The 57,671-nt window shown below is 58.1% G+C and carries 49 protein-coding genes and 1 pseudogene (2 of these 50 only partly in view); 26 read left to right on the top strand and 24 right to left on the bottom strand.

The features are described 5' to 3' along the window. From P9250_RS01270 to P9250_RS01240, 7 genes are all read right to left on the bottom strand, one after another. Positions 1–844, bottom strand: the 5' portion of a protein-coding gene (locus P9250_RS01270; RefSeq protein ID WP_310390758.1) for a hybrid-cluster NAD(P)-dependent oxidoreductase. Its footprint begins 260 nt before the window's first position; only the first 844 of its 1,104 coding nucleotides appear in the window; the start codon lies at positions 842–844; its stop codon lies beyond the left edge, outside the window. Beyond that, complete coding sequence (locus tag P9250_RS01265; RefSeq protein WP_310390757.1) at positions 837–2,090, bottom strand: aromatic ring-hydroxylating dioxygenase subunit alpha; 1,254 nt, start codon at positions 2,088–2,090, stop codon at positions 837–839. Before P9250_RS01265 ends, P9250_RS01270 begins: the two co-directional genes overlap by 8 nt. 84 nt (positions 2,091–2,174) lie before the next feature. Beyond that, positions 2,175–3,020, bottom strand: coding sequence for a nitrilase-related carbon-nitrogen hydrolase (locus P9250_RS01260; RefSeq protein ID WP_250469915.1), 846 nt, complete (start codon positions 3,018–3,020; stop codon positions 2,175–2,177). 10 nt (positions 3,021–3,030) lie between these two features. Further along, complete coding sequence (locus P9250_RS01255) at positions 3,031–3,873, bottom strand: glycine betaine ABC transporter substrate-binding protein (protein ID WP_244831948.1); 843 nt, start codon at positions 3,871–3,873, stop codon at positions 3,031–3,033. Between the two features lie 100 nt (positions 3,874–3,973). Beyond that, a complete protein-coding gene (locus tag P9250_RS01250; protein ID WP_310390756.1) occupies positions 3,974–4,696 on the bottom strand; it encodes an ABC transporter permease in 723 nt (240 codons plus the stop codon). Then, positions 4,693–5,922 carry an ABC transporter ATP-binding protein gene (locus P9250_RS01245; RefSeq protein ID WP_310390755.1) on the bottom strand — a complete coding sequence of 410 codons (1,230 nt, stop codon included), beginning with the start codon at positions 5,920–5,922 and terminating at the stop codon, positions 4,693–4,695. Before P9250_RS01245 ends, P9250_RS01250 begins: the two co-directional genes overlap by 4 nt. After that, entirely contained in the window at positions 5,919–6,668 is a 750-nt protein-coding gene (locus P9250_RS01240; protein WP_244831416.1) for an ABC transporter permease, read from the bottom strand. Before P9250_RS01240 ends, P9250_RS01245 begins: the two co-directional genes overlap by 4 nt. Before the next feature lie 263 nt (positions 6,669–6,931). Between P9250_RS01240 and P9250_RS01235 the strand changes: the two genes are divergently transcribed. Next, on the top strand, positions 6,932–7,900 hold the full coding sequence (locus P9250_RS01235; RefSeq protein ID WP_250528563.1) for a LysR family transcriptional regulator: 969 nt from the start codon (positions 6,932–6,934) through the stop codon (positions 7,898–7,900). Between the two features lie 42 nt (positions 7,901–7,942). After that, positions 7,943–8,755 (top strand): N-formylglutamate deformylase, encoded by an 813-nt coding sequence (gene hutG / locus P9250_RS01230; protein ID WP_310390754.1) that lies wholly within the window; start codon positions 7,943–7,945, stop codon positions 8,753–8,755. A gap of 339 nt (positions 8,756–9,094) precedes the next feature. Here the strand turns inward: hutG and P9250_RS01225 are convergent, their stop codons facing one another. The 3 genes from P9250_RS01225 to P9250_RS01215 form a co-directional block, all read right to left on the bottom strand. After that, the gene (locus tag P9250_RS01225; RefSeq protein ID WP_310390753.1) at positions 9,095–10,615 is read right to left on the bottom strand and encodes a DUF1254 domain-containing protein; all 1,521 of its coding nucleotides are present in this window, start codon (positions 10,613–10,615) and stop codon (positions 9,095–9,097) included. Between the two features lie 290 nt (positions 10,616–10,905). Next, complete coding sequence (locus P9250_RS01220) at positions 10,906–12,288, bottom strand: DUF1254 domain-containing protein (protein ID WP_310390752.1); 1,383 nt, start codon at positions 12,286–12,288, stop codon at positions 10,906–10,908. 26 nt (positions 12,289–12,314) lie between these two features. Then, on the bottom strand, positions 12,315–13,184 hold the full coding sequence (locus P9250_RS01215) for a hypothetical protein (protein WP_310390751.1): 870 nt from the start codon (positions 13,182–13,184) through the stop codon (positions 12,315–12,317). 232 nt (positions 13,185–13,416) lie between these two features. Between P9250_RS01215 and P9250_RS01210 the strand changes: the two genes are divergently transcribed. Then, positions 13,417–13,704 (top strand): hypothetical protein, encoded by a 288-nt coding sequence (locus P9250_RS01210; protein ID WP_310390750.1) that lies wholly within the window; start codon positions 13,417–13,419, stop codon positions 13,702–13,704. A 62-nt stretch (positions 13,705–13,766) separates the two neighbouring features. Here the strand turns inward: P9250_RS01210 and P9250_RS01205 are convergent, their stop codons facing one another. Both P9250_RS01205 and P9250_RS01200 read right to left on the bottom strand, forming a co-directional pair. Continuing rightward, the gene (locus P9250_RS01205; RefSeq protein ID WP_250528557.1) at positions 13,767–14,408 is read right to left on the bottom strand and encodes a 4'-phosphopantetheinyl transferase superfamily protein; all 642 of its coding nucleotides are present in this window, start codon (positions 14,406–14,408) and stop codon (positions 13,767–13,769) included. Between the two features lie 437 nt (positions 14,409–14,845). Further along, positions 14,846–16,132 carry a cystathionine gamma-synthase family protein gene (locus tag P9250_RS01200; RefSeq protein WP_310390749.1) on the bottom strand — a complete coding sequence of 429 codons (1,287 nt, stop codon included), beginning with the start codon at positions 16,130–16,132 and terminating at the stop codon, positions 14,846–14,848. A 362-nt stretch (positions 16,133–16,494) separates the two neighbouring features. Between P9250_RS01200 and P9250_RS01195 the strand changes: the two genes are divergently transcribed. The 3 genes from P9250_RS01195 to P9250_RS01185 all read left to right on the top strand — a co-directional run bounded on the left by P9250_RS01195 (position 16,495) and on the right by P9250_RS01185 (position 19,449). Beyond that, positions 16,495–17,280 (top strand): iron-containing redox enzyme family protein, encoded by a 786-nt coding sequence (locus P9250_RS01195; RefSeq protein ID WP_310390748.1) that lies wholly within the window; start codon positions 16,495–16,497, stop codon positions 17,278–17,280. A 149-nt stretch (positions 17,281–17,429) separates the two neighbouring features. After that, positions 17,430–18,311, top strand: a complete 882-nt coding sequence (locus P9250_RS01190; RefSeq protein ID WP_310390747.1) for an aspartyl/asparaginyl beta-hydroxylase domain-containing protein — start codon at positions 17,430–17,432, stop codon at positions 18,309–18,311. Continuing rightward, complete coding sequence (locus tag P9250_RS01185; RefSeq protein ID WP_310390746.1) at positions 18,229–19,449, top strand: hypothetical protein; 1,221 nt, start codon at positions 18,229–18,231, stop codon at positions 19,447–19,449. The genes P9250_RS01190 and P9250_RS01185 overlap by 83 nt, the downstream gene beginning before the upstream one ends. Before the next feature lie 155 nt (positions 19,450–19,604). Here P9250_RS01185 and P9250_RS01180 read toward each other — a convergent pair whose 3' ends face one another. Next, entirely contained in the window at positions 19,605–20,522 is a 918-nt protein-coding gene (locus P9250_RS01180) for a LysR family transcriptional regulator (protein WP_310390745.1), read from the bottom strand. A gap of 1,348 nt (positions 20,523–21,870) precedes the next feature. Between P9250_RS01180 and P9250_RS01175 the strand changes: the two genes are divergently transcribed. Continuing rightward, positions 21,871–22,761 carry a DMT family transporter gene (locus P9250_RS01175; protein WP_310390744.1) on the top strand — a complete coding sequence of 297 codons (891 nt, stop codon included), beginning with the start codon at positions 21,871–21,873 and terminating at the stop codon, positions 22,759–22,761. Between the two features lie 10 nt (positions 22,762–22,771). On the opposite strand, the gene P9250_RS01170 is transcribed toward P9250_RS01175, so the two are convergent. Further along, entirely contained in the window at positions 22,772–23,005 is a 234-nt protein-coding gene (locus tag P9250_RS01170) for a hypothetical protein (protein WP_310390743.1), read from the bottom strand. A gap of 158 nt (positions 23,006–23,163) precedes the next feature. Here P9250_RS01170 and P9250_RS01165 point away from each other — a divergent pair, with 158 nt between their 5' ends. The 10 genes from P9250_RS01165 (at position 23,164) to P9250_RS01120 (ending at position 32,287) form a co-directional block, all read left to right on the top strand. Then, positions 23,164–23,982 carry an ABC transporter permease gene (locus tag P9250_RS01165; RefSeq protein ID WP_244831403.1) on the top strand — a complete coding sequence of 273 codons (819 nt, stop codon included), beginning with the start codon at positions 23,164–23,166 and terminating at the stop codon, positions 23,980–23,982. Between the two features lie 82 nt (positions 23,983–24,064). Beyond that, the gene (locus P9250_RS01160) at positions 24,065–25,069 is read left to right on the top strand and encodes an ABC transporter substrate-binding protein (protein ID WP_244831402.1); all 1,005 of its coding nucleotides are present in this window, start codon (positions 24,065–24,067) and stop codon (positions 25,067–25,069) included. A gap of 62 nt (positions 25,070–25,131) precedes the next feature. Next, on the top strand, positions 25,132–25,605 hold the full coding sequence (locus P9250_RS01155) for a MaoC/PaaZ C-terminal domain-containing protein (RefSeq protein WP_250495284.1): 474 nt from the start codon (positions 25,132–25,134) through the stop codon (positions 25,603–25,605). A gap of 21 nt (positions 25,606–25,626) precedes the next feature. Further along, complete coding sequence (locus tag P9250_RS01150) at positions 25,627–26,469, top strand: ABC transporter ATP-binding protein (protein WP_250469898.1); 843 nt, start codon at positions 25,627–25,629, stop codon at positions 26,467–26,469. A 17-nt stretch (positions 26,470–26,486) separates the two neighbouring features. Continuing rightward, positions 26,487–27,299, top strand: a complete 813-nt coding sequence (locus tag P9250_RS01145) for an enoyl-CoA hydratase/isomerase family protein (RefSeq protein WP_310390742.1) — start codon at positions 26,487–26,489, stop codon at positions 27,297–27,299. Then, positions 27,296–28,057, top strand: coding sequence for a hypothetical protein (locus P9250_RS01140; RefSeq protein WP_310390741.1), 762 nt, complete (start codon positions 27,296–27,298; stop codon positions 28,055–28,057). Before P9250_RS01145 ends, P9250_RS01140 begins: the two co-directional genes overlap by 4 nt. A gap of 22 nt (positions 28,058–28,079) precedes the next feature. Next, positions 28,080–28,931 (top strand): fumarylacetoacetate hydrolase family protein, encoded by an 852-nt coding sequence (locus P9250_RS01135; protein ID WP_310390740.1) that lies wholly within the window; start codon positions 28,080–28,082, stop codon positions 28,929–28,931. Between the two features lie 60 nt (positions 28,932–28,991). Next, positions 28,992–30,605 (top strand): CoA-transferase, encoded by a 1,614-nt coding sequence (locus P9250_RS01130; RefSeq protein ID WP_310390739.1) that lies wholly within the window; start codon positions 28,992–28,994, stop codon positions 30,603–30,605. Positions 30,606–30,607: 2 nt separating this feature from the next. Continuing rightward, positions 30,608–31,414, top strand: coding sequence for a shikimate dehydrogenase (locus P9250_RS01125; protein ID WP_250528546.1), 807 nt, complete (start codon positions 30,608–30,610; stop codon positions 31,412–31,414). 57 nt (positions 31,415–31,471) lie between these two features. Next, positions 31,472–32,287, top strand: coding sequence for an IclR family transcriptional regulator (locus tag P9250_RS01120; protein ID WP_309853070.1), 816 nt, complete (start codon positions 31,472–31,474; stop codon positions 32,285–32,287). 56 nt (positions 32,288–32,343) lie between these two features. Here the strand turns inward: P9250_RS01120 and P9250_RS01115 are convergent, their stop codons facing one another. The 4 genes and pseudogenes from P9250_RS01115 to P9250_RS01100 all read right to left on the bottom strand — a co-directional run bounded on the left by P9250_RS01115 (position 32,344) and on the right by P9250_RS01100 (position 35,647). Then, entirely contained in the window at positions 32,344–32,730 is a 387-nt protein-coding gene (locus P9250_RS01115; protein ID WP_250495277.1) for a hypothetical protein, read from the bottom strand. 698 nt (positions 32,731–33,428) lie between these two features. Further along, positions 33,429–34,460, bottom strand: a complete 1,032-nt coding sequence (locus P9250_RS01110) for an IS110 family transposase (protein ID WP_250470253.1) — start codon at positions 34,458–34,460, stop codon at positions 33,429–33,431. Between the two features lie 117 nt (positions 34,461–34,577). After that, positions 34,578–34,693: pseudogene (locus P9250_RS01105) on the bottom strand (IS3 family transposase); the annotation flags it as partial. A 72-nt stretch (positions 34,694–34,765) separates the two neighbouring features. Further along, complete coding sequence (locus tag P9250_RS01100; protein ID WP_310390738.1) at positions 34,766–35,647, bottom strand: ATP-grasp fold amidoligase family protein; 882 nt, start codon at positions 35,645–35,647, stop codon at positions 34,766–34,768. A gap of 426 nt (positions 35,648–36,073) precedes the next feature. Between P9250_RS01100 and P9250_RS01095 the strand changes: the two genes are divergently transcribed. Further along, the gene (locus P9250_RS01095; RefSeq protein ID WP_310390737.1) at positions 36,074–37,252 is read left to right on the top strand and encodes a glycosyltransferase family 4 protein; all 1,179 of its coding nucleotides are present in this window, start codon (positions 36,074–36,076) and stop codon (positions 37,250–37,252) included. A gap of 68 nt (positions 37,253–37,320) precedes the next feature. Here the strand turns inward: P9250_RS01095 and P9250_RS01090 are convergent, their stop codons facing one another. The 3 genes from P9250_RS01090 to P9250_RS01080 form a co-directional block, all read right to left on the bottom strand. Further along, positions 37,321–38,694, bottom strand: coding sequence for a UDP-glucose/GDP-mannose dehydrogenase family protein (locus P9250_RS01090; protein ID WP_310390736.1), 1,374 nt, complete (start codon positions 38,692–38,694; stop codon positions 37,321–37,323). Positions 38,695–38,759: 65 nt separating this feature from the next. Beyond that, the gene (locus P9250_RS01085; protein WP_310390735.1) at positions 38,760–39,092 is read right to left on the bottom strand and encodes a hypothetical protein; all 333 of its coding nucleotides are present in this window, start codon (positions 39,090–39,092) and stop codon (positions 38,760–38,762) included. Positions 39,093–39,165: 73 nt separating this feature from the next. After that, complete coding sequence (locus P9250_RS01080) at positions 39,166–39,891, bottom strand: Crp/Fnr family transcriptional regulator (protein ID WP_244831387.1); 726 nt, start codon at positions 39,889–39,891, stop codon at positions 39,166–39,168. 1,282 nt (positions 39,892–41,173) lie between these two features. Between P9250_RS01080 and P9250_RS01075 the strand changes: the two genes are divergently transcribed. The 3 genes from P9250_RS01075 (at position 41,174) to P9250_RS01065 (ending at position 43,826) form a co-directional block, all read left to right on the top strand. Then, positions 41,174–41,356 (top strand): hypothetical protein, encoded by a 183-nt coding sequence (locus P9250_RS01075; RefSeq protein WP_310390734.1) that lies wholly within the window; start codon positions 41,174–41,176, stop codon positions 41,354–41,356. Between the two features lie 61 nt (positions 41,357–41,417). Beyond that, positions 41,418–42,533, top strand: coding sequence for a glycosyltransferase family 1 protein (locus tag P9250_RS01070; RefSeq protein WP_310390733.1), 1,116 nt, complete (start codon positions 41,418–41,420; stop codon positions 42,531–42,533). A gap of 75 nt (positions 42,534–42,608) precedes the next feature. Continuing rightward, the gene (locus tag P9250_RS01065) at positions 42,609–43,826 is read left to right on the top strand and encodes a glycosyltransferase family 4 protein (protein ID WP_250468027.1); all 1,218 of its coding nucleotides are present in this window, start codon (positions 42,609–42,611) and stop codon (positions 43,824–43,826) included. A 47-nt stretch (positions 43,827–43,873) separates the two neighbouring features. Here P9250_RS01065 and P9250_RS01060 read toward each other — a convergent pair whose 3' ends face one another. Then, the gene (locus P9250_RS01060; RefSeq protein WP_310390732.1) at positions 43,874–45,133 is read right to left on the bottom strand and encodes an oligosaccharide flippase family protein; all 1,260 of its coding nucleotides are present in this window, start codon (positions 45,131–45,133) and stop codon (positions 43,874–43,876) included. Between the two features lie 522 nt (positions 45,134–45,655). On the opposite strand from P9250_RS01060, the gene P9250_RS01055 reads away from it, so the two are divergent. The 4 genes from P9250_RS01055 to P9250_RS01040 all read left to right on the top strand — a co-directional run bounded on the left by P9250_RS01055 (position 45,656) and on the right by P9250_RS01040 (position 52,802). Continuing rightward, positions 45,656–47,155 carry a tyrosinase family protein gene (locus tag P9250_RS01055; protein ID WP_244831383.1) on the top strand — a complete coding sequence of 500 codons (1,500 nt, stop codon included), beginning with the start codon at positions 45,656–45,658 and terminating at the stop codon, positions 47,153–47,155. 477 nt (positions 47,156–47,632) lie between these two features. After that, entirely contained in the window at positions 47,633–49,942 is a 2,310-nt protein-coding gene (locus P9250_RS01050; protein WP_310390731.1) for a polysaccharide biosynthesis tyrosine autokinase, read from the top strand. A gap of 116 nt (positions 49,943–50,058) precedes the next feature. Next, complete coding sequence (locus P9250_RS01045) at positions 50,059–51,504, top strand: hypothetical protein (protein WP_310390730.1); 1,446 nt, start codon at positions 50,059–50,061, stop codon at positions 51,502–51,504. 29 nt (positions 51,505–51,533) lie between these two features. Continuing rightward, a complete protein-coding gene (locus P9250_RS01040; protein WP_244831380.1) occupies positions 51,534–52,802 on the top strand; it encodes an O-antigen ligase in 1,269 nt (422 codons plus the stop codon). Positions 52,803–52,839: 37 nt separating this feature from the next. On the opposite strand, the gene P9250_RS01035 is transcribed toward P9250_RS01040, so the two are convergent. After that, entirely contained in the window at positions 52,840–54,168 is a 1,329-nt protein-coding gene (locus tag P9250_RS01035; RefSeq protein WP_250495270.1) for a hypothetical protein, read from the bottom strand. A gap of 697 nt (positions 54,169–54,865) precedes the next feature. Here P9250_RS01035 and P9250_RS01030 point away from each other — a divergent pair. Beyond that, entirely contained in the window at positions 54,866–55,996 is a 1,131-nt protein-coding gene (locus P9250_RS01030) for an FUSC family protein (RefSeq protein ID WP_310390729.1), read from the top strand. Here the strand turns inward: P9250_RS01030 and P9250_RS01025 are convergent. Continuing rightward, a protein-coding gene (locus tag P9250_RS01025) for a sigma 54-interacting transcriptional regulator (RefSeq protein WP_310391410.1) crosses the window boundary here: on the bottom strand, positions 55,993–57,671 show its 3' portion. Its footprint extends 148 nt past the window's final position; only the last 1,679 of its 1,827 coding nucleotides appear in the window; the start codon falls outside the window, past its right edge; the stop codon is at positions 55,993–55,995. The genes P9250_RS01030 and P9250_RS01025 overlap by 4 nt on opposite strands.

Raw genomic sequence — 57,671 nt, 5'->3', positions numbered from 1 at the left:
CGCGCTGTTCGTCGGACGAAGGTGCGCCGCTCGTCGCGGCTTCGCTTTCCATCGGCTCGATCACGGGACCGAAATGCTCGATATGAAACGCCGCGCGGCGGGCGCCTTCGGCCGCATGAATCTGCCGCACGCTCTGCATGAAACCGGCCGGACCGCAGCAATAGACCGTGCGGCGTCCGAAGTCCGGCGCCATTGCCCAAAGCGCGCCGCGTGACATGCGCCCGCGCAGACCGAACCAGCCGGGTGCGGGCGCGCTCAGCCACACGTGTACTGTCAGATTGGGCATGCGCGCCTGAAGCGTCGCGAGTTCATCGGCAAAAAGAATGTCGTCCACGCCGCGCGCGCAATGAAGCCAGGCGATGTCGGCGTGCGGCGAGCGGCGCGCCAGCGTGCGCAGCATGGACATCAGCGGCGATGCGCCCGAGCCCGCCGACACTAGCGCGAGAGGCGTATCGGCCGATGCATCGAGTGTGAAGCGTCCGAGCGGATAGCGCGTGTCGATGCGCATGCCCGGCGCGAAGCGCTCATGCAGCCAGCGGGTGACGACGCCGCCGGACTGCGCCTTGATCGTCAGTTCGAGCGCGTCCGCTTCGAGCGGCGTCGAGGCGATAGAAAACGTGCGGTCGAAGCGCCGCCCCTCGATATCGAGCGTCAGCAGCATGGCCTGGCCCGGCGCGTAGCGGCGCGCGCCGTCGGGGTGCGGATCGCGCAGGCGAAAGGTCTTGACGCCCGGCGCTTCGTCACGCACGCCGATGCACTCGAGCGTGCGCGATGCGGGCGTGTCGCAGGCGAAGGCGAGGGTGCCGTCGAACGCCGTATCGGAAGATGTCGGCACATCAGCCATTCGACACCTTCAGCGCGATTGAGCGCTGCCCGTGTGCGCCGTCCAGATGTGACGCGAGCTTCCTTGCATACCAGTTCGTGAAGTTGCGCAGCATGAACTCGGACGGCGCATACGGTCCCGGCGCATAGCCGAGCGAGCCCACGCCCAGCTGATTGTTCGCCGCGAGCCGCGCGTCCTGCGCGTTGGTCGCGTTCCATACGGACGTGAGCGTATCGACGTCGTAATCGACGCCTTCGACGGCATCCTCGTGTACGAGCCACGTCGTGCGCAACACCGTGCGCGTGGCCGACAGCGGCAGAATGCGGAAGTGGATGATGTGGTCGGCGAGAAAATGATTCCAGTTGTTCGGCACGCGAAACATGCGCACCGAGCCGAGATCCGGATCGGTGAGGTCGCCGAGCAGCTTGCCGCACGCGGGCGATCCATCCGGCGTGAAGGACACCGCGCCGCGATGAAACGGCAGCCGGATGCAGCGGAATTCGTCGCCGCCATCGGCGGGCAAATGCGGCAAGCCGTGACGGTCCCACTTCGCAGCCTGGGCTTCCATCAACAGACGGAAGTCGCGCGAGCCAGCGGGATCGTCGGGCAACGCGAATTCGACGAGCGTCGCAAGCAACTCCGGATGATTGGCCGCGCAGTGATAGCACTCGCGATTGTTCTCGATGACGAGCTTCCAGTTGGCTTCCTCGATCATCGTCACGCTGGCCGCGACCTTGGTGCGCCACGGCTGATGCGGCGCGAGGTAGGGCGTGACCGCGTCGCGAAAGCGCGTGATGTCGGGCGGCGTCGCGGCAAGGCAGATATAGACCATGCCGCACACGATCTCGACATGCACGGCGCGCAAGCCGTAGCCCTCGCGCTCGAAGCCCGCCGGCATCTGCCGCGCATGCAGGAGCGCGCCGTCGAGGTCGTACACCCACTGGTGATACGGACAAGTAAGCCGATGCGCATGCCCTTTCTCTTCGAGACAGATGCGCGAGCCGCGATGCCGGCAGGTATTGAAGAACGCGCGGATTTCGCCGTCCATGTCGCGCAGCACGAGCACCGATGTCGCGCCGATTTCCAGCGTCAGATAATCGCCCGGTTCGCGCAGTTCGCAGCTGTTGCAGGCGAACAGCCACTCGTCGTTGAAGACGGCGTCGAGGTCGAGCCGATGAAAGGCTTCATCGGTATAGAAAGGCTGCGGCAGCGAGAAGTTGTCCTGGCGCTCGGCCAGGGCGGCGCGCACGCGCGTCGGGTCGATCATCGTCACACTCCCATGCGAACGATCAGTTGAATCGATTGTCGGTCGCGGATATGACCGGTGCGGGCAGACACACGACCAACGCGATCACGAAACCGACACGATGCCGCTTTCGAGTGCGTGGATGCCGCGGGCATCGCGCAGGGTCGGCAAGTCGAAGCGCGCGGCGCGCACGGCTTCGTAGTCGAGCGTCGCCACGACCAGTTCCTCACGTGCCGATTCGCTTTGCGCGAGCGTTTCGCCGCGCGGCCCGACGACGCGCGAGCCGCCCCAAAAGCGCAGGCCGTTTTCACGGCCGACGCGATTGGCGAACACGACAGGCAGACCGTAGACGAGTGCATGGGCGCGCAGCACCGTGTCCCAACCGCGCGGATTGTCGAAGGCGTCGCCCACGGCTTCGACTGCCGAACTCACCGGCGCCGCGCATAGCGTCGCGCCGTCGCAGGCAAGCCGATGCATCACCGCCGGGCTCCACAAATCCGCGCACACGGGCGTGGCGATCTGCCAGCGCGGATCGGCGGGCAGCGTGAACTGGTCGAGCCGCGCGCCGTGTCCGTAGTGCTTGCCGTCGTCGAGCCGGCCGTAAGTGGCGAGCGCGATCTTGCGATGCACGTGCACCACGCGTCCCGCGTACAGTGTCGCGACGCTGTTGTAGAACTGCGCGCCCGCTGCTTCCTCGACGAAGCCAACCACGGCGGCAAGCGGCGAGCACGCTTCAGCCAGCTCGAGGAGCGCGGCGGCGTTACGCGGCAAGGCGAGCCTCAAGGCATCGGCGCCCGCACTGTGACCGGCAAGCGACAACTCGGGAAACACGAGCAACTGAACGCCGCGCCCGCGTGCTTCGTCGATAAACCGGCGATGCGCCGCCAGATTCGCGGCCAGATCGCCCGCGACGGTTTCGGTTTGCGCGGCGGCGACGATAAAAGGCTTCATCGGACGCGCGTCAGATCAGTCCGGCGGACTTGAGGAAAGTAGCCGACACCTCGTCGAGCGACTTCTTCTGGACGTCGACCTCGGCGTTGAGTCGCGCCATCGTTGCGTCGTCGAGTTTGGCCGACAACGCGTTCAGGATGCCCGCGAGATTCGGATTCGCGTCGAGCGCCGCCTTGCGTGCGACCGGCGTAAGCGCGTAGGCGGGGAAGAAACTCTTGTCGTCACGCAGCACTATGAAGTTGAAAGCGGGCACGCGGCCATCGGTCGTGAAAACGAGCGCGGTGTCCACCTGACGGTCCTTCAGCGCTTGATAGGTGAGACCCGAATCCATCCGCTTGATCTGCGACGGACCGAAGCTGAAGCCGTATTCTTTTTGCAGCGGACGCAGGCCGTCCGGGCGCGCATAGAACTCGGAGTTACACGCGAAGGTCAGTTCCTTGCCGCTGTTGAGCACCTTGGCGAGGTCGCTCATGGTCGTGACGCCGAGCTTCTGCGCGACATCGCGGTTCATGGCGATGCCGTAGGTATCGTTCGCCTTCGACGGGTCGAGCCACACGAGACCTTTCTGGGCATCCAGTTCCTTGACGCGCGCATAAGTTTGCTGCGGGTCGAGCTTGTCGGTCACCTTGTTGTAGGTGATGAGCGAAGTGCCGGTGTATTCCCAGTACACGTCCACCTGACCGTTTTCCTGCGCCTGACGCAGCACCGTGCTGCCCATGCCGTCTTTCTTGACGACCGTGAAACCCTTCGCCTTGAGCAGTTGCGTGGTCATTTCCGCCAGCAGCACTTGTTCGGTGAAGTTCTTGCCGCCGACCGTGACGGTTGGCGCAGCCTGCGCGGCCTGCAGGGCCATCGTTCCGAGGGCAAGCGTGAACAGGGATGCGCCGAAAAGACGCGACCACAGTTTGCGTGACAGCAAAGGCTTGAGCATGAGCTTCGTTATCCAGGAAAGTTCAGCGTTGAGGACTGACGCCGCGCGGCACGAGCCAGTGCTGCATCTGCGCGACGAACAGGTCGGTTGCCACCGCGAGCAGGGCGGTCGGGATGGCGCCCGCAAGCAGCATCGTGAAATCGTTGAGGTCGATGCCCGTGAAAATCAGCTCGCCGAGACCGCCGCCTCCGACGAGGAACGCGAGCGGTGCGGTGCCGACTGTGATGGCGAGCGCGGTGCGCACGCCCGCGAGAATCACGAACATGGCGTTGGGCAATTCCACCTTGAAGAGAATCTGCCGCGGCGTCATGCCGATGCCGTTCGCGGCCTCGATCAGCGCGGGCGGCACGGCGCGTATGCCTTCGTATGTATTCATCGCGATGGGCAGCAGCGTGGCGAGCCATAGCGCGAGAATCGCGGGCTTCGCGCCGATGCCGAGCACGCTCATGGCGAGCGCGAGAATGGCGAGCTTGGGCACGGCCTGGCCCGCGTTGAGCGTGAACATCACGAACTGCGCGGCCCGGCCGTTGTCGGGGCGACTCAGCCAGATGCCCGCGGGCACCGCGACCACGATAGCCGCGACGCCCGCGATCAGCACCATCAGCATCTGCTGGCCGGACTGATAGACGATGTCCGCGCGATACTGCCCGATCGATGCGAGCCAGTCGTCTGCATGCGCCGATGCGCTGGCCAACGCCATCATCGCGCCTAACGCAATACGCGAACCGCCGCGTCGATGGTTCATCGCGCGCCTCCGAATGCGAGTTCGGGATGCGCCCCGTCATCGCGCGATGCATCGCCTGCTTTCGCCGCGTCGCCAGCGGACGAGGCCAGGCCGCCTTCGGGCAATGCCGCGCCGGACACGCACGCCGCGCGCGCCATCAGCGCGATGCGTTCATACGTCACGTAGCCGATGAAGCGTCCGTCCGCGTCGACGCCCGGCAGCCACGACGCGCCGTGCGCGAGCAGCATCGACATGACCGCGCGCAGGTCGTCGCCCGCGCGCACCACGCCCGGCAACGCGCGCAGACTCGGCGCTTCGAGCGTGGCGCCGCTGGCGTCGAGTTCGGCCGCGCCGACGTGGCCGGCCGGTCTGCCGTGGGCGTCGAGCACGACCAGTGCGTCGGCCACGTGATCGCGCAAGAGCGCGCGGGCATCGGCGCTCGGGTAGCCGAGCCGCGCGACGCGCGCCGGTTCCAGCGCCGCATCGACGGCGCGCATCAGGCGCAGACGCTTGAGCGCCCGGTCAGTGCCCACGAAATCGGCGATGAACGCGCTCGCGGGACGCGCCAGCAGTTCATCCGGGCTCGCCAGTTGTTCGAGCTTGCCGTTGCGGAAGATCGCGACCTTGTCGCCCATTTTCATGGCTTCGTCGATGTCGTGGCTGACGAACATCACGGTCTTCTTCAGGGTCGTCTGAATATGGCGGAATTCGTCCTGAATCGACGCGCGATTGATCGGATCGATGGCGCCGAACGGTTCGTCCATCAGCATTACCGGCGGATCGGCGGCGAGCGCGCGCGCCACGCCCACGCGCTGCTGTTGCCCGCCCGACAGGTCGCGCGGATAACATCGCATGTAGATGGCCGGATCGAGCGTGACCATCTCCAACAGGTTTTCGGTGCGCTCGCGGATGCGCGTTTTGTCCCAGCCGAGCATCTTCGGCACGATACCGATGTTCTCGGCGACCGTCATGTTCGGGAACAGGCCGACTTGCTGAATCGCATAGCCGATGCGCCGCCGCAACTCGACGATATCGAAGCCCGCCGTATCCGCGCCGCCGATCAGAATCTGCCCTGACGTGGGCTGCACGAGCCGGTTGATCATCTTGAGCGTCGTCGTCTTGCCGCAACCGGACGGCCCGAGCAGCACGCAGAGTTCGCCTTCGCCGATCGTCATCGACACGTCGTCGACGACTGGCTTTTCGCCGCGCTTTTCGAATCGCTTCGTCAGATGTCGAAGATCGATCATCGTCCCTCCGCTGTGGATGAAATCGGCGTCGCGGCCGTCGCGGCCGTCACCAGCGGCCCGCGCGTCGCGTTGCGGCGCCAGAAGAAGCGCGCCTGGCGCGGCCGCATGCCTTCCGGCGTCAGGCGCCATTGCAGCGCGCCCAGGCCGAGGTCGGCGAGGATCGCGAGCAGCGCGACGATCACCGCGCCCGCGATCAACTGGCGCGGATCGGATTGCGAAATGCCCCGGCTGATCAGCCGCCCGAGCCCACCCGCGCCGATATACGTGGCAATTGCCGCAATGCCAATATTCATGACCACCGCCATGCGTACGCCCGCCATGATGATCGGCACGGCAATCGGCATCTCCACGCGGTAGAGCCGCTGCCACGCGGTCATCCCCATGCCGTTGGCGGCTTCGCGCAGCGCGGGATCGAGGTTGCGGATCGCGGCGTAGGTGTTGCGCACGATCGGCAATTGCGCATACAGAAAGAGCGCGATGGCGGCAGGCAGAAAGCCGATGCCCTGTCCGATCAGCGAGAGTACCGGAATCAGCAAGCCGAAGAGCGCGATGGATGGGATCGTCATGAGCATCGCGGCGGCGTACAACACCACGCGCGCGAGCCGCTCGTTGAGCGTGATGACGATGCCGAGCGCGACGCCCGTCACGATGGCGCAGCCGACGCCGGCAAGCACCAGCAACACGTGATCGACCAGCATGGAAGCGATCGACGCCGCGTTGCTCCAGATAAAAACCAGTGTCTCCACTGCAGCCTCCCGCGCCTCGATGCCCGTGACGAATGAATGTACCGGTCCAAAATCGCCGGAACCGGCACAAACTCGACGTCTACTGTCATCAATGCGACACGGGCCCCGATCTCGACAAACGACGCACGATCATTTTGCATAAGGCAAACTTATGGTCCATGCGGGCGTTTGCGCGAGACGCGCGGCTTCCAGCCAGTGCGTGCAACATGAGCGCCGCACGGCGGGACTTGGCCGGGCGCGTGCCTGCAAACCACGGAAACGCGATGAGACGCACCCCACCACCTATCGACCTACGCGCATTGCAGGCCTTCGTCGCCGTTTGCGAGACCGGTTCGATGACGGCAGCCGCGAAACATCTGGGCGTGAGCCAGAGCGCGGTGAGCCAGTCGATTGCGTCGCTCGAGCGCGAGCAGGGCGCTGGCTTGTTCGATCGCGACAGCCGCCCGCCGCGTCCGAATCTGGCGGGACGCGCGCTGCTCGAACTCGCCGGGCCGCTGCTCGACCATGCGCAAATGGTGAGCACGCGCATCGGCGATGCGTCGCTGGCGGGAGCGCTGCCCTTGCGGCTTGGCTGCGTCGATTCCTTCGCGGCGACGGTCGGCCCCGAACTCATTCGCGCGATGTCCGGCTCCGCGCGGCAGATTGCCTTGTGGTCGGGACTCACGCCGGGCCTGTCCGACCAAATGCACGCGCGCGAGGTCGATATCGCGGTCTGTACGCAGACGGTGCTGAACGACAGCCGTATCGTCGAAATGCCGTTGTTTTCGGAAGCGTTCGTGGCCGTCGTGTCGCGACGCTGGCTCGATGAGCGCCAAGGAGCGTCGTCATGGCGGCAGCTTGCAACGGAACTGCCGTTGATCCGTTATACGGCGCGCTCGGTGATCGGCCAGCAGGTGGAGCGCTTCGCGCGGCATCTGGGTATCGAAAGTCCGCGCCGCTACGAGTTCGATGCGACCGATCCGCTCCTGAGCCTCGTCGCCGCGAAACTCGGCTTCGCCATCTCGACACCGCTGTGTCTCTGGCAAGCGCGGCATTATCTGGATGAAATCGCCGTGCTGCCTCTGCCCGCGAGCCGGCTTGGGCGACGCGAGTTCTTTCTGCTGCATCGACAAGGCGAATGGAGCGATTTCGTCGATGAGATCGCCGTGCTCACACGCCGCGTGCTCGACCATCTGATTCGTCCCGCGCTCAAGCGTGCCTTGCCGACATTGCAGGACGACGCGTTGCTTTAAATGTACTGCTCTCAACCTCGATTACCCTTCGCTACTCACGCCATGAACGAAATCTTCACCCTGACTCGCGACGATGCGCCGCTCCTGCTGTCGATTCCGCACCTCGGCACGATCATCCCCGACGACCTGCGCGGCCAATACACGGACATTGCGCTGACGGTCGCCGATACCGACTGGCATCTCGACCGCCTCTACGCGTTCGCGCGTGAACTCGGCGCGACCGTGCTCGGCGCGCGCCTGTCGCGTTATGTGATCGACCTGAACCGGCCGTCTTCGGACGAAAGCCTCTATCCGGGGCAGACCACGACGGGCTTGTGCCCGGATCTGACGTTTCGCGGCGAGCCGGTTTATCGCGAAGGCTGCGTGCCCGACGCCGCCGAAAAGCAGCGCCGCGTCGCGGCTTATTGGAAGCCGTATCACGACACCATCGCCGGCGAACTCGCGCGCCTGCGCGAGAAGCATGCAAACGTGCTGTTGTGGGAAGCGCATTCGATCGCAAGCGTATTGCCGCGTCTGTTCGAGGGCAAGCTGCCGGATCTGAACATCGGTACGCAGGACGGGCGGACGGCAGCGCCGCCGGTGTTGCAGGCGGTCGCCGACGGGGCTGAGGAGAGCGGCTATACGTGGATTGCAAATGGCCGCTTCAAGGGCGGTTTCATCACGCGGCACTTCGGCGCGCCGGAGAAGGGCGTTCATGCCGTGCAGCTGGAGATGTGTCAGAGCACGTATATGGACGAGACGCCTCCGTTCGACTATGCGCGAGCGCGTGCCGATGCCGTACAGGCGGTGGTCGAGCGGATGGTTCGGGGGGCCGTGAAAGCGGTGGCTGGGATATCGTCAACGACTGGTGGATGACGAACTCGCTGGAGCATCGAGCGGGCATGCGTGGACACAAAAAGCCCAGCAGCATTCAAGGCCGCCGGGCTTAATTCAAGTCATTGGATTGCCATCGCGGTCGCCTTTACAGATTGTTCGGTTTTCGCCGCGGCTTCGGGGTTGAGCGTCAGCGTTTTGCACCTCCAGCCGCGTCGCCTTCACTATGTCGCTCGCGGGGTCGTCCGGCGCGAATCAGGTGCGACGGCACGCGCAAATAAGGCGCGACGTGCGAAAAGAACCTGTACTACCCATCGCATGGAAAATTCAGACCGGCTTCGCCGTCGCGCGTCACGGCGAAGCGAATGAGATTCTTTTGTTCTAGGGTGCTTGCCGAAGTTCTGGTGTGTGCCACTGATCATTTAGAAGCTCAGGCTTGGGCCAGTAATACCGCATTGTCACCATGAAAGGGCCGGCCGGCGAGGGTAGCCAGTTTGCCTCCTTGGCCTTGCCGGGTGATGTGCTTTGGACGTAGATCGTCGTACCACCATCGCGATCGGTTTTCAACGAAGGCAGCATCGGAGAATTGATCAAGTAGCGATTGATGGAGTTCTTCACCAGCAACTGGCTTGGCAAGGCATACATGGTCATCGACCAGAACGCATTGACGGGTGGCAGTTGGCCTTTCTCGAAGTGCAACGTGTACCGATGCTTGCTGCCGTCAAGTTGCTGGCCGCTCGAATCCTTTTCGAGGATCGGATAGAGCGCCTCCTCCCGCGAGTTCGCGCCGATACCAACCTGCGTACCTGTAGCCCGTTCGACATAGTCGTTCTTCAGGTACGCGCGTGTTCCGAATAACGTGTCAGTCTTCCCACCAAGGGACGCGCGCTTTAAGTCGATCTCTTTCTGACCGTCTTCCATTCCGGAGAGCAACGCCGCTTTCTGTTCCTCGGAAAGCGCGCCGACGTCGAACGGTCGTCCCGGAACGATTCCAATCGTCGTGAACCGGCTTCGCAAGTCGCTCTCCGTTGGGTTGACTGGCGTGAACTGCAAGGCGAACGCGAGTTGGTTGAAGAACTCGAGCGACGTGTGCTGCATGTCAGGTCGTAATGGCTTGATCCATTGAATCGAGGGTGCCGAGGGCGGGGCCGCGCTACCAGCAAACGAAGAAAGAGTTTGCACCCGATAGCCTTCCTGGATTGTCTTGACGTTATCGAGATCGCCTGGGTTGAAGAGCTGGGTGCGGCCAACGACATTAACGAGCTCGGTTTCTGAGCGGATAACCTGCGTGATACCGGGCGGCGGCGCTTCCTTCCAGTTGGGTCCGGCAATCAAGAAATTGCCCCCACCATTACCAGTGGTGCGAGTGCCGATATAGGCAAAGTTGAAGGTATAAAGGTCCATCAGTTGGAACACGAAATAGCGTTTCGGCTCCATTGGCGGGATCGTGATGACAACCGGCTCGGCGCGAAGGTCGAGGCCGGCGAACGAGTAAGGTGTGTCCGAGTTCGGTGTGACGAAGGCAGTGTCGTCCGGCGTGAAAACCCGAGAGATATTCAGGATAGTGTTGAAAGGACCTTTGTACTGCGGGTTGCTTGAATCGATCGAGAACGCGTACATCGTCGTGTAGGTCGCGACCATGGGTGTTCCATAGATATACGCTTCCTTGGCAACGGCTCGAATTTCATTCGTACTGGCAGTAATCGCAAGCTTCGTTGGCGGCTGGGACGAATTGATCGAGTGAGTCGTGTGGCAGGCGGTTAGTGTCACTGCAATCAGTGCGGCCGCGATGGCTCGTTTGTTGTTTGCAGTCGCGCTGCGCCGTTGCAGCGCGCAGTACGACTCCATCGGCAAACCGGTCACGGCAGTCACAAGAGAGACGAGCTTACGTGCTCTTTTCATCGCGAAGCCCTTTTTCTTTGAAGTACGGTTCAATTCACAGCAGACGGCAACGTCGCTTACCTGAATGTCCTACTGAAATGTCGCGCTCATCGAGAGTTGCATGAGATTCCCTTCGGATGACGGCTTACTTGAAATTCGTCGACCCGCCGAAGCGACGCTGACACTGGCGTGACTGACTGTGCCCGATCGTGTGACCATCGGGCCAATGCCGAGAGCGTGCCACGTGCACCGCCGTGGGCTTCTTCACAGCACGCTCCCATAGTGTTGATCAACCGTCCAATCAGTCGAATTCAACGCTTCTGCGGAACCGGAAATTTCCACGTTCCATTAAAGACCGACGGGTCTGGTCCGTAGATTCGCGCGATGACATCATAGGGGCCGTTTGGGGCTGGCAGCCAGTTCGATTCCTTGTCTGCTCCAGGCGAAGCGTGCTGTAGATAGATATCGAGCGAGCCATCGGCACCGTATTTGATGCCTTTGGTGCGGTCGCCGATTGAGTATCGCTTGATGGGATTCGCGACGAGGTGCCGGCCTGGCAAGTCGTACATTGTCATTGACCAGAAGAAGCGTGCAGGCGGCAGATCTTTCTTGTCGAAATGAACGACGTAAGGTTGCGAGCCCATCAATTGTTGGTGATCGGCACCCAGTCGAGTGCCGACATACACCGCCTCTTCCTTGGTGTTGCCGTAAATTCCCATCGCGGCAGCCACGGCGCGCGTCAGATAGTTTCCCTTAAGGTCGTCCCGCGTGCCGAAGAGGTCATAGGAACTGGTCGTGTGCTTCATGGCATCGTCGAGCGCGGCTTTTCCATCCGCGACGCCCGCCACGATGCTCTGCTTCATGTCCGGCGACAAGGCAGATGCGTCGAAACGCCGGCCCGGCGCAATGCCAATCTTGGCGAAGCGCCGCATGAGTTCCGCTTCGGACGGTGCGGGCGGTTGCGTGAACTGCAGCAAGAAATTCAGATAGGCGATGAAGTCGATAGACGTTGCCTTCGCCTCGTTCCAAACCGGAAAGTTCAGCTTAGGCGCTGCAGCGGGAGCATGATCGTGTTCAAAGGCAGAGAGCGGCGTGAGCCGGTATCCTTTCTGCACGGCCTGCATGCTCTTAACGTCCTCAGGACCGTTCAGGGCGGTACGGCCGAGCGTTAAGATAAAGTCCGTCTCCGAACGAAACACCTTGTCAACACCCTTTGGCGTTTCGCCATGCCAGTTCGGCCCTGCAAAAAGATAATGACCCGCGCCATTGCCCGTGGTTCGCGAGCCGACATATGCAAAGTTGTACGTGAAAAGGTCGATCCACTGGAACACGTAGTAGCGCTCGTCAGGGACACGCGGCACGGTCAGCACCCAAGGTTCCCGTCGCAAATCGAGCCACGCCCAGGAATAAGGCGTGTCGTTGTTGGGCGTGACAATGTCCTTGTTCTCGGGACTATAGGGCTGCGAGTAATTGCGAAATTTGCCGAAGCCGCCTACATAGCTCTTCGACTTGGGATCGACCGCTTGCTCATACATTGTTTTGTAGTTGAACAGCATCGGGTAGGCGTAGATGAACGCATCCTTGGCGATGCCGCGCGCCTCCTCCGGACTGACCGTATCTTGCGAGTAAGCGCCGGGCGCGAGAAACAACAGGCTCAGCGCAATCGTCCCGAAACGAGTGATGACTCGATGCATGGCGTCTCGTCCTTTGACGTTGCCGTCTATCTTCCGAAAGTCATATTGAGTCCCGCGAAAATTTGCCAGCGCGGAACACCTGCGCCCGAGTGAGCAACGGAATATTGAGGTTCGACGAACGCGTTGTAGATAGTCGATCCGCCTTTCCACGCCTTTCCGGCACCCAGGCCAACAGGGATGTAGTAGCTGCCGTGCTGAAGATCGAAGGTCCAGATTCCCGTCGACCGGATATACCAACCATCGGGAAGATTGAAAATGCCGAACGGCTCCGCCGTCAATGACTGAACCGTCGGCCGGCTGCTCTGTCCGGCGAATGAATGCTGCCACTGAACCAACGCACCGATGAGCCGGGCTTTATTCGCGTTCACCACGACCGCCGCGAGCCCGGCCTGCCACTTGCCGCTTCCGAGGCTCGGGTCGGTCGCTGTCGGCAAAGTGATGAGCGGGCCAATGCCGATCTGCGTCTGTCCCTGACTGAGCAGAAAAATGTCGAAGAGATTGATGTCGCCTAGTCCGGTGTTGTAGCCGCCGGTTGGATCTGGCCTCGTGCTGAGTGGTGCCGTCAATCGAAAAATTTCAGGCACCGGCACGATGCTGTTGGGACCGACGGGAACGGTCGGTCTCAGCAGGAAGTCGTTGGTATGTGCGTGCGCGCCATGTACGCTCGGCACGTAATAGTCTTGAATGTTGAACGATGCCGCGAGATTGAGCGGGTTGTTACTCTTGTTTGCGTCATCCGCGGAACTTTGGGCGCGCGACGCGTTACCGAAAAGCAGAAGCGAGGCCGCGACAATCGTGCTGATTGTGGATCGACATCCGGCCGGCAACGATCTCGTATATCGCTCACACATCAGCCGTCCTCGCAAACAGCAGACACGTATCAGGGTCGCGCGCACACGCTGGAAGCGTTCCCCGGCACTGGGAAACGACCAGCGCCGCGACCGATTTTGGTGGCCCTACAAATGATAGATAACATTGTTGGAAGGGCAACGTCAAGATGATTGCCACCCTACGACAAACGTCGTGCAAGCGATATTCCGGACACGCGGCTTTTAAGCCGAAGCATTCGATCCTGCGCGTCCGCTCGCGACGCCTGCTGGCCTCAGAACGGATAACCCGGCGATCGCGGTGGCGCTGAAGACGAATGGTTTCGCGTTCGATTCGACGCGCGGCGAAATGCTTTATGCGCTCGATGACAACACGAAAATCCCGCTCTACGGCGGTTGCGATCCCGAAGGTTATCTCACGGTGGCGTGTCCGTCGCACGACCTCGATAAGCACGGCCTGCTGCTCGATCGCGATGCACATGGCAATCGAATCGGACGATCCGGCATCTCCGCGTTATCGCGATGGCACGAAGCGTTACGCGCGCAAGGAGCGGACGCGTTTTGCATTCACGGAACAGGATATCGATAAGTCGCCCGGGGTGGTCGAGACGGTTTTGGAAGGGCGTCGAAGCGGGCGCTTTTGAGATTGTGCTATGACACGATCGATGCTGAAGACCACGCGACGGCGGCGACGTAGCCTGCCGGCGCATCGAGCGCCGCGGCGCGAATATCGCCCGCCGCGCTCGATACGGCGAAGCGGCCCTCCAGACAAGGCAGCACCGAAAAGCTGGTGAGACCGAACTGTGCGCTAACCAGGCCTTCGCCGCGTGCCTTCAACACCGATTCCTTGCCGCTCCAGCAAGCGAAAAAGCTTGCGCTGCAAGCAAGTTCGGGCAGTGCATCGAGAGCGCGCCGGTCGGCATCGGCAAAAACGGCGGACTGCAGTTCGAGCCAGTCGAGCGAAGACCGCGTCTCTTCGATATCCACGCCCACGCGCCGCGATGCCGATAAGGCGATCAGTCCATAAGCACCCGAATGCGAGACGTTGAAATCCGGCGCGTGAGGCATTGCGAGAAAGGGTCGGCCATTCGCGTCGGTTTCGAGGACGAGGCCTGCGGGATCGGCATCCAGCGTGAGAGACAACACGTGTCGCAAGGCGGCGCGTACGGTGGCGAAGCGCGCGGCATCGGCCGGATGCCGATAGCGACTCGCGCGTGCGAGTTCTTGGGCGTTCAAGACGCCGGCGGCCGCTTCCGTCAACGACGCGGTTACGTCGATTTCAACTAGCCACATGTAGACGTCGTCAGGGACATCGCGATGAAGCGGAGGCTTCGATAAGCATGGTTTCGGCATGGACGATAGTTCGATGCGTGTTGCGATTTTGATGTTGACGATCCACAAACGGTCGCTCTTTCCGCGTCAGGTCGCTTCCAACAAACGGTATTGCGCAACGCTTCAAAGAGTCGACGACCGAAGCAAACGCGGCAGATCCGCAGCATCGGGGATGTGCCGTCGCATTTTGCTTGAATGTTTGCAGCTGCGCATGGGAGGGCGCGTTGACTATCGCCAGCTTTCATAGCTGGCGACAGAAAGAAGCAATGGTTCTAATGACGATTGACCCCCACTCTAAGGGACATTATAAAAATAATGTCCAATCGACTAGACTCAGAAGACAGGTTTCTCGTGAATTACGTCGTATTTCGTGAGCCAGCAAACCTGGCATTGTCCGCCTACACCGTCTGCCCTAAAGCATTCGACAGATCGGCGATCAAATCGTCAGGATGCTCCAGCCCCACCGACACTCGAATGAGTCCTTCTGACACGCCCGCGGCGGCGCGTACTTCAACGGGAACACCAGAGTGTGTCGTCGATGCCGGGTGACAAATAAGCGACTCCGTGCCACCGAGACTCACGGCCGATTTAAACAAGCCGAGTCCGTTGATGAGCTTGAATGCTTGTTCGCGCCCGCCGTCGAAAACGAATGCGAATGTCGATCCCGGCCCGCTGCATTGACGTCGATACACCGTCTGATAAACCGGGTCGTCGATGAGTTCGGAATGCAGCACCTCGATCGGTGTGAAAGGGTTGTTTGCGAGCCATCGCGCGACGGCCGTGCCGCTCTGCGCTGCGCGCTCCATCCGCAAAACGAGGGTCTCCATCGAACGCGTGATCATCCAGCAGGAGTGCGGGTCGAGTTGTGATCCTAGCGTGCCGCGAATCGCGCGAACTCGCGTGATCAGAGGTTTGCTGCCGGTGACGCCTCCCGCAACGAGATCGCTATGCCCCCCGATGTACTTGGTCAGCGAATACACGCTCAGGTCGATGCCTTGATTTACCGGTTGCTGAAACAACGGCCCGAGCAAAGTGTTGTCGCATACGGAAAGAGGGCGATAGCCATGCCGCGATTCAAACGCATCGATTTCCTGACGCAGACCGTCGAGATCGAACAACGCGTTGGTCGGATTGGCCGGCGTTTCGACGTAACACATGCCGACACGGCCTTTCTTCGCTGCCGCTTCCAGTGCGGTGGAAATCGCTTCACGGGAAAGGCCATCGGCAATCACGTGCGAACGAATACCCCAGTCAGGAAGGAATTTGGAGATCAAAGTTTTGGTGCCGCCATAGAGCGGCGCGGACTGTACGACGCAATCGCCGGGTCGGAGGAACGCGAACAGGATCGCGGCAATCGCCGCCATGCCGCTAGACGTGACGGCGGCGGCTTCTGAGCCGTCCAGCAGCGCGAGACGATCCTCGACAATCTCGAGATTGGGGTGATTGAAACGACTGTAGACGAGACCGGCGCTCTCTCCATCGGGCGAAGGCTTGCGCCCGGCGACCATATCGAAAAACGCCGCACCGTCTTCGGCCGTGCGGAACGCGAAAGTCGATGTGAGAAACACGGGTGGCTTGACTGAACCCTCCGAAAGAAACGGGTCGTAACCATACGACATCATTTGCGTTTCGGGATGCAGATCCTGATTGGCGATCTTGCGCTTGTGATAGTTGTGATAGGCCATTCGTCACTCCATGCAGGTCAGGAAGAATCGGTTCCGGCTCACATCGATCGCGCAGGGTCGCATGCACAGTGCTCCGCTCTCGGCGCGTCGATGCTCGGCCATGCTACTCCCGTCTGGATCGTGTTTAAGCTCGCAGGTCTCCATTGCCATTCGAATGCGCCGGGTTTCGCGCGCCGTGAATCCGAGTCACGCAGCAACGTTCGAGCACTCCCATCATCAAGGCGTCTTCACGGTCATCAGAAACCGTCATCAACCTTATCAATAACTTTTGTTGGCGCTATGAGAGGTTGGCGGTGGAAACTGCGCGTGTCGCCTAAGTCATTGAAAGTAAACGAATTTATTTGATTTAAAAGGAAACTGAGATGCTTGATCGCACGAGCGTTCGGGACGGGTCGGCACGTCTGTCGACAAAGAACTTCTCCGACGAACTAGAAGCATTAGCCCGATCCGCCATGTCGAGTGGAGCGCTCGATAACGACTTCTACTCTCTATGGACCCGTGAGCGCTTGAACGCACGGCAGATCGCAATCTTTGCGAGGAACTACGGGGAATTCAATCGCGCGTTCCCAGAAGTCTTGGCGGTGATGATAAGCAGCACGCGCAACGTGGTCGCGCAAGCGGAATACGCGAAGACGTTGTATTCGGAAATGGGATACGGCAATCCGGAGAAGGTCCACTCGATTCTCTTCGACGCTTGGTTGAGCGATCTCGGTCGCAAGATTGGAGAAGATACTCGTCTCGATTGGGCTTCGGTTCAACATGACTTGAAGGTTCTGCCGGAAACGCAGGCGCTCATCGAAGGAGAAAAGCGTCTTTATGGCGATGACAATGCAACTGCCGCTGGAGCACAACTGGCGCTCGAATGGCAGGCGTACACGATGCTTCGAAAACTCTATGACGGAGCTTTAGTCTACAAGGACCTATGGGAAGAAGAGGACGAGTTTCACGAGTCCTGCGAGTACTTTTACGCACACATCGGCGCTACAGAGAAAGAACACAAAGTCGAGTCCCTAAGCGCGGCGAAGCAATTCATATCGGACACAGACGCGCTCACGAGATTAACCGCAGGCTTCAACACGCACCTGCAACTTTTCGAGCGCTTTTGGAATGCGGTCGCCCGCGAGATGATGTCCGTTAAAAGCCACTGACCCGGCAGTTCTTCAAAAAGTCCCGCCCACGCCGCGCGCTTATCGCAGCAAAGATTTTGCGACAAGGGCGCTCGCGCAGCTCCATACAACCGCTCGTTGCTGTCGAGTTTCCATGCTCGGCCGCTGGCTCAACTCGGCCTAAACAATCGATGAATTCGCGAATAATTGGTAAGTCGCACTTTATTATGGCTCCGTGCGAACTCAACGCAGTTCTTGCATTTACCGATGACAACAAGCACTACAGCGAGTTTCACTTCGGAGACTGGAAGAGCTTCGTCATTTGGAATCAAACAGGAAGCGACGACGATGGCGTCGTGCTAGAACGCGGGTCATCGGTCAGGCCGACATCACGCGGGAATCTTCTCCCTGCGCTCAACGATTGGATAAGCGCGACGTTCGACACGTCGTTGCTTCGACTTGCTCGAATTCATTCGCTTGGCGACGGCGTGTTGGTTCCCCACAGAGATTTTGTGGAATTCGCGGCTGCGCCATGGACTCGTGTGCATGTACCGTTACTGACGAATCGTATCTGTCTGCATTCCGATGGCGACACGGTCTTTCGCATGCGTCCAGACGAGATCTGGTTTCTCGATGCATCGAATCTGCATTCGGCCATCAATTACTCGGCTGGGCGCCGCTTGAATCTTTGTCTCGACTTTGATTTGGGCAAGCTGCCCATCGAGAGCGTCTTCAATGCCGGTGCGGGCTCAACCGGGCACGTCGTGAATCGACCCGAAGTCGTGCAGCGAATGCCTCTGGGTGATTCATTCCAGGAAGAGCTTCGTTCACTCGCCGCCACGCTCACTCTTGCAAACTTTCATCAGGCGGTTGGGCTTTTATCGAAAGTCCATTTCTTTCGGCAAGCGCATATCGCCGAGTTCTTCGAGTGGCTGCCTTACGTGGCGGAACATTCGCGCGACGCCTCGTTGCGATCGAAGGCAGATTGCTATGTTCGTTTTCTCCGCGACAAACGCAGTGTTGGCGAGCGCTTCAAGCTGCAAGATGAGGTGCGAATTGGCCTCGACGCGTGAAAGTTATCAGGTATTTCCGTGGTGGACAGCCAGGTTCTGGACCTGGTTGACAGGAAAGCCGGCGCCCGGACAAACACCTCTGTTCGAACCGACGCCGACGCTTTACGCCTTGAGTGCGGTGGCGACTTATGTGACGGGTCTCTCGCTTGCCGTCATTGCCTTCAGGACCGAAGGTCCGTGCTTCATTCTTGCGCTATCGTGCGGCTGGATCATGGCGGTGAATGGAGCGCGTCGCATGATCAGCACGGTCGCGCACCAGTGCATTCACGGTCGCTTTACAGGGATAGCTTCTCGTGATCTTTTCATCGCCGATCTTCTCGCAGTAATGACGCTGACACAGACCGCGGGTGACTATCGTGAAGAGCACTTCAACCAGCATCATCGGCCTGCCGTATTCACGACAATCAGCGATCCGGCTGGCGCCTTTCTATGGCGCGCTGGCTTTAAGTCTGGAATGTCGGTCGGGGCACTCTGGCTTAAGCTCTTCGTCACTCTGCTGTCGCCGCGATTCCACGCCTCGTTCTTCATGCATAGGCTCATGAGCCTGGTTCGAAATCTGCCACCGAAATTCAAGCTAATCGCTGCGGCTGGCGGTGCACTAGCGTGTTGGGGCGCAATTGAACTCTGCCCCGTAACAGCGCTGGTTTTCGGCCTGCTGTTTCCAATCGTTGTTCTTTACCAAATAAGCGTGCTGCTTGAATTTATCAGCGAGCACGCGTGGTTTGTGCCGGCGCAAAGGTGGGATCAGCCCAAGTACATCCATGCGACGCATTCGTGGGGGCGTTTTTGCGGACGAAGAACTCCTGAGCGGGACGAAAGGCATGTCGCGCTTTACGTTTTGTCCTGGATTGCATGGGCCGTCGAGCACGCGATTTACCATTTGCCAGTCCGTTTGTTTGTCATTCCCGGCGATCTATCGCAACACGATTTTCATCATCGAATGCCATCTACCTTGCGCTGGACTACCGCAACGTACGCACGAGAAGAAGACCTGAGATCGGGTGACTCACGTTGGCCTCCTTACCAGGAGTTCTGGGGTCTTCACAATGCGATCGCGCATGTCTTCAATGGAATGGCTAAGACAGCTTCGCATGTCGATGCCGGTACTTCAGACGCGGCGAGCGAAGCGGAAATCTGAAGCCGTATCAAGACGAGACCGCCGAAAAGCGTGTCTCGCCTAAAGGCTCACCGTACTGCGTCAGGACAAAGACGCATTTTCGTCACCGCGCGTAGGGCGAGTAAGCGCGATGAAGCCATCAGCCCGGACATCCGAAGATGGCTTTTCTCGGCTCGTCATTCGATAATCGCCGGAGCAGTTAAAGACTGTATGGTGCTGACTTTGCGCTCGCACAGACGTGCCGCAAAATGCTTATGGATGATTTCGGAGACGTTGCGAACGACCGGTGATACATCGGATCGGCGTGAATACAATTCAATCGCGGTCGGCTCCAACGTTGGAAAACCGTCCGAAGGTTCCAAAACCCGGTGATGCTCGGTCACGGCGCTCTCGATCATGATCGACACAGCACTGCCGGCTTCCACGGCAGCGAGAAGTCCCTCGTGATTCAGACTCGTGTAGGCAATGCGCCAATCTTTCTTTTTCGCGTCGAGCGCTGCAATTCCCGCGCGCCGATAAAGGCATCCGTCTGGAAACACCGCCAGCGGTACAGGCTTTTGCTGATAGACGTCGCTACCCTGTTTGCAGACCCACATCAAACGCTCATGTCCCAAGGGCACGCCGTCGGGGCGGGAGGGATATTTCGTCGCGATAACCAGGTCGATGTTTTCAGTCTCCATGGACTCAAGCATCTTCCAGCTATGGCCGCAGCGGATTTCCATTTCGATGTTGGGAAACGTCGTCCCAATGGCGCCGAGAATGGGCGGCAACAAGCACGATGCGAATGTTTCCGAAGTCGCGAGCGTGAGTTTGCCGGCCGCAAGGCTATGCTTGAGCGAGAGAAACGCGTCTTCATGCGCTTCGATCAGCCGCTGGGCGATTCCGACGAACCGCTCGCCAATCGAGGTTAGCGTTACGGCGACGGTGTCTCTTTCGAACAGGCGCTCGCCTATCGATTCTTCGAGACGCTTGATCTTCATACTCACAGCCGACTGAGTACGGTGTAGACGCGCGGCCGCCTGCGTGAAGTTGCGCGTGTCCGCGACCGCAACGAACGCTCGGACAAGATCTAAATCAAAGTCTTGTGGCCTCACCTGGCCTTCTCCCTAAACAACGCGTGCGCCAAGTCGGCTACGGCGATTTCTCTCATGTCGATCAAACATCCAGTGCGCCTTACGTGCTTAACCAAGTTCGAATCTGCACGGCCGCAGTAGTTGAGTCTGCTCCGTTCGACCTTGTAATCGCAAAATAACGAAAGTTATACTCAGTGGATTCAGGTATTTTACCTCGTAAAACCGCCCAGTCAGTTATAAAATTCACCGCCGCCTAGTTTTAGTATGATTAATAATTTAGTTCTTACCTGCTTGATACGGACCTTCACCTGATGCAACCCGTCAGGCGCTTCTATCACCGTAGATCGCACGGTGGCGCCTAAACGAAAACCGCGAAAATCGAGGCATCCTCAAAGGTTAGCTCCATCATATTATCAACGCCAAAAATGGTGGGGCGTCGTCAAGGTTATATTCAGCAATTTTGGCCTTTAAATAAGGCAAAGCTTCTTGATGAGCGGTTGCTCAGTGTTGATGAACGGGAGCGATCCAGCGATGGCCATCTGTAAAGGGCGTCGTATGGCAGCATCGATCTTTGTGAAGTAAAGGCTCGAAGCTTATTTAAGAGCTGCTATTGATCCTTGCATCGACTTAAAAAGAAGGAAGATTCGCCATTAGCTTTATTTGAAGGGCGCCGCAGATCCAAATCGGTAACAAGTCGAGCGTCAATCTATAGCTTAAATGCGCATGAGCCGTCCAATCGCGATTAGAATCGACCAGTTCATACGAATAATCGAAGCGGGCAAATCGACGAATTTAGCAGCATCGAGAAAACACACTAGCACCACGCGCCGACGAAGCCTGCAAGTGCGGAAAAGAGAGGAACAGAAGGTTGTTCACGGAGCCCGAAATGCGCGAGTCACGATAAACGAAGAAGGGAAGCTAAGATTGATTCCTGCGCCCCGGCCGGCTTGGCGACCGACCGGGGCGCAGGGCAGACAAGGCTCTGCTTGCTTATCGACTGCTCTCTCAGGTCCCTCACGCGCAAACGAGATAAGCGATACGCTGTCGCTCCAGTCGCTCCCTCCGACTTCAACGAATCTGGGAACGCTCACGCAAGGCGAACGCTACGCGTCACAACATACGCCCGCGCAAAAGGCGAAACGTCTTGTGACAAATTTTCGTATGCGTGCTTTCTAACGGCCAATTCATAAACTTCATTAAGCATATCAGCGACGCGAATGAGTCAGCGGAGAGCGTTCACGTAGGCCGTCCGAGGCGCCTTTACTTCTGGCCGAACTCATCTCTATGGTGAATGGCCGCCATCAGGATAATTCGTTGGGCGGTATTAAAAGGAGTCTGTAGATTTCAGGTAATTTAGCAGGGAAGGGCAATGAAAGAGCGTCGTGGAATTTTGGAACTTGTCTTTGCCATGCTTCTTTCGGGAAGCATCGGCATTTTCGTCGTTTCCTCGAATCAGCCACCCGCGAACGTCGTTTTCTTCAGATGTATTATCGCGTTCATTTGTCTAGTTCCGTATTGCGCTGCCCGTGGTCATATCCGCCGAGAGTATTTTCAAGTCCGGCTGCTTTTGCCCATCATCGTCTCGGGGATCTTTCTCGTTCTAAATTGGTTGCTGCTGTTCAAAGCGTATCCGCTTATCGACATCGGGCTGGCTACGGTCATTTACCACGTCAACCCGTTCCTGGTGATTTTGGGCGGCGCCGTGGTCCTCCGGCAAGCGGTAAGCCGGAACGACATCTTATGGTCGGCCGTGGCGTTCGCCGGTTTGGTCTGCCTGGTCGGGACCGCCAATGGCGCTCTAATGCTGGGCTCGAACGTGTTTGCCGGCGTCGTTCTGACGCTCTCAGCCTCCGCGCTGTACGCCGGCACAGTGTTGTTGTCTAAGGCTTCCGCGGGCGTTCCTCCCGCTGTCGTCGTCCTGGTGCAGACAGCGGTGGGTTCGCTGTTACTCGCTCCGCTCGCCGATTTCTCGGCTTTGCCGACGAGCACCAGCGAATGGGCGCGCCTTGCGACACTCGGCGTCGTTCACACGTTTTTTCTTTACTGCCTGGTGTTCTCCGCGTATCAGAAACTCAGCGTCAAGGCGATCGCGATACTTTCGTTCATCTATCCGCTGTCCGCCGCTGCCTTCGACTACATCGTCTACGGCCATAAATTCAGCATGGGTCAATGGCTCGGCGCGGGACTGGTGCTGCTGGGTATTCTCGGCGTCAAAACGGGATGGGCGCCGATCAAACTGCGGCGCGCGATAGCCCAGTGAGTTGGTTTGCTCATCGCGTTTTCCAATGCCGCGCACTCCTTCCCGCGACGATAGAACGATGAAACGCATCCGCGCGGAATAACGTCGACGCGAGATTCATCGACCCATCTGCTTCAAATCCCACATCGATGTTCACGTACATCAACCCGCAGCGACGGCGTTGATCATCGAAATCCGCTTCGCCAGCGATGAAGCCGTCGACTGAGAAATCAGCGTAAGGCTCACCGGCCACCTTTATCCGCAAGCGACCGAAGTTCCTTCCCAAACTTACAGTTCTCTGGGTTTGCCCCAATGTTCAACCAACCAAGATTGAACGACATTCAATCTAAGAACGGCGCTGAATCTTCATGCGGTTGCCGTTTATCAAGGCATCGAAAAAGTTCTGCTTCGGGAGCGTTCTTCATGAATCAAGCATCGGCGCGAGCACCGGCGACCCATCCACCTTCGGCGGCGCTAAGGCGCGCGAAGCGGATCGGCTGGCTATGCCTGCCACCGTCGACGTTCATTGCGCTCATCGTGCTATGGGCGGTCGCCATACCTGTGTTCAAGATTCCGCCTTATCTGGTGCCTAGCCCGGCAGGGGTGTTCGCGCGCATCGTCACCGACTGGCGGGATATCTGGTCGAACTCGCTCATCACCATCGCGGAGATTTTGCTGGGCTTCGGCGTAACGGTGGTGACCGCCATCCCGCTTGGTCTTGCAATCGCGCTTTCGCGAGTTGCGCGGCAGATCGTGTATCCGCCGCTCATGTTCATGCAGCTGGTGCCAAAGATCGCGGTCGCGCCGCTCTTTCTCGTGTGGCTTGGATTCGGCATGGAGTCCAAGGTGCTCTTGACCGTGTTGATGACCTTCTTCCCGCTCTTGCTCGCGAGCATCAGCGGATTCCAGATTCTCGACACTCGCTTGCTGTATCTGACGAAGTCGATGGGCGCATCGTCCTGGCAGACCTTCCGCTTCCTTCGCCTTCCCGCGGCGCTGCCCGTGATTTTCTCGGGTATCAAGACTTCTGCCACGATCGCGTCCACCGCGGCAATCGTCGCCGAGTTCGTCGGCTCGAACAAAGGTCTGGGCTACGTGCTCCTGCGCGGGACCAGCACGATGGATGTCGAACTGACCTTCGCCGTCCTTGCCGTCCTCACGCTGATCGGCATTGCGATCAACTATGTCGTCGAATTCGCCGAATGGGCCATGACGCCGTGGCAACGTGCGAAGTTCAACTGAGGTCAACGCTCGCGCATTGGCCTAAGGCCAGTCGCCTACAACAAACGGACCGAGCGGGTCCAACTACAGAGGGAGCGCGACTATGCGCAGCACCATCGGCAAACTGTCTTCGGCAATCTTGACTTGCGCGCTCGCGACGGGTCTATGCGGGACGGCCGTCGCCGACACCGAGGTTCCTTTCCAGCTGAACTGGACCGCAGGCGGCGCGAACGCCGGTTTTGCGGCAGCGGTGGCGGAAGGGTTCTATAAGCAGGTCGGGCTCGACGTGAAAGTGACCGAAGGCAACGGCTCCGGCAATACGGCGCAACTCGTCGCAAACGGGCGCGCTCAACTTGCCTATGCCGACGCTGTTGCCGTGAGCCAGCTGATTGCCAAGGGCGCGCCAATGCGAGTCATCGCCACGATCTATCAATCGAACCCGAACGAAGTGTCGGCATTGAAGAAGTCGGGCATCAAATCGATCAAGGATCTCGCCGGGCACAAAGTGGGCGTTCCTTCCGGCTCCTCGCAAACGACCATGCTTCCGCTTTTCCTGCAGGCAAATGGCCTCAAGGAGTCGGACGTGACGCTCATCAGCATGCCCGTGGCAAGCATGGTGCCCGCGCTGCTGCAAGGCCAGGTCGATGCGATCCTAGGTTCCATGGATTCCTACCAGTTGCAACTCGAAGCCCAGGGCGCCGAACTCGTGAATTTCCGGTTTGCGGATTATGGCGTTCCGACGGTGAGCACGTCGATTTTCGCATCCAACGAATATCTGAAGGCCAATCCGGATCTCGTGAAGAAGTTCGTTGCCGCGAGCCTGAAAGGATGGAGCTTCGCCATGGATAACCCGGCGAAGGCGGTAAAGGATCTCAAGACGGTGTTCCCCAACGTCAACGAGAAGCTCGCTACCGCCGAGTTGGCCGCCATCACGCCGTTGTTCTGCAGCGGCGGCGCCAAAAGCGTAGGCAAGGCCGAGGATGCGTCATGGACCAGGACGCAAGATCTGCTCGCACAGGTCAAATTGCTTCCCGCCGGACAGAATCCGAAAACGTACTACACGGACGACTTCTTGCCGCCAGCGAACCAGTTGCGCGCGTGCAAATGAGCCGTCCGTTCGGACAGACTTTTTCGCACGACGGATATCGAATCACGACTAACGAGAAACACATGGGATACCGCTACTCGGACCTTCACGTAGGCATGCAATTTCGCAGTCCCGGACGAACGATCACGGACGCGGACCTCGTCGGGTTCGCGGGACTGACGGGCGACTTTTCGGAGTTGCATACGAGTGATGTGTACGCCAGAGCCAGCCAGTTCGGGCGGCGCGTCGCGCACGGCATGCTTGGACTCGCGTACGCGCACGGCTTGATGTGGGCGCGCACCGGCGAGTTACGCGAGACCGCGATTGCCTTTCTCGGCATCAATGACTGGAAGTTCGTCGCGCCGCTGTTCATTGGCGACACGATGTTTGTCGACTACGCGATCAAAGAGCTGCGCGACAGCAAGTCGAAGCCCATGCAGGCCATCGCGCTCTTCGACGTGAAGATCGTGAATCAGGACGGCGAAGTCGTGCAGCACGGCACCAAGGCGCTTTTGTGCTCCAAGGTGCCGCTGGCCGCGGTCGAGAAGTCCGCCTGAATCAATGACATCGAGCCGATCATGCCTACTTCCGTACACGACGATATAACGCCGGCCGGTGTGCCGATCCGCATCGAGAGCGTTTCGAAGACTTTCGGCGAGGACACGGAGAAGCCGTTTCGCGCGCTGAAGCCAATCAACATGAACATCGAGGCGGGCGAGTTCGTGTCCGTCGTGGGACCGTCGGGCTGCGGCAAGAGCACACTCATGCTCATGGTCGCGGGTCTGCTTGCGCGCTCCGACGGGACGATCGTGGTGGGCGACCGGACTGTGGACCGGCCCGTGACGGATGTCGGCATCGCGTTTCAGGATCACCTGCTGCTCGACTTTCGCACGGCGATGGAAAACGTGCTCCTGCAGGCCGACATTCGCGGATTGCCCCGTGACAGGATCGAAGCGCGGGCGCGTGAGCTCTTCAACCAGTTGCGTTTGCAGCCTGCGGTCGACAAGTATCCCCGGCAGCTTTCCGGCGGCATGCGCCAGCGCGTGTCGCTAATTCGAACGCTGGTCCACGACCCTTCGCTCATTCTCATGGACGAGCCTTTCGGCGCGCTCGATGCGCTCACGCGTTTGCAAGTTCGCATGGATCTCGAAGCACTGTGGATGCGGCGCCGTCCCACTGTGCTGTTCATCACGCATAGCGTCGAAGAAGCCGTGGGACTGTCCGATCGCATCTTCGTCATGAGTCCGACACCGGGAGAAGTGGTGGACGAGATCGTCGTCGAGCTGCCGCGCCCTCGGCCGATCGTGCTCGGCGACGCTCCGGAGTTTGCGCGCTATGTCGACAGCATCTATGGCCACTTCGCACGCATGGGCGTGTTGCGCGGTATCGACGTTCCGCGTTCCCGCAGCGAGCAGACGTGAAGAACGGAGACCTTTTCATGGACACGTCCGGTTCGCCTCCCATCTCACACGCTGATGCCGCGAGCGAAGTCACCTTGTGGATAGACGGCCATGTCGCGGAGATCGGGCTCTCGAACGGTCCGCTCAATCTCGTCACGCGCACTCTGCTGCGTTCGCTCAACAAGGCGATCGACGCACTGGAGGCGCAAGCCGATCTGCGGTGCGTCATCGTGCACGGCGGCTCGGCGCGGGCCTTTTGCGCCGGCAGCGATATCAAGGAGTTCGCGGAAATCTTCGCCGACGCGAGCGAGAAAAAGATTCTTTTCGAGGACATGGTGCTGCGGCGCCTCGCCCGATTGCCCGCGCCGACCATTGCCGCAATGGACGGCCCCGCGCTCGGCGGTGGCCTCGAACTCGCGCTCGCGTGCGACCTTCGCGTTTGTCGTGCCGAGGTGGTGCTTGGACTGACCGAGTCGCGTCTCGGCGGTCTGGCAGGTAATGGTTCGCTGCGACTGACGCGGCTCATCGGCCCAGCTCGCGCGAAGGAGATGCTCTTCACCGGAAACACGATCAGCGCGCAACAAGCGCTGGCCTGGGGACTCGTCAACCGTATCGCGGAGACGGGCGCCGCACTCGAAACAGCACGCGCGCTGGCGCTCGAGATCTGCGCGCGCGGCCCGCTGTCGAACCGCCTGGCCAAGCAACTCGTCGATGCCGCGCAGGATCAGCCGCTCGATGCCGCGTTGTCGCTTTCAACCGTCGTTCAGCAAAGGATCTTCGACAGCCACGACCTTCACGAAGGCGTCGCCGCGTTCTTTGCCAAACGAGAACCCGAGTTCCTCGCACGATGAAACCCGACAGCCAAACCACGCCGGATAGCCTTGCTGCCAGCGCGCCCACGCACGACATGCCCGGTGCGACCAGCGCCGCGCTGCTAGGCCATGGCATCGTTCTCGTGTGGAACGACATCGAATTCGAAGGGCGCGAGCAGTTCTACGCGTGGCACGACAAGGAGCACATTCCCGAGCGGCTCGCCATTCCTGGCTTCAGGCGCGGCAGGCGTTTTCGCCGGGCAGGCCATTCGCCCGAGTGGTTGACCATGTACGAGGCGGCCGATCTCGACGTCATGGTTTCGCCCGCATACATGGCGCGCCTCAATGCCCCGACGCCCGCGACCACGAAGACGCTCACGTACTTTCGCAATACCTCGCGAGCCGTTTGTCAGCCCGTTTGCAGTATCGGCGAGAGCAGCGGCGGCTATTTGTTTGCCGTTCGTATCGACCGGACGGGCGCAGCGGACAACACGCCGGAAGCTTACCTGCGCGACGTGGCTTTTCCACAGGCGATGCGCGCGACCGGCGTGCTCGCGTGTCATCTCTTCGCGTCGGATCAGGCGAGCTTCTTCGACACCGAAGAGGCGCGCACGCGCGAGTTCGATGTTCCGGCGTGGATCGTTCTCGTCGAGGCATCGACGGAAGAGGCCGCAAGCGAGGTGCATGCCCTGATCGCCGTTCCGCAATTGCGCGATGCAGGCTTGCACATCAGGTCCGACGCCGCCGTCTATGCACTTGAAATCTGCCGCCTTGGCGCTTCCTCGCACCAATCCTGAACTCAACCCGCTCAACCAGAACATGAAACTCGTCCGACACGGCCAGCCCGGCCAGGAACAACCCGGCATTCTCGATGGCGACGGTCGCGTGCGCGATCTCACTGGCCATTGCGATGACTTCAATCCCGCGTTCTTTGCAAGCGGCGGCATCGAGCGCTTGCGCGCAATCGATCCGCACACGCTGCCCCTCGTCGATGCGTCCGTGCGCCTCGGCCCTTGCGTGGCGCAGCCCGGCAATTTCATCGCGGTCGGCTTGAACTACGTTCAGCACGCAATCGAAACCCATGCCGATATCCCAAAGGACCCCATTCTCTTCAACAAGGCGCCGTCCTGCATCTGCGGACCCGATGACGACGTCATTCTGCCTAAAAATTCCGTCAAGTCGGACTGGGAAGTGGAGTTGGCGTTCGTCGTCGGCCAGGAAGCGTACTACGTGAGTGAAGCCGAAGCGCTGAGCCGTATTGCGGGTTACTTCATCTGCAACGACGTCTCGGAGCGCGAGTTTCAACTCGAACGCAGCGGTCAGTGGGTGAAGGGGAAGATGTCGCCGACCTTTGGCCCCATCGGTCCGTGGCTCGTTACCTCCGACGAGATCGAGGACGTGCAGAACCTCGGCTTGTGGCTCGAACTCAACGGCGAGCGCATTCAGAACTCGAACACGAACGACATGATCTTCACGGTCGCGAAACTCGTGTCGGACATGAGCCAATACGTCCGTCTCATGCCCGGCGACATCGTGACGACAGGCACGCCGCCCGGCGTAGGCCTAGGCATGAAACCGCCGAAATACCTGAAGCCAGGATATCGCATGCGGCTGGGTATCGAAGGCCTGGGCGTACAAGCGCAGCGGGTCGTCGAATGGCGCGACCGATGACCGGCGCGACAGCCTGACGAGACCGATTTCCCATCCCGATTACGGAGCGATCAGCGAATCATGGAACGAATCACCGCGGACGAAGCGGCTCAACTCGTCGCCGATAACGATGCCATCCTGATCAGCGGTTCCGGCGGCGGGCATTCCGTGCCCGAGGCGCTTCTGGCTGCCGTCGAGCGCCGCTTCCTGGCGGAACGGAAGCCGCTTGGATTGACCTCGGTGAGCATCGTGGGTGTGGGCGACCGCGGTGAACTGGGCGCATCGCACCTCGCTCACGAAGGTTTGCTGCGACGGGCCATTACAAGCGCGCTCGTCGATTCGCCGGGACTGGTAAGACTCGCGGCGGAAGACAAGATCGAGGCTTACACATTCCCGCAGGGCGTGCTGTCGCAATTGATGCGCGAGATGGCGGGCGGCCGTCCGGGTCTCTTCACGAAGACGGGCTTATACACCTTCGTGGACCCGAGGCAACAGGGTGCGCGGCAAAGCCCCTGCACGCCGCCCGCTTTCGTCGAAGTGACCGAGATTGCCGGCGAAGAGTGGCTGTTCTTCAAGCACATTCCGGTCGATGTCGCGTTCCTGCGGGGCACGACGGCCGACGAAGACGGCAACGTGACAATGGAGCAGGAAGCCGTATTCGGCGAGATGCTGGCAATGGCGCAAGCGACGCGGCGCGCCGGCGGCATCGTCGTGGTTCAGGTGAAGCGCATGGCGCGAAACGGTACGCTGCCCGCCAAGCACGTCAAGATTCCCGGCATTCTCGTCGATTTCGTCGTGGTGGAATCGGGACAGCGCCAGACCTACGCGACCGACTACGACCCGAGCTATTCCGGCGAGTTGCGTGTTCCTGTCGACCAGATCAGACCGCTGCCGTTCGGGCCGAGGAAGGTCATCGTCCGGCGCGCGGCAATGGAATTGTTCCCCGAGGCGATTTGCAACCTGGGTGCGGGCGTATCCACGGGGCTATCCACTGTTGCGGCCGAAGAGGGGCTGCTCGAAGCGGTGCATCTGACCAACGAGCAGGGACTGATCGGCGGCGCGCCCATTACGGGTCGCGATTCGGGCGGCGCCCAGAACTTCGCCGCGATGATCGAACAACCGTCGCAGTTCGACTTCTACGATGGCGGCGGCCTCGATCTCGCCTTCCTCTCGTTTGCCGAAGTGGACGCTCAGGGGAATGTGAACATCAGCCGGTTCGGCGACAAGATCATCGGTGTTGGCGGCTTCATCAACATCAGCCAGAACGCGAAATGCGTGATCTTCAGCGGAACGCTCACGGCGGGCGATCTCGACATTGGCTGGGAGGACGGGAAGACCGTCATTCGCAGGGAAGGGCGGCACATGAAGTTCGTGCCGAAACTCGAACAGGTTTGCTATAGCGCCCGGATTGGTCAGCAACGCAAGCAACTCACGCTTTTCGTCACCGAACGGGCCGTGTTTCGCGTCGGGCCGCAAGGGCTCGAGCTGATCGAGATCGCTCCGGGGCTGGATGCCGAACGCGATGTCGTCGCCCACATGGGTTTTCGGCCCGTGGTGTCGTCGCAGTTGCGTGAGATGGATGCCAGACTCTTCGAACCGGGCGTAATGAACCTGGCGCAAGACGTGCGCGCCAAGGCGCGTCGTCACCGTAGCCAGCGCGTGGCGCAATGGTACGAATCGCGCGGGAGAGGCTGAACATGGCGGACAGCATTCAGATTTCAGGCGCAACGCGTGTCTATGGCATCGTAGGCGATCCTGTCGTGCAGGTTCGATCTCCGGCGGTCTATACTGCGCGCTTCGCGCAGGAAGGCATCGATGCCGTGCTCGTCCCTCTGCACGTCCATGCAGATCGCTTCGACGACGCATTCCCCGCGCTGCTGGAGATTGCGAACCTCGATGGCTTGCTTATCACCGCACCGTTCAAGAAGCGCGCTTGTGCGTTTGCCCGACAACTCGGCGTGGCCGCGAAGACAGTCGGCGCGGTGAATGCGCTGCGGCGCGAGGCCGACGGTTCGTGGACCGGCGACATGTTCGACGGCGCCGGTTTCGTGCGCGGCGTCGAGGCGCGGGGCTTGAGGGTCTCCGGCAGGCGCACACTGTTGTTCGGGGCGGGAGGCGCGGGCAGCGCGATTGCCGCGGCGCTTGCCGAAGCCGGCGTCGCTTCGATCTCCATTCTGGATATCGATGCCGAGCGCGCGGGTATCGTGGCAAGAAACTTGAGCGAAGCGTTTCCGCATACGCGAGCTGCTGGCGTATCGGACGCGCGCGGCGAGTTCGACCTGATCGTCAACGCATCACCGGTTGGCATGTCCGCGGGCGACGGCTTGCCCGGCAACCTCGGCCCGCTGAAGAAAGACGTGCTCGTGGGCGATGTAGTTTTATCGGAAGAGCCGACGGCGCTCATCGCCCATGCGCAGCGATTCGGCTGTGCATGGGTCAACGGAAAGGACATGCATTCCGGTCAGATCGAATCCATCACTTCGTTTTTTCTGACCGATAGATAGCATGTGTCGTCAGTGGCGCACGCGGCGAAATTTCAACCTCAACACGTCTGGATCGCTATGTCGCATGTTCCCGCTGAACGGTGTCTGGAAATCATCGCGCTCCTTGCCGAAGGCGCGAACACCTTGCCCCTCGGGGAAATCGCCGAGCGCCTGTCATTGCCGAAGAGCGGGGCACACCGGCTGCTCTCGACGCTCGTCGATCTTGGCTGGGTTGCCAAGGAGCCCGACACCGGCTTCTATCGGCTGACCATGCGCCTTGCGGTGATGGGGCAGCGGTTTTACGCGGCCACCGGCATTCCGAACATCTGTCAGCCGGTACTCAACAGGCTTGCGCACGAGACGCGAGAGTTCGTGCGTCTAGCCGTTGCGGACGGCGACACCCTCGTCTGGCTCGCGCAGGCGCAGGGCGCGACGGCAGGTCTCATCTACCAGCCACCCAGTTCCGCGACTGGGAGAGTCACGGTCTACTCGACGGCAACCGGCAAGGCATGGCTCGCTTCGATGCCTCGTGACCGGGCGATTCAAATCGTGGCCAGCATGGGCTTCGGAGAAGCCGACCGGCAAGGGCCCAATGTCGTGCGGTCTATCGAGGACCTTTTGAAGGAACTCGCGCTTACGGAAAAGCGTGGCTATGCGGTTGCGGTCAGCGAGGCCGAGCCTGGTGTTTCGGCTGTTGCCGTGCCGATAAGGGTGAACGGTCTTGGAACCGCGCTCGGCACGGTCAGTGTTGCGGGTCCAAGTGTTCGCATGACGACCGAGCAGATCGAGGAAATCGCCCCGAAGTTGCAGAGCACGGCGTCCGAACTCGCGGAACTGTGGCCGCTGAGACCAAGCGGGACCGCGCTGCGTGAGCGAACGACGATGGTGGCTTGAGAGGTCGGTGGGCGACTGTGGAAAATCGGATGCATCGAAGAAGAATTTCACGCAGGCTATGTGACATACAAAGGATGGCGGAGAACGTAATCAGGGGATGAACGTTCGCCGATCTTGTGTTCTTCGACGATAAAACCTAAGGCCATCAAAAGGGGCGGGAGAAATACACAGGTGATTTCACCTTGTATGTAAGCCCAATGTGCGAGATAGCTTCCTTCGTCGCTAAAAATATTTCTGCACGAGGCGCACCTGGTAAAGCCGCCTTTGTATGGCAGGGCTTTGCGAATCGCCTCTTGTATCATGTCCAGTCTTTCTATCGACGCGCGCAAATCCTGCTCGGCCAGCCTGCGTTTATCGTCATCATGGGCCTGATCCAACGCGCACCATGCTAAAGACACGGTGATAAGGGCGTAAGATTCTTGCTTGCGGAGGCCTGCAGCCATCTCATGGGGTCCCGGTCCACTTCGCTTCGTCAGCGAGCGTAGCGCACGAATGGCTTCGTGCTGGCGTCCAGGCGTCTCGATAGTTGTTTATCTTATGTTACAGGAGTTTAAGTGGCGGCTGATGGGGGTCGCTGGGCGGGGTTTGTAGGAAGGCGCTGGATTAGCGCTTCGTGGAATTTTCGTTTCGACGTCCGGCTTGGATTTTGCGGTTCGTGTCGGTGCGGGAAGGCCTTTAGCAAATGGTGACTGGGATCGATGTGAGCGCTGTAGCGGGTGGCGTTGGTGACTGGTCGAACTCGTAGCCGTGCGGGAACTTTGTAGGTTCAGGGAAAGTAAGTGTGGATTGGAAATGTTGCGTCGTTTTGTGGTCGGCTTGATCTTATTAGACATAATGTAAATTAGCGAAGTTTTGCGTGTGTAGCGGCTAGATTGTAATGTCCGTATATGGACTCCTCCTCGTTTGCAAACACTCCGCGTGTCAGCCCTAGTATCGATCGCTCACGTATATCCGGTCTCATGAAGCTGCGCCTCAATGAGGCAGCGGACCCTGATGGGCTATTCGCGCGCTGATTCCCAATCGCTTTTACGGGCTCGAAGCCCCGGACATTAGCGGGTTCGATCAGCGCCGGTTCGACCTGTTGGCCATCATGCGGCTTGTTTTGCAATCTTAAAGAAGGTATCGCTAGTCGCGAACGACTTTACTGCGCAGCCAGCCTTGGCTGGTAATCTGTTTGCCGTGTGATCATCGCCCACGCGATCCTCGTAGTCTTGTTCGCCAAGGCGACCGCGGCAACGTTGGGATGCCGGCTTGCCGCAATACGCATGACCCAGAGACTTAGCGCATCAGTCCTGCGTTTGGCCATCTGGATCATCGCTCGAGCGCCGTGAATCAAGAGGCAACGCACATAAGAATCGCCTCTCTTACTGATTCCGAGAAGCCGTTCCTTGCCGCCTGAACTGTTCTGCTTGGGCGTCAACCCCAGCGATGCAGCCATCTGTCGTCCATTGGCAAATTGCCTGGCATCGCCCACTGCGGCCAACAAGGCCGTGGCGACCATCGGACCGACGCCACGCAACTGCTGCAGACGCACCGCTACGGGATCAGATGCCGCGATGGCAGTGATTTCGCGGTCTAGTTGTGCTATCCGATCGTCCAGTGAGCGCAGGTCTTCCCAGATCCCCGTGAGCAGTCGACGGAAACGATCACTCAGACCGCAGTTGGTATCTTCGAGCCAAACAGGAACTGCGCGTCGTAGCTGAAGTATCTGTTTGGGAGCCACGAGACCGTACTCGGAGGCCAAGCCACGAATCTGGTTTGCTTTCGCGGTTCGTTGCTCCATCAGTCCAGTGCGCACCCGGTGAGCTGCCTGCACGTCTTGTTGCCCGACCGTCTTGACGGAGACGAAACGCATGCCAGGCCGACTTATCGCTTCACAGATAGCTTCAGCATCGTTGGCGTCGTTCTTATTGCTCTTGACGTACGGCTTCACGAACTGCGGAGCGATAAGCTTGACCGTATATCCAAGCATCTGGAGACGCCGTGCCCAATAGTGAGCCCCGCCACACGCCTCCATTCCGATCTGTGCATGCAGGGGAACCGTTTTGCGCAGGATATCCAGCCATTCATCGCGTGCAAGCTTGCGACGCCAGACCGTCTTCTCGCGTCGATCCACGCCGTGAACTTGAAAGACATTTTTTGCGAGATCGATCCCGACGCGAATGATGTCCATCTTGTGTTCCTCCTGATTGACCGGTTGAAGACAACTGCAATCATGCGCCCTGTTCCCGCGGGGTGAGGAGGAGTCCATCCCATTGCTTTGGGGATGCGGCGGAATTCTTGGACTGCCTTATATCGTCAGCCCGAGGCTCGCCCGGTATTCAATCGGAGTGAGTGCGCCAAGCGAGATCTCGATCCGCTTCTCGTGTACCAGCGAATGTACGAATCAACGGCCTCAATGAATTGACCGGTGCTGCGGTACAAGCAGGCGGCGCATAGCCTTCGCCCGACGCCCGGGCAAAGGCATAAGCGACCAACCTAACCCACCCCCTTAACGTCCATCAACCTCCCCCACTCATAATCGACGATATCTGGATGCATGGGAAACACACCTGCACCCGGCGTGAAGGTCAACTCGCCGAAGAGGATTCGATCGTCCGGTGCGTAAAGATCTACCCGCACGTATTCGAAGCCTTCCGCAAGGCTAACGGCGACCGAGATCAACTCGTCAAAGCACTGCGGTCGCGGCGCCGCGACCTCACTACGCGGATAGTGGCCGATCGCAATATCGAGCCGGTTCCAGTTCCCGTCATACATGTCGCCACGTGGATGCTCGCCAAACCGGTCCGAAATGAGCGCAATGTAAATCGTGGGCTGGCTGTCTCTTCCGTTAAAAAAGCAATGGATCTTGATGTCAGCAGGAACGGCACCGCTGGAATCGAGTAAAAGCTCTTCAAAGAAAATGCGCGGCTTGATGGTCCGATAGTGACGCTCCCGCGCTATGCGATAGAAGTCGGTGATCAGCCATTCGCGCGCAAGCGCGTCGAGCTCCTCGAAGGACGTCTCGGCCTTGTCGCGAACGAGCTTGACGAATCCACTGCCGTGATTCGCCTTCATCACAAAGCTTATCGGCAGAGAATCGAACTCCTCGCGGGTGAACCGCTCTGGTGTGGCGATTATCTCGGTCAGGTATTGCTCACCGACCTTGCGCTGAACGTAGTCGCGCACATTGAGCTTGTCCGCAAGGTCCGCATACCGGGGGTCCGGAAAAAGACACCGATAAAGAATCTTCTCGTTGAACGTCTCGGGAGCGCGCACGTTGGGAAAACGTCCTACCTTGTGACGATGGTAGAGCATGAGATACGCGGTATCAGGGAGCCACCCCTTTGCACCGTTGAACAGTCTCCTCGGAAGCGACATCCCTCTCTCCTTAAGAATTTCTATGTAGCGCTTGCTGTGATCCATCCATTCGAGCCCACAAGTCACTGCGTCACCTTACTCGGTGACCTCGTCTTGTGAATGCACGGTCATGCAAGGAAGAACTCTCGAAACTTTCGATTGGTTGACCACAGTATGAACAGCTCGAATGCTCGACGTTGTGCGCTAACCAACAGACGTACGATCTGCGTTTTTAAGCACGACGTCCGGTCATTCTTTACTGGAAACGATATACGCGGCAGGGCAAAACGCCCGAAACAATTTCACCTATTTTGAGGATTCCCTTGCAATTTGTTGGCGGCCATCGAAGTGTTAGGTACACCACAAAAATTGGGATTTCTACCTAGGACCATAAGGCCTTAAGCCTAAGAAAGTCTCCTCATTCGTTTCTCTAAACGAGGGAAAACCGTGAAAATTGCGATTGTCCATGATTGGCTCGTGGTGTCTGGAGGCGCGGAAAAAGTTCTGCAGCAAATTATCGAGTGCTTTCCAGGCGCCGAGATTTACACCATCGTTGACTTTCTTAAAGACCGTGCCTGCGTCAAGGATTGCAAAGTACACCCGTCCTTCATTCAAAAAATGCCCTTTGCAAAAAAGCGCTACAGGTCTTATCTGGCGCTAATGCCTATAGCAATCGAGCAGCTCGATCTTTCAAGCTACGATCTCATCATTTCCAGCTCTTACGCGGTTGCCAAGGGAGTAATTACCGGGCCGGATCAGCTTCATGTCAGCTATGTTCATTCGCCAATTCGCTATGCCTGGGACCTGCAGCATCAATATCTCAACGAAGCAGGCCTGACCAAGGGGTTGAAGTCGGTCATGGCGCGGCTTTTGCTGCACTATATTCGCGTATGGGACGCACGCTCGACCAACGGCGTGGATTATCTGATCGCCAATTCGCACTTCATCGCGCGCCGTATCAGGAAGGCATACCAACGTGACTCGACTGTGATTTATCCTCCGGTCGATGTGCGTTCACTTCCCATGCGAACACAGAAAGACGACTTCTATTTGACCGCATCGCGACTTGTACCGTACAAGCGCATCGACCTTATCGTAAAGGCGTTTTCCCGCACGCCGGAGCGGCGTCTTGTCGTGATCGGGGACGGTCCTGACATGCATAAGATTCGTGCGTCCGCAGGTCCGAACGTCGAGATCCTCGGCTATCAGTCATTCGAAGTCTTGCGTGACCACATGCAGCGCGCGCGCGCTTTCGTGTATGCGGCCGAGGAGGACTTCGGCATATCGATCATAGAAGCCCAAGCATGCGGCACGCCGGTCGTCACGTTCGGCAAAGGCGGCGCACTGGAGACGGTGATCGGCCTGCCACGCGAACGCCCCACAGGCCTCTTCTTCAAGGAGCCAACGTGTGAGTCGCTTATCGATGCCATCGAGCGCTTTGAGCGCAACGCGCATCTGTTCGATCCGCGCGCATGCCGCGAGAATGCCGAAAGATTTTCGACCGAAAAATTCAAGGCGTCGTTCTCGGCGTTCATCGAAGTCAGGCTTGCTCGTTTCCGTGCCGAAAAAGAAGTGGCTCTTGTACCAAGTCGAAGCAATGTAGCGGTGACCGAGTCGCAAGTGTGACCGAACACCTCGGATGCGAAAAAAGGCGTTGCGAGTAATCAACCCGCAACGCCTTTATCTTTTAGGGATTACTTCGGCTCAACCGTGGGCCGACCGATGGCCTCGTAGACAAAGCCCAGCTCCGCCATATTCTCGGGATCGAACAAGTTGCGCCCATCGAAGATTAACGGCTTCTTCAAACCAGCATGCAGCGCTGCGATATCGGGGCTCTTGAACGCTTTCCATTCGGTGACGATTACAAGCGCGTCGGCGTCCTTCACTCCTTCATACTGGTTGCTACAAAATTTAAGCCTTGCGCCGTACGAAGGGTCGTCTGCCAAGTCAAGCGCGAAAACCCGTTGCGCCTCCTCCGAAGAAACCGGATCGTATGCACGAACAGTCGCGCCTCGCTTGAGCAATTCGGCAATCAACCTGCGGCTCGGTGCTTCGCGCATGTCGTCGGTGTTTGGCTTGAAGGCCAGCCCCCAAACCGCAAGTGTTTTCCCCGTCAGATCCTCACCAAGCCGCGCGCAGACCTTGCTGACAAGCACGTCCTTTTGCGCATGATTCACCGACTCCACCGAGTTCAGTATCTGCAGATCGCGGCCGTACTCATGCGCTGTTTGAATCAATGCACGCACGTCCTTAGGGAAACACGAGCCACCGTAGCCGCAACCCGCATAAAGAAAATCGTAGCCGATGCGCGGGTCCGATCCTATGCCACGCCGCACTGCCTCGATGTCCGCGCCCACCATATCGGCGAGATTCGCCAACTCGTTCATGAACGAGATACGCGTCGCAAGCATTGCATTAGCAGCGTACTTCGTGAATTCGGCGGAGCGCACGTCCATATACATCGTACGTTCGTGGTTCCGATTGAATGGCGCATACAGACGCGTGAGCATGGCTCGTGCGCGTTCGCCCGAGGTATCGGACGCGCAGCCAAGTACGATCCGGTCCGGGCGCATGAAGTCGACAACGGCTGCGCCTTCCTTCAGAAACTCAGGATTAGACACGACCGAGAATTGATGATTTGCGCCCCTGGCATCAAGCGCTTTTCGCACGGTGTCGATGACTCTATCTGCTGTGCCGACCGGAACAGTCGACTTGTCGACGATCGTCTTGAAACCTTGCGCGTACTTGCCAATCTGCTCGGCAGCCGCTAATACGTATTGAAGGTCTGCGGAACCATCTTCATCGGGTGGCGTGCCTACGCAAATGAACTGTACGTCTCCGTGCTCTACCGCCTTGGCAACGCTCGTCGTGAAGTTGATTCGTCCTGCCTTCACGTTGCCCTGAATCAGCTCCTTGAGTCCTGGCTCGTGAATGGGAATGCCGCCCCGGTTAAGCAAATCAATTTTTTCTTGGTCGACATCCATGCAAAGAACGCTGTTGCCCACTTCGGCCAGGCATGCGCCTGTAACAAGGCCAACATAGCCCGTACCAACGACGGTTACTTTCATAAGCCCGCTCACAATAGAAAAGTTAAAAGGGACCGTCTAAGCGGCGCGACGGTCAAAGGGCCTTACTAACCACTTCTTGAGACGTCGAGCATGAAATCGACGGTATGCTGGCTAAAGCGACCAATGAGCATGAGCCGACGCTGTGCTTCTTGACCGCCGTATGTTTTTGTTGCAACGATGATTACGGCCAGGCCGCTAGGCGGCTTCGCCTCATCGGCTGGAACACCACGCGATTCGAAGTCGTCCGGCAATTCGACTCTCGTTGGCCACGCCCTCGCGAGTATCACGCGCTTTATTACCGATCCCGCTTCGTTCCGTATCTCGACCGGCATGGTTAGATCGTTGTCGGCGGTGTCCGTCGATGACGCAGCAAGATTGAGAATGAGCACACGGGCCATCGCAGCATCTCCTGTTCGGTGTCTGAAGCTCGTTGATGCACCTGCTCTTTTGCAAGCGACAAGCTCATTCTCTTTACGGGGTCGTGATTGTCGCTGGCAGCAAGCGATTGAACTCCGCCTTGATAAGACCGTAGCATTCGCAAGCACGCGCTTCGAGCGCCTTGCGATCGAGAACGCGAATGCAGCCGCGCGTCTGATACACGACGCCGTGCGAGTGCAATCTTCCGACTGCTTCGGTGACGCCTTCGCGACGCACCCCCAGCAAGTCGGCGATATGCTGCTGCGTGACGCGCAATTGATTCGATGAAGCCCGGTCGAGCCCGACCAGAAGCCATCGACAGAGTTGACTGCTTAGCGAGTGATACCGATTGCATGCCGCGTTCTGCGCGATCTGCGTGAAGAACGCATGGATATAAAGCATGGAAAGACGATCAAGGAGCCGCGAGCGCTGCAAGTGTTCGCGCAGCAGATGCGCGTCCATGCGGTACGCGGTGCCGCTGCATTCCACTGTGACCATCGTGGGCATGGTGTCGCCTTCCGTTAATACGGGCACGCCAACCATGCCTTCACGCCCTACCGTTGCAATCTCGACCGAGCAATTGCCGTCCAACGCATGTGACAGCGAGATGACCGCGGACGCCGGAAAGTACACATGAAGAAACGAGTCATGTGCATTGCAAAGCACCTGTCCCGCTCGCAACTCGATGATCTCGAGATCGGGTGCGAGCGCCTGCCATTCTTCCAGTGGCAACGCTCGCAACAAATGATTTCCGTGCAGATCCGATTGAAGATTCAGCATAAACTCGCTCTCGTTTTTTTGGGGCGCGTAACAACACGCGCTCTAGAAGGTGAATCAGCTATTCGTTCGAATCTCGTAGCTTTCCGCTAGCGGGCACGGTGGAGGGGTTTGCACCCATCGGATGTCGATTCTTCCGGTCTTGGCGGAATTTCGACAACCTTTCCGATCGCTGCTCCAACTTGCTGAAAAGCGACATGAGAACGACCAAAAAAACAAATGTGCACAACACCCAGACAACTGAAGCCGCACGAGCGATGAGAGCGAAAATTGCGCGCGCTCGGTCGATGATCCACATAGACGACTCCGTGAACGAAGGTTCGTAGTCCAAATCCCTTCAAGTCGAGATGAGCCAATCGCATGCCTCTGTAGGGAGACCGTCGACATCTCGTACTAGCGGGACGGCGGACACACGGTGGAGCGTTCGCACCGACGCGTTGTCCAATAGGGCTGTTGACTTTCCGCATGATCGTCCTTAGACGAGCGGCGCCCTACTTTGCTCTAAAGATGTTATCGAATGCTGCGTATCAGTCGAATGCACCTCCAGAGAACAGGTCCTAGGCCTACTAACTATCGTAGATTGCTTACGAGGTTCAATGTGGTCTAGGGCACTAAAGTCCAAAGCGCTCGAAATTTCAATGCTCACATTCCATCAAAACGAAAAAAGTCTTGTTCAACCAATGAGGAGTACGATAAAACGCGTGCCAGCTGCAAAGTGCTTTATGCGATCAAGTACTCAGGTATTAGGTGCCCAGTTAGCTAGCGGAAATCGGGTCTGCTAACAACAAACAACAATAAATACGCTTTGCCGCATTCATCAGACTAATTGGCCGACGTGCTTGATCGAACTACATGCTTTCTGTCTGATGAATTTCGCGCAAACCTTTGCGCGAAAACGTTAGTTGGGACCACCAATTTTAAGATGTCAAGCACATGTAAGGATGAAGCCGATTTTATCAGGGGATTTCGCTAGGCGTACAGGTAAAGCGCGGACTCATTAAAGAGTGAACGTACGATCTAAAAATCGGCAACGTTTTTCAATTTTGAAACAAAACGATTCTTAGTGCTTGCTTTTTTGTACGGCATGTACGTCAGTGTTTTCCCGCACAGAGCCAAATATAGCGGCAAGAAAAACTTCCTGTGTGTCTTCATCACACCAATGCGCGTGCACCACTGACGTCGACTGCACGTGTCGCTGGGCCGGGCTCCTCCATCTCGGACTATTTTGTCCGGGACTCGCCTTCCTCGTCGTTGAGCAATGGGTATCTTCCTCGGAGAGCTTTCCATGAAAGCAGTGCAATTTGCGCTGGAGCGAATTAGGAAGTCGATTAACACCGCTGATGCCTTGAACATGCGGTCGTCCGCCGTTCTCGTATCGGACTTACGGCTTTTAATTGAAGTAGTTGAGACGGCCGAATTGGAACGTCTGACAAATGCAGGTTCACAAATTCCCGTGGCCGAACGATAAGCTGCGTACCACACCGTAGCCGGTACGCACCGGAATAATTCGCAGTATTGACGGGGGGTCCATGGGGTTTACCATTAATGGCAAATTTGCATCTCAACGCATCACAGGCGTGCAACGCGTTGCATTTGAATTGACGCGGGCGTTGCAGGCGCAGGCTTCGACTCCGAGCGATCTGCCGCTCGTGGTGCCACCCGACGCCAAAGACCTTGGACTAGCCAGCCGCAAAGGGCGTTTGCCGCAGCTGCTCAAGGGAAACCTATGGGAGCAAGTCGTTTTGCCGCTCGAATCGGCACAGGACACACTGATCAGCTTGTGCAATACCGGGCCGTTGCTTAAACGTCGCCAACTGGTGATGATTCACGATATGGCGGTTTACGACGTCCCTCAAGCATTCTCGAAAAAGTTTTCTTTTTGGTACCGATTCAAGTTCTCAGTTCTCGCTAAGCAGACCCGACTGATTCTCACCGTATCGGACTTCTCGAAACGGCGCATTTGCCACCATCTAGGCTTAGCGGAATCGCATGTCGAGGTTATTCGTCCCGGCGCGGATCACATGGATCGCATAGAGCCTGATCCGGCTATTCTCACTCATCTATCGCTTGAGAAAGGGAAATTCTGCGTTCTAGTCGGGAGCCTGGATCCTCGCAAGAATCTGCAGCGCGTGCTCGATGCTACGAAGCTGCTCGAAAAAAAATCCGATATCAAGTTTGTCGTGGCGGGAGGAGCAAATCCGCGTGTTTTCGCCGCACAGGACGTGCAGGGCGTCGCGCAATCAGATAAGGTGACTTGGGCAGGTTTTGTATCGGACGGCGAATTGAAGGCGCTGTATGGAAGCGCTGCTTGCCTCGTTTTCCCATCTCTGTATGAGGGTTACGGACTTCCGCCGCTAGAGGCCATGCGTTGCGGGTGTCCGGTCATTACGTCTTCGGAAGCTTCGCTTCCCGAGGTCTGTGGCGACGCGGCCATGTACTGTGATCCGCTTTCAGCCGCTGATATTGCTGCGAAGATCGAAGTGATGACCACACAACACGATGTCCGCGAGTGGCATCGTCAACGCGGATACGCGCGAGCCAACCAGTTCAGGTGGGACCGCGCTGCGTATGCGCTTGCGCAAATTCTCTATGGCGAACGCCACGAAAGTGCGCTTTACTTAAAGACGCAACCTACCAAGGATTAAATAAATACCGTAGTATTACAGATGACTTGCGGAACGCTTCCTGGATCAGCGATAACACCAACTACTGCGGATGCCGTGAAAATACTCATCGCGAACACTTTGTATCATCCGGATTCCGTCGGCGGGGCAGAGATATCGACGCGACTCCTTGCAGAGGGTCTCGTCAAGGCCGGAATGGAAGTGTGCGTAGTTTGCGCTACAGGCGCCGGCGTGGATCGGATCAGCAGACTTAACGGCGTAAAGGTCTACCATCTTCGCTCGGTCAATGTTTATTGGCCGCACAAACCGAAGAAGCATTCGTCTGTCGTCAAGCTCATCTGGCACGCCATCGATCTGCACAACGTGATCATGTCGCGCAAGCTCAAAAATATCATTGCGCGGGAAAAGCCCGACATAGTCAACACGAGCAACCTTTCTTGCCTCTCAATTGACATCTGGCGCGTGGCTCGTAATGCCAACGTGCCTATAGTGCATACAGCTCGCGACTACTATCTCATGTGCCCGACGTCCACCATGTTTTCCGGTGCGAAACCTTGTGAGCGTCAATGCGGCATGTGCTCGTTGTATGCGGGACCAAAGCGTGCCGCATCCGCGAGTGTGGACGTGGCCGTCGGCGTAAGCAGATTTGTCTTGCAGAAGCACGTCGATAATGGCTTCTTCCCAAGCGCAATGCGCACCGAGGTCATCAGCAATTGTTATGTTCCGCTGGACGATGCTGTTCCCATTAAGCGCGTTTCAAAGTACGAAAGCGGCCCTGTACGGCTTGGCGTGCTCGGACGCGTTTCGCCGGAAAAAGGACTTGAGGTTTTGTTCGAGCAGCTTCTTGCGGATCATTCGCTCGAATGGACGCTTGCCATCGGTGGTAAGGGCGATGCGGAATATCTGGGGGAGCTGAAAGAGAACTATGCCGACCCGCGCGTCGAATTTCTGGGGCAAGTGAAGCCCGGCGAATTTCTGGAAGCTATCGACATTCTCATCGTGCCATCGAAATGGAATGAGCCCTTTGGACGCGTGACGGTCGAAGCTTACTCACACGGCGTGCCGGTCGTGGCTGCAAACACAGGTGGAATTCCGGAAGTAATCGAGCCGGGCTCCAACCTTCTCTTCGATATGGAGCAGCCGCACACGCTTATAGACAAACTCCGCGATGCCGTGAAGCTCTTGCAGGACACGTCATTGCACGACCGCTTGCGCCAATACGCCGAAGGTTTTAGCGTTGCCGCGATGGTCGATGCCTATATCGACGTCTATCAAACTGCGTTGACTAAGCCTGTTCTCAAGAACGTCGCTTAAAGCAACCCCATCGCACAATCTATCTCGCCGAGGCGGCGCCTGCCGCTTCATTCGGGAACGCCCTGCTTCAAAAAGAACGGAACTCGCTGCATATAGAGCGTTGTCGCCATGGCGATCGCGACGTATGCCTGCACTGTGAGAAGCGCTGTTGCGGCGCCTAGTTCCGCAAAGAAAGTGGATAGAACGGTCAGAAGCGCAACGTTAAGAACCGCCGCGCCCAAAAGCACGCGCCCAAACTGCGACTTCATTCCAAGGGGCAGCATGGTCTGCACGCCAAAAACATCTGCAATACCTGACAGGAACGGCACGAACGCCATGAGACGCAATACGTCGACTGTAGGCTGATAGTGCGGACCGTAAAGCAATTTCACCGCCAACGGCGCGGCTGTAAAGATGGTCAAAGAGATCAACGCAACAACCGTCCCTTGGAACGCTAGCATTTTTCTCAAGAAGGAAAAAGCCGCATCGCGCGAATGATGCATGAGATAGCTGATGCGCGGATAAGCGGCGGTTTTGAGCGGGCTCATGATGCCTATGGCGGCGCGGATTAGCTTATCGCCCGCAGCGAAGTAGCCGGCGGCAACGTTCCCGGAGATAAGGGCTAGCAGCACCGTGTTGCTCGACGCGCTGTATTCATTGATGGCTGTCGCGAGGAAGACGCTCCAGCCGTCCTTGAGGGACTTTGCAATCGAATCCAGCGATACGGAAACAAAGTCGAGCTCACGACGAAAGTAAAGGTACGTCATGATGGTCAGACCCGACATCAAAGGTACGAGCGAATTGACGCCCATTGCCCAGTAAATGTCGTCTCGACTGTGCACGAGCAAATACATCGCGGGAACGCTCAGCACGCGACTCGCAAAGACAATGGCGCCCGTGATGCGCAAGTCTTCGATGCCCTGGAAATACCAAGTCGGCGTGAGCATCGCGCCAAAGGCAAGGCCAAAGCCTAGGAGGAGAAGTTCGCGATCTTGTGCAAGGCGGTCAAACACGAAAGACAGGGTCAGCAAGATGGTAAAGCCGCCAATCGTGACCACACCCTGCGCGCAAAGCGTCGACCAGAAGACTCGAGAGCGCTCTTCGCGATTGGCGCGGTTGACGGAGATTTGCGGCGTAGCAGTTAAGCCAAAGCCGTAGTTCGTCAAGACAATAAAATAATTAATGAAGGCCAGCGCAAACGCGAGGCGCCCGTACCCCTCCGGTGTAAGCACGCGGGTGAGCAGGGGAAGCGTGAGCAGTGGAACCGCGTAGGTCGATACCTGAAGAAGCAACAAAACCGCAAAATTCTTCCGGAACGAAGAAGCCATATATGTACTCGAGCGTGAAGGGTTTCACGTGTCGCATTCCAGTCACGGGCGAGCACACGCGATGAGTGCGGCAAACAGCGACAGACACAGCCGCGCTAAGCAGCGCTCGAAAAATCGCATGAAAGACCATTAAGTCCTTCAAACTATCGCACTGCGTCATTCGCAAAGGTGCGCTTAGCCGGTTAAGAACACAAGTTCGAAAAATTCAAGCCCTACTATGCGGGCTTACGGGCGGGGCTGCAGCGGTATAAATTCGTTCGTGTCGAAAGCTCGGTGAAAACACTTTGTCGTGTGCGAGACCGTACGATCAGAACGGCATCGAATGCAGTAGAACTTCATATCAACACGTCAATTCCTCGGCTACGCGAACGTTCGAAGTCGCCACCCGCCCGAAGCAGGCTGATCGAGCCCTTGGCTCGTCCGATCCGCCCTTGCCTGAACCTCTTCCGACACGAAAAAGCGCACCAAGATCGCGCTTCGACGGACCCGCATTACTTAGGCAAACTACGTTATGGAGCGCTGATGTCGTATCTTAAACTTGATCGTCGCACTTTCCTGGGCGCCTCTGCGTCCGCACTACTAGTGGCTCCCTTTCCACAAAACGCGCTGGCTACCACGACATACGTACGCCTCGAATGGGAGCAATTCAAGCTGACGCCACAATATGGATCGTTCATTAACGCTCTGCAGACGATGATGGCAAACAAGACGGCCAGCAGTCCCAATTCCTGGCTGTACTGGGCGAACGTGCATGCTAATTACTGTCCGCATAAGATGCCATATTTTTTAGCTTGGCATCGCGGATATCTTTATTACCTGGAGAAGCAGTTGCGGATCGTGTCCGGTGACAACGCTCTGACGCTGCCGTACTGGGATTGGTTTCACACACCAAGCATCCCACCAGAATTCACCGATTCGGCTAGCGGCAACCCGCTTTTTTGTCCGCGGCTAAACAACAATGTGTACTCGTCGCTGGACCTGTCGCCATTCGCCGCCACGACCGTAAATTTTCAGCGCGGGACCGCTAACTCCTTCGAGGAAAAATTCGAAACCGCGCCTCACAATCCGGTGCACAACCTGATCGGCAACGTCATGGCAACAATGCAATCGCCGCGCGATCCTATTTTTTACCTGCATCATGCAAACGTGGATCGCCTCTGGCATGCATGGGCCTTGCCTGATGGCAGAACCATGCCTGTTCCGACTGCAGCTTACTGGGCAGGCACGTTCACCTATGCAACGGGATTAACCATCAAAAAGTCCGACTGTTATTCGAACCGTCGCACGCTTGGCTACGATTACGCCAACACCAATCGCCCTACCGCGCTTCCGCCGCAGGCAAATGCAGCGCACATTATTCGCGTCCAGGCGCAAATCACACCGCTTCGCTCGCGCCCGGCACTCGTGAGCCTTGCCGCCACACCCGCACGCACGCTTGCCACCGGACGACGCGCAATAGGCGGCGTGAAAGGCTTGGCACTACGAGAAGCATCGGTCAGCGTTCGCGTAACGACGGAAGCGAGTTCGACGCAAGACCTTCAGGATTTACTATCCGCAACGTCGATTGCCTCGTCCACGGACGCTAAAAGCTCATCGGCAACGCAGGCGCTAGCCGTCCCTGCAAGTCGTTATCGGTCGGTCAAGATTGTCTTCGACGGACTCGCCTTGACGCGCGCAGGCGCTGCTGGCGGATACTTCTATAACGTCTATCTCAACTTGCCAGATAAGGTCGACGCCGAAACCGCCAAATCCACCTATTTTATTGGCACGCTCGGTCCATTCGAGATAGCCGGGGCTGCGCATCACGGCGACGTCGAGCTTGAATTTCCCGCAACCGAGGCGCTTGCCAAGATGGGCGCTGGCGCGACCCGAGAGTATGTCGTTTCCTTAGTGCGCGTGAACGGATCCGAGACGGCAAAAGGCGAGGTCATGACAGTAGGCGAAGTTCGCGTCGAATTAACCAACGACGCGCCGTTTATCGTTCAGCCCGCAGTCTCGCGCAAACCGGGCGATGCCTATTAAATGCTTATGAGGCGTCGTGTTTATCGTTCTATTTTTTTAGATGAAGACGCCTCACTTATCCCTTTTCGGGCCGGTTCAGAACCGCCTGGCATGCGTTTGCCGTATGCGCGCAAATTTTGTCAATGCAACTTGCGCGAAGCGCGCTTCCGTACGTGTGTGAGGAGGACCACATTTCCAAAAAACTCTCCCAAGGTAAATTGAGTTCAGCCTCTTCAAAGGCACGATAGGCGTTAAAGCCTGACTCTGATGTGACATTTAGAGTTCTTTATTTCGAAGGTCACTAATTTGAAAGAAAGATCGTCTAAGACGCGGCGACCAACCAAGGTCAAACGTGTCTTCGTTTGCGCGGTTCCACCGTGCTTAGCCTCGTCTTGCGATTGATCGCCGCTCACGCGTAGCGCGTTTGTGATAGTGCGGCCCGGTTTTAACCGGGCATTCGTAAGCTTTCTATCCTGTTCCACGCTCCGGGAAATACACGTGAAAGACTCCGTCGCCACACATATGCCTGATTTTAGCCACGAGCGCGGCCAGTTATCTGTGCGCGCCATGTTGGCTCTCATGAGAGATCATTACAAGGAAATTCTCCTTGTGGCGCTTGGCGTCACATTGATCGCGGTCGCGTATGCATTTCTCGCCACGCCTCAATATCAGGGCGATGCGGTGGTCAGAGTCGATCCAACGGAGCCCAATGCGCTTGGCATCGCCCTGCAGAATCAGGATGCGCAAGTATTGATGAACCCGTCTCCTGGCGCCGAAATGGCGGTCATGACGAGCCGATCCGTGCTTCAGCCGGTCATCGAAAAATATCGATTCGATGTCGCCGTGATTCCGAAGCAGATCCCTATTATCGGGTCGCTCGCAAATAAATTGGCTACGCCGGGAAGGCCCGCGTCTCCTTGGCTTGGGCTCAGCTCATTCGCGTGGGGTGGCGAGCAACTGCAGGTTGCTTCGTTCGACGTGCCGCATGAACTGGAAGAAGAGAAATTCACTTTGACGGCAGGTGCTGATGGGCATTATCAGCTCACGGGTCCCTCCGGCGAATTGCTCATTGCGGGCGTCGCTGGCAAGCCGGCCAGCGCCAACGGTGTATCGCTCGATATCAAGAAGATTGTCGCTCGCCCGGGTACCGACTTCACTTTGATCCGCTATAACTCGCGCGATGCCGTAGCGCGTTTCACCGACCTGCTGCAAGTGCAGGACATGGCTAAAGACACGGGCGTCATCGAATTTACATTCCTCGACAGCAATCCTTGGAAAGCGGCTCAAGTGACGAACTCACTTGTCGATCAGTACATTGCCACCGCGGTGGCCGCGAAGCAACGCTCGGACAGCGCCACGTTGGAGTTCATCAATCAGGAATTGCCGAGATTGAAGGCGGATCTCAAGCGCTCGGAACTGGCGCTCAACGAATACCGTTCCAAAGCCAAGGCATTGCAACCGACCGCAGAGTCGCAAGCGTATCTTCAAGGTGGCATCGAACTGCAAAAGCAATATGCAGCTTTGCAGATGGAGAGGACTCAGCTTCTGAATCGCTTCCAGCCGAGCAGCCGCTGGATAGTGAATATCGACGATCAGCTCAACGATCTCAAGCGCGCAATGTCGACGCTGGACACGCGCTTCTCCGAGATGCCGTCCTCCGAGCGCCAGAGCCTCGATCTTGAACGTGACGCCAAAGTCGCCGAAACGATTTACCTTGGAATGGTGCAGAAGTCGGAGCAGCTCTCCGTGCGGCGTGCGAGCTCGACAGGTGGCGCGCATATTGTCGACTACGCCATCACGCCTTTGCATCAGGTCAAACCTAATCGGCTTCTCGTGATTGGTGGCGGTGTGTTTGTCGGGCTCATCTTTGGCGTGTTCTCGGTCTTCATCCGCAAGCACGTCATGACTGGCGTGACTGACCCGTCATACATCGAAGAGCTTAGCGTTCCGCTCATCGGTGCCGTCTATTTCAGCCAGCATCAGATGATGTATTCCAAAAGCGCTGCCCAACGGCTCGCCTTGCCTTCCGGCTCATCGAGAATTCCGGGCAAGCGTTCAACTGGCATTGCGGCGCCCTACCGGTCCAAACGTCGAAGCGCTGATCCGTTCCGTGACGATCATCTGGCGTTGCTTGCCGCGCAATACCCGCAAGACCCGGCGGTCGAAGCGATCAGAGAGGTGTGCTCGCCCCTACTCAATGACCTCAGTCATATCCCAAACAAAGTCATCTGTCTGACCGGACCGACACCAGGCGCTGGCAAGAGCTTTATCGCGGCTAATCTCGCGGCAGTGCTTGCCGAGATCGGTCATCGCGTGCTTCTCATCGATGGCGACATGCGTCGTGGACGTCTTGCATCGCTATTCGGTCAAGGCAACGCTGGCGGCCTGCATGAAGTACTGCGCGGCGATCGTGATCTACACTCGGTGGTACGGTCTGTAGGCGTGGATGGCCTTTCATTCATGTCATGCGGATCGCGCGGCGCAAATCCAGCCATGCTCTTGATGAAGACATCGTTCGATGATGTATTGAGGGACTTGAGACCGCTCTTTGACGTGATCGTCATCGACACGCCGCCGATGCTCGCGGTGGGCGACGCTTCTATCGTTGCAACCAAGGCCGACGCCACTTTACTCGTGCTGCGTTCGGGCTTGCAGAGTGAGAAGGAAATTTCGGAGACGGTCAAGAAGCTTGAGAGATCCGACGCGCGCGTGCTCGGCGCGGTCTTCAACGCTATTCCGATACGCCGTAGCGACAAGAGCTATAGCTACATCATGGCGGACACCGCAGCGGCGGCACAACCGGGCTAAGCAGCGAAGCACATCGCGTTTCTTCTTGCAGCGAATGCTAGCCGCCTTAGCGACTAGTATTCGTCGCCGCCTTGCGCGGCTTGCCCGCGGCATTACAGTCTCTTTGCCTGAATACCTTGACTAACGATCCTTCGATCCCAGAAAGCGCATTTTCCAAGCTATTTGAAAAGCGACGCACGCTTTTGCGACTGGCGTGCCTTGGCGCGGCGCCGGCGCTAAGCGTTCACGCGTTAAATTCACAAGCGCAAGGCAATTGTCCAGCCCTTAGCACCGGACCGCGACGCATTACGGACCTCATCGGCTCGAATGGTTTTCCTCAGACGCCTACCGACATCTGTATGTGGCGCGAAATGGGATTGACTTGGGGCCGTGACTCGGTGGGACCTGGTCAGCCGAATTCTTCAAGCGACGCGATGAACGTCTCGAAGACGAGTCCGGGTTTCGACGTGGACTTGTCGAGCTGCATTTTAAGGAACAATCAAAACGGCGTGCATACGCTGCTCTATCTTGGCTATACGCCGAAGTGGAACGCGAGCGTTGACGGCGATTCGAAATCCGCGCCTAAGGACGTGAGCTATTGGCAGAAATATGTCGAAGCGGCCGTTAGCAAGTACAGCGCGCCTCCGTACAACGTGAAGTATTTCCAGATCTGGAATGAAGCGGCCGGGCGCTTGTCGGGGGGATCGCCGCAGGCGACTTTCTGGCACGGATCGGGATATAACAAGGACCGTAAGCTCTCGTCCAGCTATGACAGCGCCATGCAGGACTATGTAGACAAGATCCATCTCCCGGCGGCAGCCATCATTAGGAAGTACAAAGGCTATGTTGTTTATGGCGGCTGGCCCGATCAAGGCGGCGTGGATTCGTACGTGAAGTGGCTCGAATATCGCAGCGGCACTTACCAGACTCGCATGATCGACAATGTCGATTATCTCGACACTCACTACATGAGCGTCAAGGATCTGGACAGCCTTTACTCGCGTTACGTGCAGCCTGGGACGGTCCGAGGCATCTGGCAGACGGAGATCGGCGACCGCTACATGATCGATCCACATTACCTGCCTCAGTATTTTTTTTCCTTCGCGGTATGGGCGCTTAAGCGCGGATGGGACGATCCGAACAAATATGTCTCGATGATTTATCACTGGGACGGCTACGATCCATTCCGACTCACCAAGCGTGGCACGCCACGTACCTATAACGTCCCCGGCCGCACATTGATCGTTCTCTGCTCGACGCTTCGCGGCACGCTTTCGCCCTATACAGGCCAAGTCACGGCAAGCGACGACAAGAGTCCTCAGGCGCTGTACTCGGACAACGATCTGATCCTCCTGGTGGGCTCTTCCCCAGGACAATCGACCGTACAGTTGAGCGATGGTGGCAAGCTTGCAAGCGGCGGATTGGATGCATCGCTGGTAGATGCGGTTACCGGCGCCGTGTCGACGGCTCAGGTCGAAAAGCGTCAGGGCAGTCAGATCAACGTGAGCTTTTCTACGCCTGCCGCACTCGGCACCGGCGAAAAAAAGCATCTCAGCTATCTTGTTCTGCGGCGTAAGGCCTGAGCTCAAGCATTAAATCAAGGGGACTCAGCATGGTCTACATAACGCTGATTGCGTTGTTGCTGACAGTGACGAACTTCGTGCCGTTAAGCGCGATAGGATTTCTGCCGATCCTTCTTTACGGGTGGCGTTTCTTCGGACGCTCTTACCCTTCGTTCGTCACGCCGCTCGTGGCCTTTGCCGCGTTCGCGACGATATCGACCATATTTTATGATCCCGCTTCTCTCGTCGATTTCGAATTCTATCGTCGCGATGGCAACTTTTACATCTCTTACGCGCCGATACTCGCAGGCTTCTTATACACGCACGACCTCGATCTGAACAAGCTTCTACGCCGCTTCTATATCTTCGCGGTCTGCGTCAACGCTCCGCTTTACGCTTACTATCTGGCACACGCCGGACTGCTCTCGATTCTCAAGCATCCGAGCGATAGCTACGGGAGCTTGTTCATCGCACGAAATGCAGCGGGCGGCTTCCTTGCCATGCTGCTTTGCCTGGGCATTGCAAACTACATGCATAAGCCCAGCAAGCCAATGCTTGCGCTCATGGGCGCGAACTTCTTGATGCTTTGGTCGACTTACAGCCGCGGCTCGTTGCTCGGCATCGTGATGATCGTGCCTTACATTGTGCTGGGTCGCAAACGCTGGGTGCTGGCGACCATGATCGCAGGGATGATCCTGGCGTCGCTAGCGGTGGCGCAGTGGCACACGTTACCGCACATCAATTACATGGGCTACACGTTCGCGATCAGCGATCCCGACGAGAAAGTGGCGAATCTCAACATCCGCTATGAATGGTTATGGCCTCGTGCGCTGGCGTACTTCGAGCAGAGTCCTATCGTCGGAATGGGCTTTGGATCGTTCGATGATCGAATAGCCTCATACATCAATTACTTTCACCTATTCGCCCAACCGCTGCGGATCACCACGCATCATAGCGACTCGCACGCGCACAACTCTTACCTCAACTTCCTCGCGGAACTCGGGATCGTTGGACTGGTGTTGATGTTGTCTTTCTACTGGAGGCTGACGGGTTGGTGTCAGCGGAAGGCACAGGAATCGTTGCTCTTGAGAGGCTCGCGCGACTTCGTTGCGCTTCGCTTCGTGGAGCTTTCTTCGGTCTGCCTGATGGTCATGGCGGCCACGGAACACCGCTTGACGTCGCCATCCAACGTGTTACCTCTGGCGCTTGTGCTGTCTCTTGTGGTGTCGTCTCGCGGACTTTCCATGCGCTTTCTTCGCTCGCGCACGGCGAGAGCGCCGGTCAGAAGCGCGCTCGCCGTCCGGCCGGAACCACAGTGAACTCGACCACTGTGTTTCCGGTCACTAGCGCGGGCAATCAAGCACCAGAGCGCGCACGGGCGAAGTTGGTGTAGCTCGAGTACACCGGGTTGATTGGCACGCCGTTGGTCATGATGCCAAAGGTGTGATCGCCGCTATCGAGCACGTAGTACATGGTCGACTGGATGTTGTGCGTCTTGCGTGCGTTGTAGAACGACTGCAGGCGCGATTGGACAAACGTGGCGCGGTAAGCATCGGTCTGCTCGGGATTCGCGTTCCACTCGGTGATCATGAAAGGAACACCGTAGCGTGCCTTGCAGTACTGCGGTAAATCGAAGTGAGGTCCCGCGCCGTCCGAACCGATGTCGAACAAGTCGCCGTACACCTCGTAGTTGTGCCATGTCGTAATGTCCCAGCGAACCTTGGGATGCCCGCTCGTACCGTCCGGCTGCATGCCGTCCCAAAGTGCATCCGATGCGCCGATGTCCGCCACACAGAAGTTGATGCCGCACTTCGCGTCCGGCTGAATGGCCTTCACACCAGCCATCAGGCCCCGCATGACGCCGCGCATGACGGGCCAGTTCGCGTTGTTGAAATCCACTACGTCGGTACCCGCACGGTTCGAATGCAGCACGGTCTGCGAGCGACGGGTGAGTTCGTTGCCACACTCGTACATGGTCACACCGTGCGGCTTGAGCGCGGCGGCCACAGTCATGCCGGTGTTGTAGGCCGTAGCGTAAGCCGCTGCCTCGCTACCGAACAGATTGCCCGAAGCGTCGGTCAAGCCTTGCTGAACGAGCGCAAGGATTTTGATACCGGTCCCATTCATGGCCGAAGCCATTTTGGCTACGGCGTTGTTCTGCTGCGTGGTGCCGTTACTGCCGAGGCGATACATGGTACAGCCCAAGGCCTTCAGAATAGAGATGGTCTCGGCGGGCGTATAGCGATAGTCCCAGTGACCATTCATGCCGAAGAAGGTGCCTGCCGGTGCGGCGACGTCGACGCGCGGGTCGTTACATGCGAGCCACTTGTTCGACCAAACATAGAACTGATTGCTTTTGTTTTTCTGGTAGATCTTGCCGCCCGACCAAAGGAGCATGACTACGTTTGCAATCGACACAGAGGTCTTGTTCTTGTAGACCATACCGCCTGAGAGCGTCCACACGGCTCCCGTCTTATCGATGATCGACGTTCCGTTAGGGATGGTCGTGCCATCCGCTGACGCGTTCGCTGCTGCCTTGGCAGTCGAATCCGGCAAGGCGGAGTCATCCGAAGCCTTTGCCGACGACTCCGGCAGTTCGCCCACGCCTCCGCCACCACAAGCGGACAGCATATAAGTTCCGGGCAGCGCGGTCATGCTAGCTAGAAATTTCCGTCGATTAATCATCGTTTCGTACTTCCGCCAAGTCGGGCGGAAAACTCCCTGAGGTTAGAGATGGATGTCTTCGTGCCCCCTTTAAAGAGGACTGCTAACGGATGAACCAAGGTACTTACGCTATTTGGCAGCGTGTCGACCTTGGAAGCTCTAAGGATGGTGATCACCGATGCGCGATGCCGGGAATAACGGCCGTTGCGCGATGACTAACCCTTGCTGCATCAAAAAACTAAGGAACTTCTGACGACTCCGAGAGACACAGTGGTTCCGCGATTTGCAGAAGACATGGCAGATACGCACCTTGTGGAACGCAAACGCTTGCCTTAGAGGTCATACGATAAGAGGATATTACCTAAAATGACACGCCCCGTGAACCCTCGTTCGGTACTTTCTGGAAGAAAAGCAAGAAAAGGGCTGTTCGAATTAGTCTGAGCGGAACAAATGACGCTAGTCAATCGCCGCTTAAGGGCAAATTGTACCTTTTTAATTTTGATGTCATTGTTACTAAGTAGATCTTACCTTGTGTGAATCTATTGGGCGTAGGGCCATGTCGCACGGTGGCCTCAGGCGTGAAGTCTCATATCGTGGAATCATCGCGTCAAAAAATTTACCCGAGATTCGACTGTTTATACGAACGTGCGTACGCCAAAATCTGCCTTCATAAACGCGGTTTTTTCCGCTTCTATTTTTTTCTTAGCTCAAGCGCTGCATGAGAAATAAAGCGCTCCTCCGTCTGGCAAACCCGCATTTCGTTCAATCGAAGCCCTCACGCCCCCAAGTGACCGCCCTATCGAATCGTTACCGACGTATAGATCGGTTCGATGCATTGCGCATCTGTCTCCAGTCCCTGATTGCAAGCGCGCTCGCTTATGCGTGCATGAAGCTGATGGGCTCGACGAGCTTGACTTGGGCCGTCTTCTCTAGTCTGTTCACCCTTCAGGCTAATTTCGACCGCAGTCTCAAACATGGCATCGGTCAGATGATTGGCGCGGTGGCCGGTACGGTTGTCGGCCTGGCGACCCTGCATGTCTTCCCGGATGCCGGCGACGCGATACTGCGGTTAGGCGTCGCCACGCTCGCAACATGCCTGATGTCGTCGATCTTCCCGACGACCAATTACAGCATCGTGGTCGCTGCCGCAATCGCGCTCGAGCCTTCGGCAGGCTTCGCGGGCGCCATGTCGCGTGCGGAGGCCATCGTGTTGGGATCTGCCATCGGCATCGTGGTATCGGTGAGCGTCTGGCCGCAACTGGCGCGCTCGCGTGCGTTCGGCATTATGGGGGATCTCATCGACGATTGCCGCGCATTGCTGCATGCCTTGCCGATCTTGAGCGCCGTAGAGAACCGCGCATCCGTCGACGCCTTGCATGAGCGCTTTTTACGCCATCTCGTGGACGCTCGCGCGGTCAGTAGCGATGCTCGCGTCAAGGCGCGCTTTCGCGCAGGACCGACGCTCAGTGCGGCGCTGACAGCGTTCGAAACCTTGTGGCATGGGCTGGTACTGCTCGATCGTGTTGGGGAATCGCAATGCAAGGTGCTTCCCGAAGATGAGCGCAAGCTGCTGCGCGAAAGCGTCAACGCAGTAGGCGAATGCGCGAGCGGCTACTTGGAACAACTCGCCGCGTACCTGCGCGACGGCGCCGCGCTTCCACCCAGCGAGCATTTTCTAAAGCCGCTCGGCGATGCATCCGCATCCGTCAAAGCGCGCTTCGTAGAGGCCGCCGAACGTCGTGGTGAGTCGTCGCAACAACTGCAGGCGCTGGCTACGCTGTTATTCGCTCTCGAGCAAATCGAGGCGAACCTCAGGAACATAGGGTGGCTTTTGGAAACGAGATTTTAGAACGGCTGTCGAAGCGACCGCTCGATACGAATGCCGTGCCGCTTCATCTTTGCGTAGAGCGCGGGCTTCGATACGCGCAGCAACTTCGCGCAGGTCGTAACATTGAAGCGACATGCTTCGAGCGCATTCTCGATCGCAATGCGCTCGGCCTCCTGAAGCGACACCGGCTCTTGACGTGAAGCGTTGCGCGTATCGCTGCCTGGCTGCGCGCTCGTCGTACTGCGCAAAAACGGCGATACATCCGCAATGCAATCGCCTTCGTTCAAATTCACCATCTTCTCGACGAGATTTTCCAGCTCGCGCACGTTACCGGGCCAACCGTGAATTTCGAGCTGTTGCAGCGCATGCTTCGAGAGCGATGGCGTCGGCTTGTGCATCCGCGTGCAATATCGTTCGAGGAAGAATGCCGTCATTGCCGCGATGTCTTCGCGCCGCTCGCGCAACGGCGCAATCGTGATCTCGATTACGTTGCATCGATAAAACAGGTCTTCGCGGAAGGTTTTTTCCCGCACCATGGCCGCAAGATCACGGTTGCTCGCGCAGACGATGCGAACGTCCACCGGAATGCCGCGTGTATCGCCAATACGCGTGACCTCGCGTTCCTGCAATACACGAAGCAGTTTCGCCTGCACGTCGATAGGCAACTCCGAAATCTCGTCGAGGAATACCGTGCCGCCATCGGCGGATTCGAACTTGCCTGGACGACCATCGCGCGCCGCGCCCGTAAAGCTGCCGGGCGCATGTCCGAAGAGTTCGCTCTCGATGAGCGCATGAGGAAGCGCCGCGCAATTGATTGCGATGAACGGCAGCGTGCTGCGCACACTCGCATTGTGAATGGCCTGCGCGAAAACCTCCTTGCCGACGCCGCTTTCGCCCGAGAGTAGGACGTTGGACGCGCCGCGCGCCGCCTTCTTCGCCGCATCGAGCGCGCGCTTCAAAGCGGCACTCGAACCGATCACACTGTCGAAGGTAAAGCGCGCATGGTTGCCCGCATAGCGTCCCGCCATCTTCCGCACACGACGCATCTCACGGAACGTGTTGACGACAGACACCACTTCCCCGCAGCGGTTTTTGATGGGAATAGCCGTATCCAGTAGATGAAGATGGCGCGCTGGAGAGTCGATGATCAACTCGCGATCAACATAGCCCACGCCGGTGCGAAAGATCGGGCCAATGATCGGCTCGAAGTCGATCACCTCATTGAGCGTCTTGCCGATACTCGCTTTCGGATCGATGCCGAGAATACGCCCCGCCACCGAGTTGACGTGGCGTAGCACATGGCGCTGCCCGATCACCATCAAGCCATCGCCGATATGGTCGATGATCGCGCGTTGCTCTTCGACGAGCGTGTCGTACACGGCGAGATCAAAGGCGCTTTGAAGGAGCACGTCGAGCGTTGCACCCAGCAGCGTGATGAGGCTTGCAGGCGAGCCCTTGCCGTTGCCGCTTGCGTCAAGCACACGCAATGCAACGAGGAAAACACGTCGCCCATGCGTCTCGACTCGCAGCGCGAAGGCTTGCGCAAACGATGCGGCGTGTCCCGCGAGCGTCAGCATCACGCAGCGTCCATCCGACATCGACGTGGCCGCTTCCGCCAACGCGGCAAGCTGCGCGGACGGACAATGCGCAAAGAACGTATCGCGTGTCGCCGCGTCCGCTTTCGTGAATTCGTCGA

This window comes from Caballeronia sp. LP006, from assembly GCF_031450995.1.
In the GTDB taxonomy this organism is placed as follows: Bacteria; Pseudomonadota; Gammaproteobacteria; order Burkholderiales; family Burkholderiaceae; genus Caballeronia.
The sequence above is the reverse complement of the archived record's forward strand: the minus strand, read 5'-3'. Positions and strand labels throughout refer to the sequence as shown.

Coding starts and splice junctions, on each gene's coding strand:
- P9250_RS01265 (WP_310390757.1), bottom strand. CDS start 2,090: ATGATCGACCCGACGCGCGTGCGCGCCGCCCTGGCCGAGCGCCAGGAC.
- P9250_RS01260 (WP_250469915.1), bottom strand. CDS start 3,020: ATGAAGCCTTTTATCGTCGCCGCCGCGCAAACCGAAACCGTCGCGGGC.
- P9250_RS01255 (WP_244831948.1), bottom strand. CDS start 3,873: ATGGCCCTGCAGGCCGCGCAGGCTGCGCCAACCGTCACGGTCGGCGGC.
- P9250_RS01250 (WP_310390756.1), bottom strand. CDS start 4,696: ATGAACCATCGACGCGGCGGTTCGCGTATTGCGTTAGGCGCGATGATG.
- P9250_RS01245 (WP_310390755.1), bottom strand. CDS start 5,922: ATGATCGATCTTCGACATCTGACGAAGCGATTCGAAAAGCGCGGCGAA.
- P9250_RS01235 (WP_250528563.1), top strand. CDS start 6,932: ATGAGACGCACCCCACCACCTATCGACCTACGCGCATTGCAGGCCTTC.
- hutG (WP_310390754.1), top strand. CDS start 7,943: ATGAACGAAATCTTCACCCTGACTCGCGACGATGCGCCGCTCCTGCTG.
- P9250_RS01225 (WP_310390753.1), bottom strand. CDS start 10,615: ATGAAAAGAGCACGTAAGCTCGTCTCTCTTGTGACTGCCGTGACCGGT.
- P9250_RS01220 (WP_310390752.1), bottom strand. CDS start 12,288: ATGCATCGAGTCATCACTCGTTTCGGGACGATTGCGCTGAGCCTGTTG.
- P9250_RS01205 (WP_250528557.1), bottom strand. CDS start 14,408: ATGTGGCTAGTTGAAATCGACGTAACCGCGTCGTTGACGGAAGCGGCC.
- P9250_RS01200 (WP_310390749.1), bottom strand. CDS start 16,132: ATGGCCTATCACAACTATCACAAGCGCAAGATCGCCAATCAGGATCTG.
- P9250_RS01195 (WP_310390748.1), top strand. CDS start 16,495: ATGCTTGATCGCACGAGCGTTCGGGACGGGTCGGCACGTCTGTCGACA.
- P9250_RS01190 (WP_310390747.1), top strand. CDS start 17,430: ATGAATTCGCGAATAATTGGTAAGTCGCACTTTATTATGGCTCCGTGC.
- P9250_RS01185 (WP_310390746.1), top strand. CDS start 18,229: ATGTTCGTTTTCTCCGCGACAAACGCAGTGTTGGCGAGCGCTTCAAGC.
- P9250_RS01175 (WP_310390744.1), top strand. CDS start 21,871: ATGAAAGAGCGTCGTGGAATTTTGGAACTTGTCTTTGCCATGCTTCTT.
- P9250_RS01165 (WP_244831403.1), top strand. CDS start 23,164: ATGAATCAAGCATCGGCGCGAGCACCGGCGACCCATCCACCTTCGGCG.
- P9250_RS01160 (WP_244831402.1), top strand. CDS start 24,065: ATGCGCAGCACCATCGGCAAACTGTCTTCGGCAATCTTGACTTGCGCG.
- P9250_RS01155 (WP_250495284.1), top strand. CDS start 25,132: ATGGGATACCGCTACTCGGACCTTCACGTAGGCATGCAATTTCGCAGT.
- P9250_RS01150 (WP_250469898.1), top strand. CDS start 25,627: ATGCCTACTTCCGTACACGACGATATAACGCCGGCCGGTGTGCCGATC.
- P9250_RS01145 (WP_310390742.1), top strand. CDS start 26,487: ATGGACACGTCCGGTTCGCCTCCCATCTCACACGCTGATGCCGCGAGC.
- P9250_RS01140 (WP_310390741.1), top strand. CDS start 27,296: ATGAAACCCGACAGCCAAACCACGCCGGATAGCCTTGCTGCCAGCGCG.
- P9250_RS01135 (WP_310390740.1), top strand. CDS start 28,080: ATGAAACTCGTCCGACACGGCCAGCCCGGCCAGGAACAACCCGGCATT.
- P9250_RS01130 (WP_310390739.1), top strand. CDS start 28,992: ATGGAACGAATCACCGCGGACGAAGCGGCTCAACTCGTCGCCGATAAC.
- P9250_RS01125 (WP_250528546.1), top strand. CDS start 30,608: ATGGCGGACAGCATTCAGATTTCAGGCGCAACGCGTGTCTATGGCATC.
- P9250_RS01120 (WP_309853070.1), top strand. CDS start 31,472: ATGTCGCATGTTCCCGCTGAACGGTGTCTGGAAATCATCGCGCTCCTT.
- P9250_RS01115 (WP_250495277.1), bottom strand. CDS start 32,730: ATGGCTGCAGGCCTCCGCAAGCAAGAATCTTACGCCCTTATCACCGTG.
- P9250_RS01110 (WP_250470253.1), bottom strand. CDS start 34,460: ATGGACATCATTCGCGTCGGGATCGATCTCGCAAAAAATGTCTTTCAA.
- P9250_RS01100 (WP_310390738.1), bottom strand. CDS start 35,647: ATGTCGCTTCCGAGGAGACTGTTCAACGGTGCAAAGGGGTGGCTCCCT.
- P9250_RS01090 (WP_310390736.1), bottom strand. CDS start 38,694: ATGAAAGTAACCGTCGTTGGTACGGGCTATGTTGGCCTTGTTACAGGC.
- P9250_RS01085 (WP_310390735.1), bottom strand. CDS start 39,092: ATGGCCCGTGTGCTCATTCTCAATCTTGCTGCGTCATCGACGGACACC.
- P9250_RS01080 (WP_244831387.1), bottom strand. CDS start 39,891: ATGCTGAATCTTCAATCGGATCTGCACGGAAATCATTTGTTGCGAGCG.
- P9250_RS01075 (WP_310390734.1), top strand. CDS start 41,174: ATGAAAGCAGTGCAATTTGCGCTGGAGCGAATTAGGAAGTCGATTAAC.
- P9250_RS01070 (WP_310390733.1), top strand. CDS start 41,418: ATGGGGTTTACCATTAATGGCAAATTTGCATCTCAACGCATCACAGGC.
- P9250_RS01060 (WP_310390732.1), bottom strand. CDS start 45,133: ATGGCTTCTTCGTTCCGGAAGAATTTTGCGGTTTTGTTGCTTCTTCAG.
- P9250_RS01055 (WP_244831383.1), top strand. CDS start 45,656: ATGTCGTATCTTAAACTTGATCGTCGCACTTTCCTGGGCGCCTCTGCG.
- P9250_RS01040 (WP_244831380.1), top strand. CDS start 51,534: ATGGTCTACATAACGCTGATTGCGTTGTTGCTGACAGTGACGAACTTC.
- P9250_RS01035 (WP_250495270.1), bottom strand. CDS start 54,168: ATGATTAATCGACGGAAATTTCTAGCTAGCATGACCGCGCTGCCCGGA.
- P9250_RS01030 (WP_310390729.1), top strand. CDS start 54,866: ATGAGAAATAAAGCGCTCCTCCGTCTGGCAAACCCGCATTTCGTTCAA.